A 54,721-nucleotide genomic window follows, 5' to 3' on the forward strand; every position below is an offset into this window, starting at 1 on the left:
CTCTGCGGCGGCGGCGGACAAGGCGACGCACTCATCGTCCGCGTCCCCAAGGCGTAATTACTTCCTGCTCACCAGACAGGTCGCCGAGCCCTCATCATGCTCGGCGACCTGTCTGTTTCGTGCCGGAGGTTATTGGTGATCGAGCGTCGTCGAGCGGTTACGCAGCAACGTCTCGATCTCCGATCGCCGGTACCTCCGATGCCCGCCAAGCGTTCTCAGAGTGCCGACTTTGCCCTCCCTCGCCCATCTGGACACCGTGGTCCTGTCGACGTGGAACAGTGCTGCAACCTGTTTGGTCGTCAGCCACTCGTCGACAGGTGCTGTGTGCTCTTCTTCTCGGCTCATTGGCAGTCATTCGTAGCTGCCGACTGAAGGGATGGGTCCGACGATGAATTGGCAACCCCTGGCGTGCTGTGAAAGACTCGCTGCAAAACTTTACTATTCCTTGGGGAAATAATGTCGAAGTCGGTAACTCTGATCCGTTCCACGTCACTCTCTTCGGTGGCTGAATATGCCTATGCAGCAACGGCTCCCGCCGATGCACGGCTGATCTTCCTGGCCGGATCCTGCCCGTTGAACGAGGACGGCTCCACTGCCGCCATCGGTGACTACGCAGGACAGGCAGCCAAGGCCGTCGACAACTTGAGAACAGCTCTCTCGGACGCGGGCGCGTCCATCACCGACGTGATCAACACCCGCGTTCTGGTGGCGTCGAGCAAGCAAGCCGACCTGGTTGCGGCGTGGGAGGTAGTCCGCGACGCGTTCGGTGATCACGACGCCCCGAGCACTCTGATGGGTGTGACCGTTCTCGGTTACGACGATCAACTGGTCGAGATCGAGGCAATCGCGGCCGTCGTCGACTGAACTCGAACCGAACCGGGCGTTCCTACCGAGGATCTTCATGAGCAAGGGCCCGGTAGCCCTTTGCCCCCGCGCGATCCACTGCGGCTCGCACAACAGCGAAGATGGCTCCCTGCAGGGCTGCGGCGATCAGGACTTCCTTGCTCGACCTGCTCAAGTCTTTGGGCTCGGGCGCATTCTTGTCGTCACCGATGCGCTTCCACACCTGCTGGAAGACAGCGCCGGCCAAGATGCCGCCCAGGACGCTGGTCGCCAGTGAGAGTGGCTTGTACATCGCTTTCGATACTGCGCTCATTGCGCGGATCCTCCGTGGTTCGATACGTACCGCCTGAGCGGCTGACCGACTCTCACTACCCAGCAGGCGAGGTGTCGAAACATTGCACCGGCAAGGCACGAAGACGACTGTCGCACGTTGTGTTCCACGGGTTTGCCACTTCTCGAGCCGGGTAGGATCGTCTTAGCGAAAGAAGGTTGTGTAAGTCATGGAAAACTACAGAATCGAACTACCGGACGGTACAACGGTGATGGAAGATTTCGTCTCGGATCGCGCCGCAATCGCATACGCGGTCGATCTGAATCACGGTTGTAGCGAGAAAGTCTCGGTATTCCGTATCACCGCCGAGGGAGAAACCATCCCGACTCGGATGTGTCCCAAGCCGAATCCTGGTTCTCGGCGTCGCGCGCGAAGCGTCCGATAGAAGCCGGTCAAGAAGCGTCGAGGCGCGGAAAGAGCGTCTCCCTTGCAAGCAGCAGCAAGGCCGCAGCGACCGGAATCGCCAGCAACGCACCGACAATACCGAGCAACGCTCCACCCAACAGAACCGCGACAACGGTCACCAGTGCCGGGACCGCCACCGTCTTCCCGATGATCTTCGGAACGAGCAGGTAGTCCTCGAGCAGACGTAACGCAATGAAGAACGCAACTGTCGCCAATGCCGTTGGGACAGAGACTGTCAGGGAGACCAGGGCGACGACAACCCCTGCGATCGTGGAACCGACTATCGGGATCAGATCGAGCAGAGCGACCAGCAGCGCCAGGATCAACGGATACGGCACGTCGAAGATCAACAACCACGCGAAGGTGCACACTGCGGTGATCACGGAGATCAGAACATTGCCGAGGACGTACCCACCCACACCTGCCAGTATCTGATCACCGATGGCGATTGCTCGTGGCCGCCGCGAATGTGGCACCAGCCGATACAGATTCGTGCGGATTCGTGGGTAGTCGATCAAGAAGTACGTCGTCAGTACAGCAACGATTCCAGCGTCGGCGACTGCGCTGAACACCGCCCGCCCCGCTCCGAGCAAACCCGTCGCGAGCGCAGACCCCGAACCGTCCAGTTGGGTGGTGAGGTGCTCCTCGAGGTGATACTTCTCGTCGAGGTCGCTGACGATCGGATACCGGTCACGAATGTGTGTCAGAAGTTCGGGAGCGTGTGATGCGAACTGACGTCCCTGCTCGACCAGCGGGGTGATCGCAGCAACCAGAAACAGCGCCAACATCACTGCAATTCCGAGGAGTACCACAGTGACTGCGATCCAGCGTCGGAAATGTCTCCGCTCCAGCCAGACGATCATCGGTTCGATGCCCACCGCGAGAAACAGCGCGACCACGATCAGGATCAGCATGCCTCGCGCCGCCAGGAGCACTTCGATCACCGCGTACGTCACGGCAACACCGGCCGCCGCGCTCAGACCGATGAAGAACGGTGAACGACGATCGAATCTCGGCCCCGGTTCGCCCAGCGGCCGGACGGGAGTCGCCAATGCTGCGGCTTCACGTTCGGCTTCCGCCATCGGATCTGCCGCTTTGACTTCACTGTCGGAGTCCGGTGAGGTGTCCGCGGAACTGGGATCCATTCAAGCCACCTCACGATCCGCGCGACTTCCCGGCACGGGAGTGAGTACCCGTGCCGTGGCCGGATCAACCTCGAGGTTTCTCCGCTCCGCTTCGGGTCAGCGCGAGACCGGTTCCTACCACTCCGATGATCGACACAGCGATGGCGATGCTGGGCCAACCGTCGCTCTGCCAGTAGACGTCGTCGAGAGTGATCAGTAACGCAGCCTCGTCGACGATGAGCCCGAGTGCGATGCCCAACGCGATGCCCATCCATGTTCTTGCGCGAGGGCTTCGGTCTACGAGTCCGAAGATCGCCACCCCGGCCAACAGCAGAATTCCCCATAAATAGTGATGCAGATGAGTGCCACCGGCGCTGATGTCGCCGACGTCTCTGGTGTCGATCTGGATCAACCACGTCACCAGACGTGCTCCGCCGAACGTCAACGTGAAGGCCACCCACGCCAACACCAAACCGCGGCGCGATTCGTCAACCTGATTCCATCTGCGAGGGAATCTGAATCGCTCGGCAGATTTCTCTTCGTCATGGTCTCGAGAAAGCATCCTTCATGTTTACCCGATGCCGCTCAGATCGATAATTTGGGGTAGAGAGACCGAAAACCAGTTGGAGCACAAAAAGCGGTACCCGATCTCCGAAGAGATCGGGTACCGCCTTCTCAGCTACTCGCGCAGTATTGATCAATACCAGACTTTTCGTCCGCCCACTGCGCGCCCGGTAGCACCGAGGATGGACAAAACTGCACCTACGACGACCAAGATGATGCCGACGGTGGTCAGAATGCTCAACCCCGTGAAAAAGCCGATCAACGCCAGAATAATGCCGAGAACAATCATGTGAGAACCTCATCCGGTATGCGTATCAAAATGATCTACTCAACTGACGCTACTACAGAAACTTCACAATCGATAAATCCGATAAATACATTCATAAATGCGAAACTCGTATTACTACCCAATAGTGTCACCGTTAAAACATCAGCCTTTCTCTTATCTCTACGTCACAGTTCCACGTCCTCGATCTTCGCCTCGACCGCCGGCGTGATGTGGCTCAACACGCAGCACCAACGACCGTCTCGCCGCGCGAACACGTCGGTGGTCCACTCGTCGGCGTCGTATTGTCTGCCGCCGTAGTGCGCGGTATTGACGATCCGCGTGGTGAACAGTGCGACGTCACCGAAGAAACGCACGCGAGCGCTCCCGACGCGGTCCATCGCCGAATGAGTCAGGTCGCCCGAGGCCACGAAACCCAGGAACTCCGCTTTGGTCGACACTCCGGATTCCGAGACGATCACCCAGTCGTCTGCCATGAAATCGCCGATCCGTTCGGCGTCGTTCGAGCACATCGCGACGTTCCACTCGTCTGCGACAGCGACCAATGCCGCACTCTCCTGATCCGACATGTCTTCTCCCTCTACCGTCGTCACCCTCGGCGGGTGATGCCCCGACGGCAGGGTTCCCGCAGGGTGGACTTCGAACCGACGTGCACGACGAGAGGGCAGAGATGACAGACACCAGTCGCACCGAGCTTGCAGCTCAGGGGTATATCTACGGATTCCCCCTCGTTTTCAATCTCGACCAGGTCCATCGGTATGTTCACAACGGTGTCGGAGCGAACCCCGCCGCACCTTTCAACACCTTCAGCCACGCCCGCACACTGGCCGGGCCGGCAGACACTTTCGTCACGATCAACAACGACACCGTGTACTCCATGGCGCAGATCGACCTCTCTGTCGGCCCCGTTGCGCTGCACGTCCCCGATACCGATGGCCGTTACTACGTCCTCCAGTTCGTGGACGCCTGGACAAACAATTTCGCTTACGTCGGGCATCGGGCCACCGGCACGAAGAGCGGAGACTTCCTTCTCGTCCCACCCACCTGGACGGGAACCCCGGCGGACCAGACCACGGTGATCAGATTTCCCACGAACATTGCGTCGATCGTGGGCCGCTGGGCATGCGGTGGCGACGACGACCTCCCTGCGGTGCACGCCTTGCAGGACGCCACCACGCTGACCGTCGTCGACTCCACCGGAAACTCGGCGGGTCTCCCAGTGCCCGAACCCGGGGTAAGCCAGGACCTCCTGTTCCTCGAGAAACTCCGCATCTGGTCACAGGCGTTTCCGCCGGCCCCACGCGATCGAGAACTCCAGGATTCCTTCTCCCCGATCGGAATCGACGAGCCCGGGGCCTCTCCCTATAGCTCACACTCTGCCGCTTCACTCTCTGCCGACGAGGCAGCCGCGTTGGCTGACGGATTGACGATCGGTGAGAAGAACCTGCTCGAGGCCCTCACGAAAGGCTCCAGCCCCGAAGTCAACGGATGGAAGCTCACATTCCACGCCTTCGACTACAACCTCGACTACTTCGAGGTCGGCACAATCGACGATTCACAATTCAAGATCGCCGATCCCAAGTTGCGCATCGTCGAACGCGCCGCGGCTGCCAAGGGCGGGCTGTGGGGCAACCACCCTTACGAAGCGGCGTACATCATGACCTACGTCGACGATCAGGGCGAGCAGTTGAACGGAACCCACACCTACACAATAAGACTCGACCCCACTCCGCCGGTGAGCGCCTTCTGGTCGCTGACGATGTACTCGGTGCCGGACTTCTTCCTCGTGGCGAACCCCGTCGACCGATACTCGATCGGCGACCGCACTCCAGGAATCGTCCACGACGCCGACGGTGCGTTGACGATCACGATCAGCCACGAGGAGCCGAAAGACCCCACGGCGAAGGCAAACTGGCTGCCCGCACCGCGCGGGGATTTCCGACCGGTACTGAGAATGTACGAACCTTCGCCCGCCGTGCTCGATCAGTCCTACGTCGTCCCCGCCATCACTCGCTCGCGAGAATGACGGCTCGCGTCTGACGGCCTGCCTGTGCGGGCCGTCAGACGGACGCAGAATCAGGCGTGCGTGCCGCCGTCGATCCGGATCTCCGTGCCAGTGATGAAGGCACCATCGTCGGATGCCAACATCGCGATAACTCCCGCAACACTTTCCGGCCCGGCCATGGGGGCACCACCGGACTCCAGATCAGTGCTCAGAATCGGTGACAACTTGCCGAAGAGCGACCAGTCGGTGTCTTCCGGCAAGTACGACGCCGTAGTGTCGGTGATCCCGCTCTTCACACTGCCCGGAGCCACCGCGACGGCACGCAGACCCTGCTTGCCGTATTCGAGAGCCAGTGCGTGAGTGAAGGACTGGATTCCTCCCTTACTTGCGGCATACGCGGCCATGTACGGGTGCGCGAAGGCCGCGGAGGTGGAACTGAAATTCACCACGACTGCGTTGGCGGTGGCGAGGAGAGCCGGCAGTGCCTGGCGGGTGACGAGGAAAGTGCCCGTCAAATTCACGGAGAGCACCTGATTCCACAGGTCCAGCGAGGTCTCGTGGGTGTGCCCACCACGCAGTATCCCGGCGGCGTTGACCAGTACGTCCAATCCCCCGAGAGTCGAAATCGCCTGACCCACAACCTTGATGACGGAACTCTCGTCACCGATATCGACGACGACGGTGTCGAGGCGATCCTCCGTCGAAGCGTGTTCTGCCGATTTCCGGGTGTTCGCCAAACCCTGCTCGGAGATGTCTGCAGCGACCACGCGGCCACCTTCGGCGAGCAACCGCAGCGCGGTGGCCTGCCCGATTCCAGATCCTGCGCCGGTGACGAGAATACGACGACGTTCGAAACGATTCATTGCTGTGTACCTTTCACGAAACGAGTTGGCTGGCATTCCAGGCTCGGTGGCGCCGACACTCACAACTCACCCGCGAGAAACTTCAGGTACGGGAAATGCGCAGCACTGCAACAGGTGTGGCACTGCGAAATCTCGGCGAGGCAATGCTCGCCGAAGTGGCGAATGTCAGACGGATCCGGCCGGTGCGGCCAAGGCTCTTTCGATCCAGACAAGACCGGACGGGCGGCGGTCGATCGCCTTACGCCCACGTCGGAAAGTCGCTACGCCGAATCGGGCCGTGCGCAGTGCACGGCCGGAAGCGAGAGAACAGCGGCGTATGGACATCACAGGCACGGTAGCAGCGCCGGCACCACTCGCTCAACCGCGTCGTTTCGAGACCCGAATCATTCAGGTAATCAGATGTCACTTCTGGACAACTCGCTCGACTTAGGTAGCACTAACCTGGCGGCATCCCGAAAACCCGATCCAGGAGCACAGTCGATGACACATGCAGACGCCTCGCGCACAACAACTCCCCCGACGACCGTCCTACGGACCGCTGACCACAATCGCGGACTCAACGACGTTCTCGCGATCGTCGAAGCACTGGAGCGACCGAGCGATCACCTGCTGCGGATCACGGCTCGTTTGACGGAGTCGACCGACGATCCGACCTGGTCACGCCCGAATGTGACCGTACGCATGAATCTCGGGCCGGCCTTCGACGACGCTTCGCGCGTGTACACGGTGCGTTCCTACGATTCAGCGAGCGGATCGATCGTCGTCGATGTGGTCCTGCACGGACAGACCAGTCCGATGATGAGGTGGGCAGCAGCGTTGGCCGTCGGTGACACCTTCGGCCTCACCGGTCCGCGGCCACACTTCTTGATCCCTGATGTTCCTGGTCGACGTATCGCACTTTTTCTGGACGGCACCGCAATACCCGCGTTGCACTCGATCATCGAGCAGTTACCTACCGACGTCGCCGGAATCGGCTGGGTCACAACAGATGACGCGGTCGCCTTCGCCGAACTGCCCGCCCTCCCCGGCCTGGAACTTCACCGCGTCAGCGTCGATCTCACCGAGCCCGAAGGCCCGCTGTCAGTACGGGCGCGCGAGCTCACCGATCCCGAGAGCTACGTCGTGTGGGGCGCCGGTGAACGCAGTGAGATGCGCGCAATCCGGAAGCACTTTCGCTCGACCGTCGGACTCGACAAGGACGACGTCGCGATATTCGGATACTGGAAGCAGGGCGTCAGCAACACCGAAATCGACCTCCGTCGGCGCGAGAACTACGAGCGCATCCTCGCCGACGGCGGAACCCTCACCGACATCGACGACCTGGCCATCGAGATCTGATTGCCTCACACCAGCCGACCTGACCGGCAGTGCACTGCGGTGATAAGTTCCTCTGTGCCAGCGGACCTCCACACAGGGGGTCAGGGAATCCGGTGTGAATCCGGAACTGACGCGCAGCGGTGAGGGTGACCGCCCGGGCTTACGCCACTGGATGAGAATCTGGGAAGGCGCTCGGGTGGGGCGATCTCGAGTCCGAATACCGGCTGGCAGCAGGGGTCAACAGGCGCCTGTTCACACGGTAACGGGCTCCGCGAACGAGCCCCTGCGAGAACGAGATTCCATGCGTCTGTCCAGACTTCGCCTACCCGCCGCCGCCGTCGCTGCCCTGTTGAGCGCGTCGTTGGTTGCCTGCTCCTCCGACGACAGTGCTGCCCGACAATCCAACTCTTCCGAACAATCGCGCGTGACAGTCCAGAACTGTGGCCGAGACGTCACGGTGGAGCGACCGATCGAACGGGCAATCGCGGTAAATCAACCTGCAGCAGAGATGCTGTTCGCGCTGGGAGTGCAGGACCGGATGGCCGGGTACGCCATGAGCGATGACGATGTCCTCCCCGAACTGCGCGAGGCGCGTGGTCAGGTCCAGGCGTTCGACACCGAGTTCCCGTCATTCGAAAGTGTCCTCGAACGCGAACCGGACATGGTCTACACGACGTTCAACTACACGTTCACCTCGGAGGGCATCGCCGACCGGATCAAGTTCACCGACCTCGGTGTCGCGACATATCAGTCACCCAGCGAGTGCACCGGTCAGGATGCCGAGCAGAGCAAGGCCCTCACGCTCGACGACTTGTACGACGAAATCGACGACGTGGCAACACTGTTCGATGTCAAGGACAAAGGTGTCGAGCTCACCGAGAGTTTGAAGGATCGCGCGGCCACCGCCACGGCGGCACTGGGAGCTGAGAACGTGACGCTGGCGTGGTGGTATGCAGCCACGAAGACTCCGTACTTCGCCGGGTGCTGCGGTGCACCGGGAATCATGACCGACGCGGTGGGTGCGAAGAACGCCTTCGACGACAACAAGCAGTACTGGCCTGAAATCGGTTGGGAGAGTGTGCTCGATCGAGACCCGACCGTGCTGGTGCTCGCAGATCTCGACCGCGGTGGAGACGGCGACAGTGCCGCAGACAAGATCGCGTTCCTCGAATCGGACCCGGTCGCCAGCAAGCTCACCGCAGTGAAGAACAAGCGTTACATCATCCTCGAAGGAACGACGATGGATCCCTCGATCCGCAATGTCGGTGGCATCGAACAGCTCTCCGACGGGCTGCGCCAGTTGGGTGTGGTCTAGATGTCCGCGGAGATCTGTGAACTGGTGCGCCAGTGGGACGACCAGCAGGCGGCATACATCGCCGACCGTGAGAAGCGCTTCGACGTGATTCTCGACGTTCTCGAATTGCAGCACGCGCACACCCCGTTCACGGTTGTCGACCTGGCCTGCGGGCCGGGTTCACTGAGCGCCCGAATTCTCGAGAAGTTCGAGCATGCGAGCGTTGTGGGGATCGACTACGACCCGATGCTGCTGGAGCTCGCCCGCCAGTCGTCGACGCGTTTCGGTGACCGACTGCAGCTGATCGACGCAGACCTGGCGGGAGCCGATTGGCCGAATTCGGTGGCTGCGCCGGTTCAGGCGATAGTGTCGACAACCGCGCTGCACTGGTTGCAACCGCAGCAGCTCGTCGAGGTGTACCGGCAGTGCCGCGAACTGCTGAGTCCGGACGGAGTCCTGCTCAACGGTGATCACTTTCGTTTCGACAGCCGCTTCCCTGTCATCGGGCGATGGGCGAAGGCTCACGACGAGCAGACGCAACGCTCCGCCTTTGCTGCCGGTGCTCCCGAGTGGGAGAGCTGGTGGGAGGAGTTGCGGGCAACTCCCGGCATCGGACCAATGACCGACGAGCGAGAGCGCAGATTCGCCGGACGTGACGCCACTGCGCCCACGGCCGTCGACTTCCAGTTGGCGGCGCTCGCGCAAGCAGGTTTTCGGGAGTCAGGGACGGTCTGGCAGCTGTTCGACGACTACGTGGTCTACGGCGTGAGATGACCACAAGAGTTCGGCTGCGTGACAACCCGACGACCGTCACCCTGCTGTGGATGATCGGTGTTGTCACACTGGCCGGATCGGCTGCCGTGGCAATCACGTTGGGGCCGGCCGGTCTGTCGGTCGGTGAGGTGGCTTCGATCGTCGTCGGCCATCTCGGCGGTACCGCGGCGGACGTCACCCCTATTCGTGACGGCATCGTCTGGGACCTCCGTCTGCCGCGTACCCTGCTCGCCGCGCTCTGCGGTGCCGGTCTCGGGTTGTGCGGTGCGATCATGCAGTCGCTGCTTCGCAATCCGCTGGCCGATCCGTTTGTCCTCGGTATCTCGTCCGGCGCCTCGACCGGTGCCGTACTGATCGTGATCCTCGGAGTCGGGTCGGGAGTGATCGGCTTGTCGAGCGGCGCCTTCATCGGCGCGGTGATCTCCTTCGCCCTTGTGTTGCTGCTCGCCCATGCGGCCGGCGGCACGCCGGATCGGGTGATCCTGGCCGGTGTCGCCGCGACCCAACTGTTCTCCGCGCTCACCTCGTTCATCGTCATCACCTCGGCCGATCCCGAGCAGACCCGCGGCGTGATGTTCTGGCTCCTGGGCTCACTCGGCGGCGCCGACTGGCTCGACGTCGCACTCTGCGCTGCGGTGGTCGCAGTCGGCCTCGCGGTCTGTCTGACTCACTCCCGCGCACTCGACGCCTTTGCCTTCGGCGAGGACGCGGCGTCGTCGCTGGGGGTGAACGTGTGGCGGGTGCGTGTGACCCTGTTGTTGGCAACAGCCTTGATGACCGCGGTGATCGTGAGCGTCGCAGGTGCCATCGGCTTCGTGGGCCTGGTCCTCCCGCACGCGGCGCGGGCTCTCGTCGGTTCGAACCACCGCCGACTCCTGCCCGCGTCCGCACTGATCGGCTCCATCTTCCTTGTCTGGGTCGACGCTGCGGCACGCACAGCCATTGCGCCGCAGGAACTCCCGGCCGGTGTGGTGACCGCGCTGGTCGGTGTGCCTGCGTTTGCCGTCATCCTCTGGAGACGGAAGGCCAGGCCATGACACTCAAAGCTACCGGCGTCAGTTGGCGGGTCGGCGGGGCGCTCATAGTCGACGACCTCGACGTCTCGCCTACAACCGGAAGTACGGTGGGGCTTCTCGGCCCCAACGGTTCGGGGAAATCGACGCTGCTGAAACTGCTTGCCGGGCACAATCGTCCGACATCCGGTGTCGTGACCCTGGACCGAACCCCGTTGTCCGGCTGGAAACGCCGCGACGTCGCGCGTCGGATCGCGACCGTTGATCAGCACAGCAACACCGAGATCGATCTGACGGTCGCGGAGGTAGTCGAACTCGGACGCACACCGCACCGCGGACTGTGGGGTGGGCAGTCGGATTCCGATCGCGACGCCGTCCGGGCAGCGATCGAACACACCGATCTCGCCGGCATGCTGGACCGGTCGTGGCACACCCTGTCCGGCGGGGAGCGCCAACGCGTCCAGATCGCGCGCGCCCTCGCTCAGGAACCTCATGAGTTGCTACTCGACGAGCCGACCAATCACCTGGACATCAACCATCAACTCGAATTGCTCGCGCTCGTGCGACGCCTCCCCACCACCACGATCATGGCATTGCACGATCTGAATCTGGCCGCCATGTTCTGCGATTCGATAGTGATGCTGAACCGGGGATCCATCGTTGCCCACGGAAGCCCGACCGAGGTCCTGACCGCTGACCTGATAGCCGAGGTCTACCAGGTCGACGCCGAGGTTCGCCTGGACGGTCCCGGCGGAGTACCTACCGTGCGATACCTTCCGCCTTGCCACATGTAACCGTTCCGAGTGCCAATATGGATACGTGACCCTCGATGATGTCGCCAACGAACTGTACGGGCTCGACCCCGGCGAGTTCGTCGAGGCGCGTACACATCATGTGAAGGCCGCCCGGGAGGACAACGACCGCACATTGGCCGCGGAAATCGGCAAACTTCGGAAGCCGACCACCGTGGGGTGGTTGGTCAATCTCATCTCGCGCGATGCACCAGAGGATCTGGATGCACTTCTCGCGCTTGGCGAATCGCTACGCGACGCTCAACGCCATCTCTCGGGCCCGGACTTGCGACGGCTGACGACACAGAGGCAGCAGGTGGTGCGGAGTCTCGCCCACAAATCCGGTGAGATCGCCGCTTCACGGGGAAAAAGCGTCGGCGAGGATTCGTTGCGCGATGTCGCCCAGACTCTCAATGCCGCCCTGGCCGATGAGGAGACTGCCGCGCAGGTTCGACTCGGACGGGTCGTGACCGCTGCGACTTACAGCGGTTTCGGACCCGCCGGGCTCGCCGCGGTGAATGAGAAATCACCGCAGCACGCCGCGATTGAAGAGCCGACGACTCCGAAGTCGAAAACTCCGGAACTGAAGGCCGAACAAGCCAGAGCAAAAGCAGAATTGAAGGAAGCCACGGCGCAGGCCGACGAGATCCGCCGCCGGGTGAAGTCCGAGACCGCCGAACTCCAGGAAGCCAGAACGACGCTCTCCGACGTCGAACGGCGCGTTGAAGAACTGCGCACCGAACTCGAGCACGCTGAGCAGCAACGGCAGTTCGCACGGAACGCCGAGAAGACCAGTGACGCTGCGGTTCGAGAATCCGAGAAGGAACTCCGTGTTGCTGAGCGTCGCGTCGACAAAGCAGAACAAAACCTCGCCGCAATCAATTCGTAGACATCCTGTTCATTAATCGATAGTCTGCCAATTATCGATCAGGTTGATCATCCTGGGATCCAGCAGTTACGAACAATGCCGTGCCGATGAGGGTTTGGCGTTATCGGCTACTGCCTCGACAGTCTTCGGAGTGTGAACATGGACAGCGACAACACGTCGGAATGGAGTTTCTTACACGGCAAGCGCGTTCTCGACCTCTCTCGCCTTCTGCCCGGCCCGTTTGCGACGACGCTGCTCGCAGATCTGGGCGCCGACGTGGTCAAGGTCGAGAACCCGAAGCGACCTGATCCCACGCGGGCAGCTGGTGAACGGATGGCTTCGTTGAACAGGAACAAGCGATCGATCGCGCTCGATCTCCGTCTCGAATCCGATCGCGAGACGTTCCTTCGACTAGTCGAGACTGCAGATGCAGTGGTCGAGGGGTTCCGGCCACAGGTACTGGCAGGCATGGGACTCGGCTACGACGTACTTCGAAAAGCCAACCCACGCATCGTATTATGTTCGATCACCGGTTACGGGCAGTCCGGACCCTATGCCGACAAGCCGGGGCACGAATTGAACTTCCTCGGCCTTTCCGGCTTTTTCGCAGTTCCCGGGTGCACCGACGGAGTCGTCACCCGCCCTGGTATCCGGGCCGGTGATCTGGTGGGTTCGATGTACGCAGCACTGTCCATCTCGGTTGCTCTCGCCAGCGTGGACAAGCACGGACGCGGACAACACATAGACATTTCCCTCGCCGAGGCTGCAACCGCGTGGTGCGCGCCTTTCGCGCTCATGATCCGCGATATCGAGAACCCTACCGATTCACCGACCGTCCAGGGAGACAACGACATTTTCGAGACGTCCGACGGTTGCTTGCTTTCACTTGCCACTTTCGAAGACAGGTTCTGGATCGAGTTCCGCACAGCATTCAGCGCTGAGTTTCCGACACTGAACACACTGCGCTACGACGATCGATGGACCCGAACACAGCACAAGGCTGAGTTGCGGGAACTCCTGGTCACCACCTTCGGTACGCACACATACGAGTGGTGGGAAAGATCGTTGACTGCGATCAATGCGCCGTGGGCGCCGGTGTTCACCGACGCCGGACAGCTGATGAGCGATCCCCATGTCGTCGCTCGAAACCTGTTCAGCGAGGTCGCGACCGAAAACGGAGAAAGCTGGCCCCAGATGAGATTCCCGGCGCAATTCAGCTTGGGACTGAACAGTTTTCGACTTCCGACTCCGTACGTGGGCGAGCACACCGAGTCGGTTCTCGACGAAGCCGCCGCGGCAACGGCGAGACGTGACAGCGGCTATTCGGATTTCAATTCGCCGTCGAAACCCGAAGACCAGTAGCGTCCCCGCAACGAAAGTTCGAGCAGCATCTCGGTGACTTCTTCCGGCGTCAGCGGTGGCGGGTCGGACTCGAGCCACCACTGCATGACCGCGATCTGTTCACCCACCCATGCCCGCGAGAGTACTTCGATGTCGATTCGCGGAGTAACCCCGAGCGCTTCTGCCCGTGCGGAAAATATCCGCACAGCGGCGACGCTGCGGTCTTCGACGAACTTTCGCAGCGCCTTGCCATCCCCCTCACCACGCAGGATCACACGGTAGACGTCACGTTCCTCAGCGGCATGCCTGAACATCTCGAGCACAGGCTTGCCGGTGAATCCGATCGAAGAGGCGGGAATGAGTGGACCGAGCCGCTCTTGCAGGTCATCGGCCAGATCGGACACGACTTGACCGAGCAAATCGTCTTTGTCGGTGTAGTGACTGTAGAACGTCGCCCGACCCAAATCTGCACGGTCCGTGATGTCTTCGACGGTGATCCCGGCATATCCCCGTTCCAGAACGAGCGAGACCAAGGCATCCCGCAGCAATCGTCGGGTACGCCGGACACGTCTGTCTTCTGGAGGCATTGGGTTCCCTTCCTTCGCACTGTTGTACGAAGCATAGTTCAACATTGACAGGACGATCGAATATAGACAGACTGTCCATTAACATTCGTGATGTCGATTTTCTCTGGAGATGTCCATGAACCTCGGTACTTATCTCGCCCGAAGCGCCAGCTACTACCCCGATCTCGAAGCCCTTGTCTGCGGCGAAGGCCGGTGGACCTACAGCGAGCTCGATACGGCCGCAAACCGTCTCGCGTCCGCTCTCGCAGTGACCGGGACACGGCCCGGACACATGATCGGAACCTTTGCCGGAAACTGCGGGGAACTCGTAGTGACCGAAATGGCCTTGTACAAGGGAGGATTCGTCAGGGTGCCGATCAACGCACGACTGGGCGCCGACGAACTCGGGCATATCCTCGCCGACGCCGATGTGCGTGTCCTCTTCGTCGACCCCGCCCATGCCGAGATGGCACTGAAGGTCGTCGCCGACGCAGGGCTGAACTGCAGGGTGATCGACTACAGCACTTCGACTCCCGGCGCGGACAGTTATCACGAACTGACGACAAGGGGCAGCGAAGACAACGTCGAGGTGGACGTCGACATTGCCGCCCCGGCTGTCCTCAACTACACATCCGGGTCCACCGGCAAGCTCAAGGCTGCGGTCCAGAGTCACGGCAACCGCTTGGCGAACATGCGCAAGCGACTGATGAGCCCCGAAGGCGCGCCGACTGTTGGTGATCGCTACCTCGCCCCCGGCCCGATCACACACGCTTCCGGCATGGTGATGCTCGGAATGTTCGCCAGGGGCGCCGCAGTGGTGATCCTGCCGGCATGGGACACGAGGACGTTCCTGCAGACCATCGAACGTGAGCGGATCACCACCACCATGGTGGTCCCGACGATGCTCAACTTGCTGATGGACCATCCGTCGGTTACCGACGTCGACCTGAGCTCTCTGCGCTGCATCGGCGTAGGCGCAGCGCCGGTTTCTCCACAACGGTTGCGCGACGCGGTAAAGGTGTTCGGTCCCATCGTCATTCAGGGATACGGGCTCGGCGAAACGACCAGCGTCGTCACTGTCTTGACCGCTGAAGACGTGGTGCGCGGTATCGAATCCGACCCTGAGCTTCTTCTCTCGTGCGGCCGGCCGGCATACGACACCGATGTTCGCGTGGTCGACGACAACGGCGTACAGGTCCCGGCCGGCACGATCGGCGAGATCGTAGCCAGTGGTCCGGACTGTGTCCGCGAATACTTCCACGAACCCGAGCTGTCGGCTGAGACGTTCAGGAACGGCTGGGTCCACACGGGCGATGTCGGCTATTTCCGCGAAGACGGCTACCTGTTCATCGTCGACCGCAAGAAGGACATGATCATCTCGGGCGGATTCAACATCTACTGCAGCGAGGTGGAGGCCGCTTTGTACGAACATCCTGCCGTTTCCGAAGTCTGCGTAGTGGGAGTTCCCGATCCGAAGTGGGGCGAAGCAGTCAAGGCTGTTGTCGTGACCAGAGATGGAACTGACACCACCGCAATGGAATTGATCGCGCACTGCTCGACGCGTCTGGCAAGCATGAAGAAGCCACGTTCGGTCGACTTCGCAGATTCGTTGCCTGTCAACCGAAACGGCAAGATCGATCGCCGCGCGATTCGCGCGACCTACTGGACCACCGCTGACCGTCACGTCAACTGACAGGAAATAGACATGTCATTCGCTCTCACCCCTACCTACGAAGACAATCCAAGACTTCAATCGCTCGTCGAGCGTCTACGCGACTATCTCGACGGCGAACTAGCCGAGTACGAAGCCGAATTGGGTCTCACTCAAGAATCCCACTACATCCGTGAGACGCTCGAGCCAGTGTGGAGACGCAGCCGCGAACTCGGCTTCTACGGAATACACCTCCCCACTGAACTCGGCGGCCAGAACCTCACCTATACCGAACTCGCCGCACTCAAAGAAGAGGTCGGTGCATCGCCGCGGGTCCTCGCGACGTCCGTGCTCGGAGACATGGGTGGCCCACTCCGCGCGGGATCGATCTTTCAATACGCCACCGAGCACCAGTTGGAAAAGTACTTGATTCCGGTGCTGCGAGGAGAGAAGGCGTGCTGCTTTTCTCTCACCGAGAACGACGCAGGTTCCGATGTTCGCGGCATGCTCACCACAGCTACCCCGGACGGTGCCGGATGGCGCCTCAACGGCCACAAGGTGTTCTCGTCCGCGGGCCCCTTCGCCGACTTTTCGGTACTGATCGCAAAGATGGCATCCGACGGCGACGGACCGGATTCGTACTCGGCCTTCCTGGTCGACTTGGATTCTCCTGGCTGCACAGTGGCGGACGGTGACGTCCCGATGTCCGGTCAGCACATCGAAGCGGACATCATCCTCGACGGCTGCTACGTGGGGCCGGAACAGCTTCTCGGAAATGTGGGCGAAGGCTTGAGAATTGGACTCGGTCGAGTCACAGTCAACCGGTTGTTGCACTGCCCCACCGTCCTCGGCGGAGCCCGCCGAGCACTGGAATTGTCGTTGGAGTACAGCAAGACTCGCCAGGTGCAGGGCGCTCCTCTTGCGATGTTGCAGTCCATCCAACACAAACTCGCCGACATGGCGACCGACTACTACGCTGCGCGCTCGATGACCTACGACGCACTCGCCACACTCGATGCCGGTGGGAGTCCGCGTACCGAAGCATTTATGTGCAAGCTGTTCGTTGCCGAGAAGGCCTTCACCATCGCCGACCACGCAGTTCAGATTCACGGAAAAGCCGGGGTCATCCGTGGTTCGGAGGTCGAATCACTGTTCCAGCGGTTGAGGATGTTCCGAATCCTGACCGGCTCCTCCGAGATTCAGAAGAACGGAATCGCGCGTCAATTACTCACCACCTGAAGATCATTCAAGGACAGTCGTATCCAATTTCGCGCCCGCCAGGTCGTCATACGCTCGACGTGACGGCCTGGCGGGCACTCGACATTTCGGAGGCAATCACCGTGATCGATCACGAACCGGACTACAGATTCAGTCTTGCGAACGAACGAACATTTCTGGCTTGGATACGAACTGCGTTGGGGTTGTTGGCAGGCGGCGTCGCAGTAGGTCAGTTCTACGTATCCGAAAACGACGACAATATGTACAAAATGCTCGGAGTCGTGTGCACCGTCGTGGCGTCGGCTGTAGCGCTCGGCGCGCTCAGACACTGGAAGGCCGTCCAAACCGCGATGAGGCGTGATCTTCCCTTACCCACGTCACCGATGATCGCGCTTCTCGTCGGCGGGGTGTGTGTCGTTGCGGGTCTCGGCGTAGGGATGACCGTGTTGTGACGAAAAACGAGCCGCCCGGACTGCAACCCGAGCGAACCGTCCTCGCCTGGCGACGAACTGCCCTCTCCTCTGTGACTGTGTCAGTGATCACCGGTCGCGAAATCGCTTTGCATCCGTCCGTTCTACGAATCGCAGTGTTCGCCACGCTCATCATTACGACTGCCGGAGTCATCGTGGGCACGACAATCCGTCATCGTCGACTCAGTCTGGACGACAAGGATTCTCGAGAAATACCGTTCATTGTCATGGCGACTTTGGCCGTAGGCGTCACGGTTGCGGGACTCGGCACCTGCACTGTCATCCAACTTTGAACAAAGAGATAGACAGTATGTCTATTTATGTATATTGTCTCCATTAATGCTCACTGTGACTCAGTGCACAGTCGACCGCCGAGCGCTGCCCACCGCGCCCAAGCAATCATCGGCATTTTTCGAGAGGGAACAATGACCACAGAACTTGCGGCACCTACTCAGTTTCCACGCAGTCGGCGAGGTAAGAACCTCGCACTCCTGACCGGCTCCACGGCAATGGACAACGCCGAAAGCAGCGTGACGTCCGTGCTCTTCCCTCTCATGCGCGAGGCCATGGGATTGTCATCGGCGGCGCTCGGCACGATCGTTGCAGTGGCCAAGGCCGTCGGGGTCTTCACGGCAATCCCCTGGGCGTTCCTTGCCCGACGATATTCTCGTAAGTCGGTACTTGCCATCTGTTCAGGGTTCTGGGGTGTCTGGGTAATCCTGGCCGGATTGTCCGGCAGTTTCACTCAGTTTCTCGTCCTCTATGCGATCGGCGCCGCAGGTTTCGCCGGCGCCGGCTCGATTGCATTGTCCATCCTCGGAGATCTGTACGAGGACGCCCGGAGGGGCCGCGCAACGGGATTGGTATACGGCGGCGTCGCCGTCATCACCGGCGCGACCGCCCCGATATTCGGGCTTTTGTCTCGCTTCGAAGATGGATGGCGCTACGGATACATCATCACCGGTGCAATCTGCATCGCCATCGGTGTGCTTATCATGCTTTTCCTCGACGATCCTGAATCCGCCGATGCGCCCGCACAGACGACCACCGACGATTTCGGCTCCAAAGCAAGATTCTGGCGCGAAGGGATACGAGAGCTACTCGCTATCAAGACATTCCGATACTTACTCGTACAACGCGCATTCTCGGGCCAGAACGTCATCATGAGCTTCAGCATCGTATTTCTCGTCGAGGAGCACGGATTCACGACCGCAACTGCTTCGATCATCGCACCGCCCTTCGCAATCGGGTACCTGCTCGGCACGTTCGTCGGCGGACGAGTCAACGACGCCGTACACGTCAAACGACCCCGAAACGGCCGCATCATCATGCTTCAGGCCAGCCAACTCGGATTCGCGGCCGCAGCACTGATCGCTACGCAGATTTCCTGGAACAGCATCGGCGTCTACGCGGTCTTGTTCGGGATCGTCGGCGTCCTTCAAGGTCAGGTCCCAGTGGTCAATCGGCCGATTATCATGGCCGTAGTTCGTCCGGAACTGCGAGCCCTGGCCTTTGCCGTCTCCGTCTCGACAGTCGAAGCGCTGGCCTACGCCGGATACGCTGTCTTGGTCGGAACCCTCGGCGACAGAATCGGATTGCAAGGCGCGCTCTTCATCGTCACCGTAGTGCTGACCACCGTCAACGGGGTCGCTTCAGGCGCACTGTATCGCCCCTACGCCCGCGACAGTGCGGCCCTACTCTCCGGGCCATCCGCCAACCCCCTACATGAACAGAATGCGCTTCGGCACTAGGCAATTCAGTTCATCAACTACGAACGCGGCAATCAACACTCCAACTCGGCAATCAAGACGGAAGTAGACCTCAGATGGCACAAAACATCGCAACGGATGACATCCCCTGGGCGCGCGGATTCACCGACCCGGCCGACGTGCGCCAACAAGCCACAACCATACGAGAGATGGTTGCGACTCGCCGTGTGTGGCGCGGCGACGGACCCAAATGGACCCTCCCGACCGACTACACGGATCTGTCCGGTGTCACGTTGAACCTCCCGGATCAGCCGAAGCAGACGGTGTCCGAGTTCCTCGCGGGTGCGCACAGTGACGGTATCGCAGTGCTACATCGGGGACGCATCGTGTACGAGAGTTACTTGCACGGTTGCAAACCGCACGAACCGCACCTCAATGCATCGATGGCGAAATCCTACGTCGGTTTGATGGCTGCACTGGTCGAAGCACAAGGATTGTTCGACCGCGACGATCGGGCGTCGAAATTCATTCCCGAGTTGGCGGGAACTGCGTTCGGAGACAATCGGATTCAGGACCTTCTTCACATGGGCACTGATGTAACGTACGGCGGTCGGCCGTTCCATCGCACCATCGAAGCCAGCCGTTTCTGGGCCGTAGTCGCCCCGAAGCTGCGCCCCATGAATTACCGCGGCCCGGAGACCATTCTCGAGCACCTCGCCACGGCACGTACTGCGGGCCCGACCGGCGTCGAATTCCGCTACGAGAACGGCAATGTCGAGACTGTCGGAGAAATACTGCGCCGCGTGACCGGAACTTCACTCGCCGAACTACTCAGTGAGCTGGTCTGGTCAAGAATCGGAGCCGAAGAAGATGCGTTCTACATAGTCGACTCCGCTGGAACGGAAATGGCGGCGGGCGGATTCAGTGCGACCCTTCGAGACGTGGCCAGATTGGGTGAGATGATTCGTTGTGACGGTGCCGTCGAGGATCGTCAGGTGATCCCACCGCACATCGCGCGATCGATGACCGCGGGAGTGCCCGCAGGCTATCCTTCGGAGGTCAGAAGCCCGCGTGCCCCTGTCGATTCCCCCGCGACGATGAGCTACCACGACTACTGGTGGATCCTCAATGATCCGTTCGGATCGTTCATGGCAAGCGGAATCCATGGCCAGAGGCTCTTGATCTCACGCGACCTGGAGTTTGTGGTCGCGCATTTCGGAGCCCACATCCTTTCGCCTGCAATCGACACCCCGAACTTCGTACCCGCGTTCCTTCAGATCGGCACTCACTTGGTATCGAACGCTCGCGGAGCGGTCCCCGTCAGCTGAGGTTTCCTCACGCATTCAACCTGCGGCGGCTTCGAGCTCACTCAAGGATTCCTCGAGATGGCCGAGGAGCCGCTGCAAGTGCGGAACATTGCGGCGGCAGCCGACGAGCCCGAACTGCATGGTGTCCGCGTAGCCGATGACGGTGATGTTCATCGCCTGCCCGTCCAACGGAATCGATGCCGGGTAACAGCTCTCGAGCTTCGCGCCATTCCAATAGCGCGTCGTTGTCGGGCCGGGGACGTTGGAGATCACCAGATTGAAGACTGGACGCCCAGTGATCAGTCGGGATGAACCAGGGATCAGCGGCAGCCCGAGACCCGCGACGTTCAATGCACTGAGCGCCGTGATCTGCAGGGGCGTCAGGCCCGACATCAGAGACTTGGCGCTACTCATCGAGTCGTGAACTCTCTGAAGTCGGGCCGCCGGATCTGCCAATTCGGTTGCCAGATCACACAACACCGCACCTACGGCATTGCCGGAAGCCTCACCCTCTTCACCTTTGCGAAGGGATACCGGCACCATCGCGATCAACGGTTTGTCCGGCAACTCGTCCAGTTCGATCAGGTATCGCCGTAGCGCACCCGCGCACATTGCCAACACCGCATCGTTGAGCGTCACGTCTGCAACGCAGCTGACCTTGCGCAGGCGCTCGATCGGCCACGACTGCGCGGCGACACGCCTCGCTCCGGTGATCGGGACGTTGAAGATAGATTTCGGGGCAGCAAACGGCAACGGTGCGACGTGGTCCTTCACTGCCGAGGCAGCGGCGTTCACTATCGCAGGGCCGACCCCGACCACATCTTGCACGGTCTCGATCACGGAGCCCACCCGCCTCTGCAGGTCCAGCCCGCGACCGGCACGAACCCGCCCCGAAGAAGGTCGCTGCGCCCACGGAGGCATCGATTCTCGATCGAGCGGGTCCGACGAGAGGCTGCGGTACCACGCCTGAACAGCAGACACACCATCCATGAGCGCGTGGTGCGTCTTCATGTACACGGCAACTCGGCCGTCGGCGAGACCTTCGATCACGTACGCCTCCCACAGCGGCCGATGCCGATCGAGCAGCGTGCCGTGGAGCATGGAGGTCAGCTCGAGCAACTCGCGGACTCGCCCCGGCTTGGGCAGCGCGAGCAACCGGACGTGATATTCGAGATCGACGTCCTCGTCCTCCGTCCAACGCACCGGCGCGAAGTTCGACAAGAACTGCACCGGCTTGCGGCGAAAGAGTGGGCGAATCGAGTCGACGTCGGTGAGCGAACGGTAGAGCGATCTTGCGAATTCGCCGTCGTCCCCTTCCGGCGGAACGAAAAGCGACAGGCCACCGACGTGCATGGGATGCTCCCGTGACTCCATCAGAAGGAACATCGAGTCGAGCGGCAGCATCAGCGTCATGGCGATCCGTTCTCTCGGGCGGCTGCCCGGAGTACCGATCAGCCGCTGTTCGACAAAGTTACTCGCCCTGACTTCCCTCATTGGCGACTCCGACAAAACATTGCCACCTCGATTTCGACAGGAGTCCGATATTCCCGTCGACGAACGCCTTTCGGGTCGAAGCACCTCACAGCGATTCGCGGGTGAATGACGAGACACAGAGCACTGCAACAAATTTCAATCCTCACAGCCACAAGTAGTAGCGGAGGCGATCGCAGTAATACTTTTGTCGGAATTGTTTCAAATTGTCTGTACATCCAAGTCACACGTGACTACCGTCACTCATCATCACAATCCCGACTGGTCGGTTGTACCCAAAGGAGAAATACATGTCCCGACGTTCGACGTCGCGTGGGCTTTTCGGCGCACTCGCCACCGCAACTGTGTTCGCCACCGCCGCTGCGGTGGGAAGCTTGTCAGCAAGCATTGCAGGAGCCGCCCCGGCAGCGGAGATCCCCTTCGGCGGTTGGGATTCATGTCCGATCGACAATCCCGAGACCAGCACCTGTATGGACGTCACGGTCACCGGCGGAAACATGAAGATCGGCAAGCTTTCCGTCAGCATTCCCGCCGGGGCGATGCGCATCGCGGGCGGAGTTGCATACCGGGAGAATCCAGAGGCTGAATTCGGATTCGACCAAGTATTCATCCCGCCGAACGACAACAGTCGGGGGATCTACGCCAAACCCATCGACATCCCCGGGGGCGCACTCGGAATCGACCTGCCATTCAACAATCTCTTCGGACTGAACAAGGCTTCGGCCACCGTAGAGTCGACGTCTGCACTCCCCACCGTGGATGCATTTCAGCTTGGTGTGAAGCTACCCGTCAAATTGAAGATCGCGAACCCTCTCCTCGGCGGCAAATGCTACCTGGGCTCGGACAACAACCCCGTCCAACTCAACTTGGATGTGACCGAATACGGTGTCCTCGAAGAGGTTCCAGGTTTCCCGGATACTGCCGTCGTTCGAAACACCGGGCACACCGGACAGCCCTTCGCGGTCCCGACAGCTTCCGGGTGTGGCCCGTTCGGCGTTCTGAATCCAATCGTCAACTGGCGCGCCGGGCTTCCCTCGTCCACCACGTCCAACTCCCTCGCCACGACGAGTGACGTCTACAACATCGGTGCCGACAGCCTCAGGCCCCAGCCGGCAGGCTCACCCGAACCCGCTGCCGTCGTTGCCGAACGTAGTGCCAACTAGCAATCCAACTCACTCCCAGCCGAAGCCGTCAGCACCGAAAGATTTCTCACTTCGAACGGAGCTCACTTGTCCATGCGCACAATACGATTCAGAGCCGCGCTCGCCGTCGTCGCAGCGGGAGTCCTCGCTCTCGGGGCGGTGTCAACCGCGACGGCGGCCCCGCTGCCCAATGCGCCGTTCGGGGGCTGGGGAAAATGCCCGATAGCCAATCCGGAGACAAGCACCTGTGTCGACGTCGTCGTCAAAGGCGGCGAAATGAACATCAACGGGCTCAAAGTACCGATTCCTTCCGGCTCGTTGAATATCGCCGGCGGTGTCGCCTATCGCGAGAACCCCGACGCAGAATTCGGGTTCGACCAGATCTTCATTCCTCCCACTGACGGCACCAAAGGCGTCTATTCCAGCCCCATCGAGGTACCAGGAGGAATCTTCGGGCTCGGTATACCGTTCCCCGGCGGCTTGACCACCATCAAGGCAACAGTCGAACCGGTCGCGTTGCCAACAGTCGACGCATTCCAACTCGGTGTCACACTTCCGGCAAGATTGAAGATCTCCAACCCCTTGCTGGGCGGCAACTGCTATCTGGGTTCTGCGAGCAACCCGATCATGTTCAAACTCGGAGTGTCCGAGAATGGTGTCCTGGAGGAAGTTCCAGGATTTCCGGATACCGCCGCCGTCAGAAACGTGACGCACGCCGACCAGACGTTCGCGGTACCGGGCGCATCTGGATGTGGACTGTTCGGCGCATTGAATTGGGCAGTCAATCTTCGCGCCAACGTTCCGTCTTCGAGTGGTCACAACTCGTTGACCACCACAAGCGATGTGTTCAACATCGGCGCCGACAGCCTGCGGACGCAGTAGAGCAAGCACCGGCGACTCACGAAGTATCACCGACAACAAGGAGATATCGATGACCCATGCAGTTCGCCGCACCACCATCGTCACAGCTGCCGCCGCAGCCGCGATTGCAGTCGCAGCCGGCACCGCTCTGGCTTCGACCGTCGTCACTCCAGCGGGTCAAACCGTGACTGCTTCGAGCAGCAATCTCAGTATCAAGACAGGAACGATCACACTTACCTGCTCCAGTACGACGGGCTCCGGGACCATCCCATCCGCGCCGGGTAATTCCAACACCGGCACCGGCGGAGTCAACGTCAATATCGGCACCCCCAGCCTGACCGGGTGCAAGGCTAACGGCCTACCCGCTGTGGTCACCACCTCCGGCTCGTGGCTATTGAACGTCTCGGCAGACACCGGATCGGCTCAGGGATCCCTGGTCATTCCTGCAGGAGGCGCAGTCGTAACGATGCCCGGATCCACGTGCACAGTCACCGTCGGGGCCAGCACTGTCGGACCGCTGCCATTCGATATTCCCAACCAGCGCGTCGTGGCAAGCAACACCGGCACCGTGAACTACACACGCACCGGCACCGGACCCGTCTGCCCCGCCGCAGCCACTGGGACGGCAACAATGTCGGGCACACTGCAGTTCGCATCGGCCACACCGATCAACGTGACACCGTGACGATCGACAGCTAGACAATAGGGCTCGTTGGGGGATCGACGCTTCCGTCGCTCCCCCAACGAACGTCCTGTGGACCGGGTCCGCACACGATCGCCTTCGGTTGCGCCACGAAGCGGACCGGCGCATTATCCATCTCCTGCTTCGGTGGCGTCGAGTAACGCGTCAAGGGCGCGGTGGAGCTCGGCGAGTTCCCGCCCTCCGGTTTTCGTCAGCACTTCCGTATTCTTTGCATCCAATTGGCGGACAATGTCTTTAGCGAGCTCTATGACTCGTTTGCCCTCGTCACTGAGATCGAGGCGAACGGCTCGCGCATCGCGACTATCGCGTTCACTGACAACAAACCCGCTCTTCTCCAACGCTCGCACGAGCTTGGATATGTAGATTCGCTGCAATCCTGTGTGCGCTGAGAGTTCTCGCTGACTCGGCCTCTCCCCCGCACTCACCAGACCATGCAGAGACGCGAGCACTGAATACTGGGCGTGAGTCAACCCCAGGTGCGCGATCGCTCGGTCAACCCCCGCCCGCCAGCGCAAGCCAAGGTGCCACACCAGCGACCCTGTCGTCCATGTTTCTCGATCTTGCATACAAATAGAATACATGGCTACTATCTCAATTAGAGTATATGGAAACTATTTGAGGAGTCGCAATGCCCACAATTCCCGTGCTCGACTCGACCATGGCCTACCGCTCGCGCGGTGAAGGACCACCCTTCGTACTCATCCACGGAAACCCCACATCCTCGCACTTGTGGCGAAACATCCTGCCGCAGATAGGAAATCTGGGCCGTGCACTTGCCCCTGACCTCATCGGAATGGGGCGGTCAGGCAAACCGCCAATCAACTACGGCTTCCTCGACACCGCCCGCTACCTCGACGCCTGGTTCGACCAGATGGAACTCGACGACGTCGTACTCGTCGGACACGACTGGGGCGGGGCACTTGCACTGGACTGGGCTGCCCGCCACCCCGATCGCGTCCGAGGTGTGGCCTTCTTCGAAACGATCCTTCGTCCGATGACCTGGGACGAACACTTCCCGGGAGAGGCACGGGCACGGGTGGAAGCTCTGAGGGACTCCGACACAGGAGAGACGAAGGTACTCGACGAGAACTTCTTTCTCGAAATAGCGCTTCACAGAACGGTTCTCGGTGAAATGACCGAAACCGATGCCGAGGCCTATCGCTCCCCTTATCCGTCACGAGAGAGTCGCCGACCCCTTCTCGAGTGGCCACGATCCTTCCCCATCGAAGGAACTCCCGGTGACGTGAATGCACGTGTGGCGGCGTACAGCGATTGGCTCGCAGAAAGCACCGACGTACCCAAACTTCTTCTCACCTTCAGCGGCCCCGCAGAACTTCTCATGATCGGACCTGACGAAGTCACGTGGAGCCGATCGAATATCGCAAATCTCGAGGTGGAACAGTGCGGTCCCGCAGGACATCTCGCCCCCGAGGATCAGCCTGCGGCCATCGCGGCGGCGATCACCGAATGGACACAGCGGCAACACTGTTTCAACCGCGAGTGACGTGGGACTGTCGCCAAGTACTCTGAGGGCCGGTTTCCCCGACCCATGCGGTAGCGATCCAGACGATGCTCCGAAATATGGGACCGACACCACCTCCGCCGGATTTGTCCGATATAACTAACTGGCGAGTACGCCGGTTGGGACGAGGTCGAGAACGAGGGGGCGTGTGTGGTGAACGAGGACGGGTTGGGGCGAACGTCAGGATCGGGGGCTCCACACCGGGTGGGCGGCTTTCTCTATCACCGCAACGGCGATCGGTGGGAGTGGTCGGACGAAGTTGCACGGATTCACGGATACGAACCCGACCAAGTAGCTCCGACGACAGAATTGATGCTCTCGCACAAGCATCCCGACGACCGAAGACACGTTGCTCAAACACTGCACGCCATCCGCACTTCAGGCGGACCGTTCAGCAGCCGCCACCGCATCATCGACACTGCAGGGGACACTCACTCGGTAATCGTCGTCGGCGACAGCGTCGTGGACGAGTCGGGTGCCGTGGTCGGCAGCTCAGGCTTCTACATCGACGTCACCGAAACCCTCGACAGTACGGTGAAAGCGTCTGTCGACGTGCTGGTCAACGAAATCACCGCTTCTCGCGGAGTAATCGAGCAAGCCAAAGGCATGCTCATGGTGATCTACGGCATTTCGGCCGATCGCGCCTTCGACATCCTCGTGTGGCGTTCTCAAGAGACCAACGTGAAACTCCGGGATGTTGCCGAACAGTTGATAGTTCGAACGCTTGACGACTTCCGGGTCCCGACACTACTGCGGACCCGATTCGATCACGTGCTGTTACAGGGTTGAATGACAACAGGGTTGAGGGATCTGCTTAAGGCGGTTCCCGTGGCTGGCTGCTCAACCTCGAAGAACCTCGCCCGCATTGATTCCGGGACGGTCCGATGCGGCCTATCCCCGTTGTTACCCAACGCGGAGTAAAAGGAAACTACTCGTCGTCAGACTTCTCGTCGGAGGTCTCCTCGACCAGTTCAGGCGCCTGTTCTCGCGTTGCCATTCCGCCGTCGCCGCCCTTGTCCACGGGTCCTGGGTGCCCGCCCTTGGGCGACTGGTCGTTGTCGTCTTTGTCGGTCATGCGATCGTCCTCATCATCTCGTCGTCTCGGTCCTGGAGCCGGCGCAAAGAGACCGGGACCCAGCTCCATCTCAATCTAACGCGCTCAGGACTTCTCGCAACCCTCACCGATTTTGTTTGCATTTCAGTGCTTTCGGGCAGGTGACTGCGAACAGCATTTCCACGATGAGAGGTCGATCCCAGTGCGCGCAGTGACTTGGCAAGGCAAACGGAAAGTAAGCGTCGATACGGTTCCGGACCCGAAGATCGTCGAACCCACCGACGCAATCATCAAGGTCACCACGACGAATATCTGCGGATCCGATCTGCACCTGTACGAGACTCTGGGTGCGTTCATGAATGCCGGCGACATTCTCGGCCATGAACCGATGGGAATCGTCGAAGAAGTCGGTTCGGAAGTCACGAATCTCGAGATAGGTGACCGCGTCGTGATTCCGTTCCAGATCTCGTGTGGCAACTGTTTCATGTGCGATTCGAGCCTCTACACACAGTGCGAGACGACGCAGGTCCGCGATCAGGGAACGGGCGCAGCATTGTTCGGCTTCTCCGAGCTCTACGGCTCGGTGCCCGGCGGGCAGGCTGAGTACCTCCGAGTACCGCAAGCACATTTCACACACATCAAAGTTCCCGAAGGTCCCGCGGATTCGCGATTCGTCTACCTCTCCGACGTGCTCCCCACCGCTTGGCAGTCGGTCGAATACGCCGACATTCCGCCGGGTGGGTCCGTGACAATCCTCGGCCTCGGACCGATCGGTGACATGGCGGCTCGTATCGCCCACCACAAGGGGTTTCGAGTAATCGGTGTGGACCGTGTACCCGAACGCCTTGCGCGCCTTGCCGAACGCGGTATCGAGACCCTCAACCTGGACGACTACGGCAGCAAGATCGGCGATGCCATCAGAGACGCGACAAACGGCCGCGGAACCGATTCGGTGATCGACGCTGTCGGTATGGAAGCGCACGGGTCTCCGATCGGAAAGCTCGCGCAGCAGTTCGTCGGACTCCTTCCCGATGCTCTTGCCGCGCCTGCGATGCGTAACGCAGGAATCGATCGCCTTGGCGCTGTCTATTCGGCCATCGACATCGTTCGGCGCGGCGGAACCATTTCTTTGATCGGTGTCTACGGCGGAATGGTCGATCCGCTGCCGCTGATGACCATGTTCGACAAGCAGATTCAGCTCAGGATGGGCCAGGCGAACGTCAAGAAGTGGGTAGAGGACATCATGCCCCTGCTCACTGACGACGACCCACTCGGCGTCGACACCTTTTCCACCCATCAGCTGCCGCTCGATGAGGCGCCACACGCCTACGAGATCTTCCAGAAGAAGCAGGAAGGCGCGGTCAAGATCCAACTGAAACCGCACCTGTAGTTCAACGCCGATCAGTTCGACGGTTCATCCGCCACGTCCGCATCTTGTTCGCGAAACCACCGATCGTCATACTCACACCTCACACACGCTCGACAGAAAGAACCTGAAACCGAAATGGCTCGCGAACTTACCGTCTCCGACAGCATCGTCGTCAGCTCCCACGCGCTTTCCCTCTACGAGGTCATCAGCGATCCCACTCGTATGGGTGCCTGGAGTCCCGAAAACATAGGCGCAACCTTGCGGGGAGACCGCGAAAGCGCTTTCCTGGGCATGGAGTTCGACGGGCACAACAAGCGTGGGCGCGCGCAGTGGACCACGCGATGCACAGTCACCGCTGCCGAGGCCGGGAAGCTCTTCGAATTCCGTGTTCACAAGATCGGCCTCGGTACTCCCCGGATCCCCGCCTCTATCGCAACCTGGCAGTACCGATTCTCGCCGGTGCCCGACGGAACCCGAGTTACCGAAACGTGGACCGACGACAGGCGCGGCTGGCCGGACTTCACCGCCGACATGTTCGACAAAATTGCCACCGGAGGAAAGACCTTCGCCGACTTTCAGCGCGGCAACATCCGCAAGACGCTCCTGAACCTCAAGAACGCAGTTGAGCAGGAGGTTTCCGGAATCGAAGGTAACGTCGGCTGACCGGCCGACACCATTTGTGGCAGTTTCTGCCACTTTTGGTACAGTGCGGATATGGCAACAGCCCGCCGCACTGCACTACTTCTCCGCGTCTCGCAGAGTTGTGCTGCCGCTTTCGTCGAACGCGGCGACACTTCGACGACCATCGCGGAGCTCGCCGAGCGGGCAGAAATCTCCGAGCGAACGTTCTACCGTTGCTTCGCCACCAAAGAGGAGAGCATCTGGCCGATGCTCGACGAGGGAAACCGCAGTCTGGCCACGGCACTCAGCGCGCAAGCCCGCGAATTCGGGCTCGCAGCGGCTGTGAAGAATGCCTTTATCGCATCGGTCGGCGAGTCCTTCGAGCCGATGACCCGATCACTGATGCCCATCATCTTCGGTGATGCGGCACTCCGGAGAGTTTGGGAATCAGCAACTTTCGAGACGATGGAACTGATTCGCCCAGAAGTCGCACGCCTGATCGACCGTCCGGAAACCTCGCTCGACACCACAGCGGCTTCGGGCCAGGCAACACTTGCGGTAGTCGCCGCACTGCGTGAGATGGCAGACCTCCGGACGCCCGCACCCGAGGCCATCACCCGCGCGCTCGGGGCGTTCTCGAAGCCATATCTCGCAACACCAACAGGTAAGGAACAATCATGACTCAGGATCTCTCCGGAAAAATCGTTCTCGTCACCGGCGGCGCACGCGGCCTGGGCGAGGCGTTTGCCCGCGGCATCGTCGCGGGCAACGGCCGCGTCGTCATCGGCGACCTACTCGACGACGACGGTCGAGCAGTGGCCGAATCTCTCGGCGACGCAGCGCGTTACGTTCACCTCGACGTCACCGATCCAGCGTCTTGGAAGTCCGCCGCCGAGTACGCGGTATCCGAGTTCGGCGCGATCAACGGTTTGGTCAACAACGCCGGAATCTCGGCGTCCGGCCAGACAGTCGCCGAGGAACCACTCGAGACGTTCCAGCGCATCATCCAGATCAACCTGGTGTCCGTGCACACCGGTATCCACACGGTGGTGCCGTTCATGAAGGCAGCCGGCGGCGGATCCATCGTGAACATCTCCTCGGCCGCCGGCCTGATGGGCATGGCCCTGACCAGCGGTTACGGCGCAGCCAAGTGGGGCGTGCGTGGGCTGAGCAAGATCGCCGCCGTCGAACTCGGCCGCGACAAGATCCGGGTCAACTCGGTTCACCCCGGCATGGTCCTGACGCCCATGACTGCACCGACGGGTATCAGCCTCGAAGAGGGCGCATTCCCCAACAATCCGTATCGCCGTGTCGGTCGCCCGGAGGAGTTGGTCGGCGCGGTCACCTACCTGCTTTCCGACGATGCCTCGTACACAACGGGTTCCGAGATCGCCGTCGACGGCGGTTGGACTGCCGGCCCGTCGATCGAATACATCGCCGGCCAGTAAGGCAGGGATCCGTTCCCGCCCGAATCTGCGCATTCCGAACGCCCTCAGGTGAATACCAAACTCTCTCTGATTGCATTCGGAGAAGACAACTTTCGCAGTCGCTGCAGCGCCCGATGCAGGTTGAGTGACTCCTCGTCTGTCGTACGGGCAAGCGACGTTGCGGTCGCCTTTGTATCGAGCCCGACGATCAGCCGCAACACCAGGACATCGCGTTCGACAACCGGGAGCGTTGTCGGAGGCGGGAGCGATCCACCGCTGAACCCGTCGGATGCCGCCCGAGCAATCGCGATGCTTGTACTCGCGTACAGCACGCGTAGAAAAGGCTGATACGTCTCCGATCCGTCGCACACTGCCGTGAGAACGGCGACGCACGCGGCATCCGCGGCGGAATCGGAAACGGCCTGATCAAGCTCGGCGCGGCACCGCAGCACAACCATCGGACGAAACGCCGCATACAAACTGGCCATGGACTCACGGCTACCGCTCCGCGCCGCGGCGGCCAATACATCCAGCGAGCCTTCCTGCAACATGGGCTCACATCTCTCTTTCTCGACGGGACATTCGTTGTGCGGTCCGAGAGATCAACTGGAACCGAACGGTCCCACGAAGTGGTTCCGGCGGATGGTCATGCCACGATCAATCCCCTGCCCGAAGGATTCTCGAGGCTCTCTCTCAGCCCTGAGGCACACCCCAGTGAAGTCCTGCATCCTTGCCGCTCACTGGCACTGACCTGGCAAATTCCTGGCAGGATGCTGATTCGAACCGAACGCCTTGCACTGCAGAATTTTTCGATCCGGTCAGCGTGTATTTGCTGCTCCAAGTCCGACCGTTCCGTTCCAGGCGACGAGGGGTCACACGGGCGTAGGGTCGAGAGAGTTCGGCTCAGTCGTCAAGAGCGGAAGGACACCCAGACAATGCGGAGCGATGGAGATACGTGGGACATCGTCAGTAGCGTCGGACTTACCGCGCTGGCAGTGGCAACGTTCCGAGCACTGGAGAGCACCCGTCCGGACGCGATCATCGAAGACAAGTTCGCATCGTGGTTCGTAGAAGCTGCAGCCGAGCCGCATTTCACAGCTCTTCTGAAAGATCCCACGCTCCTCGAGGACACCCCCTTCGGCGGTTTCATGGGGTTGCGAACCAGGTTCTTCGACGAATTCTTCTCGTCGTCAACCGAATCCGGAGTAAGGCAGGCGGTAATCGTTGCAGCAGGGTTGGATTCGCGTGCGTACCGGCTGGATTGGAGCTCAGGATCGACGGTATTCGAAGTGGATCAGCCAAAGGTGCTGGAGTTCAAAGCCGAAGTGCTCGCTGCGCACGACGCCCAGCCGAAGACCGATAGACGCACTGTGGCTACTGATCTGCGAAACGACTGGCCGGCCGCACTCGAAGAGGCTGGTTTCGACCCGAACGAACCCACGGCCTGGTCGGCGGAAGGCCTGCTCGCCTATCTCCCCGGCCCGGCCCACGACGCCCTGTTCGAGCGGATCGACGAACTCTCGGCCACAGGTAGTCGCTTGGCGGTGAACGACTTTCCGGCGGGAACCGACCCGAGCAAGCTTGCGGCCATCAGATCCAAGTACTTCGCCAAGGACCCGTTCGGAGACCTGGACATTTCGCAACTGTTCTACAGCGACAAGCGATCCGATCCGGGCCAGTGGTTGGCTGAACACAATTGGACTGTCCGACGCTTCAGCTCGGTCGAGTTGGCAGAACTGTACGATCGTCGGATCCCCGAACTCCCCGAAGAAATCGCAGCGCTGTCAACGCAACCGTCCTTTTTGGCCGCGACCAAGAACTAGCTCTCGCAGTCATCACGAAAGTTCTTCGAGTGCAGACTTTCTCCCATTTGTCCAGCGGCAAGGCGCGTGTCACCACTACAAGTGGTTGACGGTACTCCAGGATGAAGCGATTCGGTACCTCAGGCTGAGTATGTCTACACCTTAGACGGACGCGCGCCGAAGAAGATGCTGATGAAATAGGTCCATGAATCTCGAACACACACGCAGGAAAGGCCGCCCGCTCGCGCTGGTAGCACTTGCCTCCGCAGCGGTATTCGCCCTCGCCGCATGTACTTCCGGGACTGATTCCGCACAAACCTCTGAAAACAGCACAAAGACCTCCCCCACCGCGGCACCCGCTACGGTCACGATCCCTGACAGCTCCGTCGGCAAGCAGATCACCTGGCTTCTCAGTGCGTTCAACACGAGCACGCCGTTGCCCCAGGAAGAAATCGCCGAACACTTCGGGCCCACTGCACCCGTAGTCCTGACACCTCCGGACTTCGACTCCATCCGAGCCGGACAGCCTTGGACAACAGTGAATTACAAGGGAGGCGACTCCGACGGCACAGTTTCCATCACCAGCACCACCGGCGGTGCGTTCGACGTCAACGTCGTCGTCGACGGCAACGGGCTGATCCTCGGAATGGCGATCACACCGACCAAGGACGTTCATGTGCCGGCCGCATCTTGGCAAGAACTCGAGGCAGCTGTCAAAGCGCTTCCCGCGCCGACCAATCTGACCGTCACCGAGGTCACCGAAGGAAAGAACGCCGAAGTCTTCAATGTCGGCGACACCTCACCACAGCCCACAGGGTCAACGATCAAGCTGTACGTTCTCGGCGCGGTCGCGACGGCCGTCCAGAACGGGACACTCTCCTGGGATCAGAAGCTCACCATCACCGACGACCTCAAATCGATGCCCGGCGGGACCATGCAGGACCTGCCATCGGGAACTGGAGTCACGGTCCGAGATACCGCCGGCAAGATGATCTCGATCAGCGACAACACCGCCACCGACATGCTGATCGCTGCTGTCGGGCGCGAGCAGGTAGAAGCCGAATTCGCCCCGATGGGCATGGCAAATCCTTCGCTCAACATCCCGCTCAAGCCGACTCGCGCACTGTTCCAACTCGGCTGGGATGGCCAAGGCGCACAACGTATCGCTTGGCGCGACGGAACTCCGGACGAGCGTCGAGCGATACTCGCGGCACTACCTGGCGGCCTGGTGGACATCCCGGCGTCAGCATTCACCACCCCCGCATGGCCTTTCGACATCGATTGGTTCGCCTCGCCTGCCGACCTGCGTGCCGCGTTGGTCACGTTGCAAGAGAAGGCGAAGACCGAGAGCGGCGCACCGGTTCGAGACATTCTCGCCGAGGATCCGGCGCTCAGTGACGAGTCCGCGAAATGGTTCACTTACGGCGGATTCAAGGGCGGCAGTTCCATCGGGGTCCTCGCGGGTGCCTATTACGTGGAACACGACGATCGTGCCTGGGTTGTCACCATGCAAACTCATGGTGACGACGCTGCACTGGTTGCCGACCCGGCTCTGTACTTCGATCCGGTCGACGACGCGATGCTCTTGATCCAGACGGATGCAACCAGTTAGTGCCCAGTGGCGGGCCGAAACCACGCACGCCGATTCATTGCCTTCGCCGATGAAGGCGCCGGATACAGAGAAGCCGCTGCACATCCAGTGTCATCCGGATGCACAGCGGCTTCGCTAAGTCTTAGCCCGTGGGGGGCTCGGTCTCGTCCGACGAGAATCCGTCGAAGAATGCGATGACCTTCTGAAGAAGTGCCGCGATGTCGAAATCTTCCAAGCTACCCATTGCGTTCGTCCTTTCGTTTAACACTGAGGATGAAACGTGCATCTTGCAATTTCCAATGTAAAGCATGAAAAGCATTATTTCTCGACCGCGCGACACTTCGGTCGCAAATATGTCACTCAGCAAGATATGAGCAAATCACCGGAAATAACAGCTCCCACCCGCAATATTTCAGTCTTCTGCAACCCGCTGAATTCCCCAATTAGCAAGTGGGTAAATCTTGAGAAAAATTTCCCGGCGCGTCGATCACGAAAGATATTCCTGGTGAAACTCTCAATCCAAGAACACAAAGGCAGAGGAAGCTCCGACACAGATGACACGCAGTTTTGCCCGCCTTCAAGAGTCGTCATCCACGCACATAGTGGACATTCGTCTGCGATAACGAACCGGTAGCAACACAATCCCAGGCACTTTCTCCCATCTTCTGACTTTTACCCATGACCACTGAAGATTTGCGCTGGTGAAACGCAATACCAGTTCGAAAGTTCCACAACTTCTCCGGATGCTGTGCACGCGATTAACTGATCAAATATCTGTTGACTCACCGAACCCACACACTCCGCCAGAACGTCACATCCGAATGCTGGACGTTAGTTTAGATGGGTTCGTAATTCTCGGGATCTGCTCGATAACGGCGGCCCCACGGATAAACCGAGACTGCACCACCGCAGGCCGCCAGGTCATGATCCGCGACTCGGCGAAGGGCGTGCGGACAAGTCCACACGAGGGTGAAATAGGGGGTGAGACATGCCTTGGGGTCTCGTTTTACCGAGTCCGACACAGTACGTTTTCCCAGGCACGCCAGTCCCCAGATTCATACGGTGTGCAAGGACTCGTTGACGCTTCCGAGATGTTGGCAAGGCCGACCACAGGCCCCGTTCTCCCGACGAGAACGGGGCTTCCTCGGGTCGGTTTCCGCCTTCGACCGACCGGGTAGACGCGAGCATGGGCGCCACCTGCTCGACCGAATCCACCGCTGGCCGCCACGAATCGACGACCCCGACCGTCGGCGTCGAAGAAGAATTCATCCTCGTCGACCCGACCTCCTGGTTGCCGTCCACCGACAATGCTGCGGTTGCGGAAACCGCGTCGACACTGGGTTTGGATCTTCAGCTCGAGTTGTCCCGCTGCCAAGTCGAGACCAACTCTCCCGTGTGCCATGGCATCGACGAACTCCGAACCCACTTGACCGACATGCGTCGGCTCGCGGCAAAAGCTGCCGAGTTGAACGGCTGCAGGCTGTTGGCCGTCGGCGCACCGCTTTCGGGGCCTTCGCGTTTCGAGATCAGCGACTCGCCTCGTTACCGCCGGATGGGCGAACGCTTCGGCGCCCTCGCTGCCGAACAAAGCATCTGCGGTTGCCACATACATGTGGGCGTCGCTGATCAAGTACAGGCCGTGCAGGTCTGCAATCACGTGCGCATCTGGTTGCCCGCCTTGTTGGCACTGAGCGCCAATTCCCGTGTCCACCAAGGAGTCGACACCGACTTCGCGAGTTGGCGGGCGATCCAATGGTCCAGGTGGCCAGTCGCCGGGCCGCCGCCGTACTTCGAGACCACCGGGGACTTCGACACCGCGGTTGCGAAGATGGTGGATTGCGGCGTGATGCTCGACAAGCGGATGGCCTACTGGGATATCCGACCTTCCTGCCACCTACCGACCGTCGAGATCCGAGTCTGCGACGTTCAGCCGACAGCAGAGGACACAGCGCTACTTGCAACCCTTGGACGGGCTCTGGTGGCAACTGCGTTACGCGCGATAGACCGGGGCATCGAGGCTCCGAACATTTCCCTCGAGAGCCTCCGCCTCGCAACCTGGGTGTCCGCGAAGGAAGGCGCCCTGGGAGCGTCGATCGATCCGATTACCTCACAAAGAATTTCAGCCACCGAACTGTTGCACCGGCTCCTGATCCATGTCCGTGACTCCCTCGACGAGGGAGGCGAGTACGCGAGCGTGGAGTCGGCGCTGCAGCTCAAGTCAGTCACAGGCAACGGCAGCGACTGGCAACAGCGAACGCTGCGCCAGGTCTGCCTTCGGGAACTGATTGCGCGTGCCGTTCAGCGCACCGTACCGACCGCGCCGACTGGCACGGATACGCACGACGAGCCGACAACGGATCAGTAGTAATGCCGCCGACCACCGATGGCGTGCCCGGCCGCGCCCAGCGCGTACAGGATGATTCCGATCACCAGCAAGACGACACCAATCGTCCACAGGATCGGAATGTTCACCACGAAACCGATTATCAGCAGGATCACGCCGAGGATGATCATCACAAGCTCCTTCAGTGCGTTCACTCGGGCGGATACGCCCGCCTCGAGCCGCATACACCGCGGATACCCGTCGGCAGAGCGTTTCATACCCACTCTGACCGGGTATTTCGCTGGGCACCATAATATTTGAAGAATCGAGCCCGCCATGATGAGAATTGTGACTCTGATCGTTCTGATCTGGCTGATAGTCGGGGCCGTCGCGGCCGGCCAACGCGGCTACTACAGCAGTTCGCCGACCAACTGCGCCGGCGTCGGGACCATCGCGCTCACGGTCATCGCGGGTCCGCTGAACTACTTCGGCGTCAACCCCAAAGTCACCGATTGCACGCTCCCCCAGCCCACCGAGTGAGCTGCCGGAAATCCACGCTAAACCGACTAGTCGTTACCCTGGAGGTGAGTCGACACACATCGAAGTGAGGGGCCACCATGACCACTGCACCAGATCGCACCCGAATCGAGTTCCCGGACATCAGCTCGCGTGCGTGGGAACACCCAGCCGATCGGGCTGCATTGGTGACGCTCCGGACGCTTCGGGGGTTCGACACTGTCCTGCGGACGCTGTCCGGACTGCTCCAAGAACGTCAGCACCGCCTCATGTACCTCGCCACGTCGGTGCGAGTCGACGAACGCCAGTTCAGCGACCTGAACGATCTGCGCCGTGACTGCGTCGACATCCTGCAGGCCGACGAGACACCCGAGCTGTTCGTACTCCAGACCCCGATGGTCAACGCCTTCACCATCGGCATGGACAAGCCGTTCATGGTGGTCACTACCGGCCTATTGGACGTGATGAACTACGAGGAACAGCGGTTCATCATCGGCCACGAACTTGGCCACGCGCTGTCCGGTCATGCTGTGTATCGGACCATCCTGATGCATTTGATGCGACTGGCCGGAACCATCGGATGGCTGCCCGTCGGCGGGTGGGCATTGCGCGCGATCATCGCCGCCCTCATGGAATGGCAGCGCAAGTCAGAACTGTCCGGTGATCGTGCCGGACTGTTGTGCGGGCAGGACGTACACACCGCGATTCGCGTCCAGATGAAATTGGCGGGCGGATCCCGAGTCAGTGAAATCGACATCGACGCGTTTCTTGCCCAGGCCGCCGAGTACGACGCCAGCGGCGACCTCCGCGACGGTGTACTCAAGCTCCTCAACATCGAACTGCTCTCTCACCCGTTCTCGGTGCTTCGCGCCGCCGAGCTCAAGAAGTGGGTGGACAGCGGAGACTACGCCGCGATTCTGCGCGGAAACTACCCCCGTCGCGGCGATGACGACGGAGCGAAGATCAGCGACGAGTTCAAGAATGCAGCCAAGACCTACAAGCAGAACTTCGACGAGTCGGAGGACCCTTTGATCCGCATGGTGCGCGACATCGGTAGCGGATTGGGCGGTGCGGTGGGCGCCGTGGGGAATGGCGTCGGCGATGTAGCGTCGGACATCAAGGAACGATTCACCCACTGGCGCAAGAGTTCCGACAGGTCGAAGGGCACTGACGACGCCGAGTAAGCAGAATCGGGACCTGCCACCGAAGGCAGTCGGCGGCAGGTCCCGGGCTCTTGGCGTGAAGGTGATGCAGGCTTCCCTCTGCACCACCCTCACGTTCACAGACAGTACCAGCAGTCGAACAAACGTGCGAACTGAAAGCGGTCGTGTCGAATCACCGGTTGTCGGGTACGCGGCATAGGACCACTACAGAAGGGAGCCGACATGCATGCTGGGCGACTGAAGAAGGTCGGTTCGAGTGACGGCCCGTTTGCCTCCGTGTACTTCGAAGACGTCCGTAACCGGGAAGATGCGCGCGAGCGCTTCGAACTCGAATGGCGCTCGATGCGCAATCAACTCACGAAACAGGGAGCATCGGAATCGCTGATCGCACGACTGGACGCGGTGAAGGACAACCATCACGGCATCTCAGGTCGCGCCGGGCGCGCGATCGTCGCCACTTCCGAGGCAGTGCTGATCGACGATATTCTGCTCGAACCTGCCGGCTCCACTATCGCGACCTTGGGCGAACTGCCCTACCTGATTCCACTGATCGCACACGGATACGACACCGAACCGTTCCTCATCGCCAAGGTCGACCACACTGGCGCGGACCTGTGCGTGCGCGATGCTCGCGGGCGTGACGTGTACGGCGAAACGGTAGACGGAGACGGCTTCCCGGTCCACAAGGCACACGTGGGCGGTCAGGAGCGATACACCGACAGCCAAAGCCTCGTGGAGGAGAATATCCGGAAGAACCTGACTCAGGCTGTGGAGCGCGCGGCGGCGCTCGCCCGTGAACACAAGGTCGCGCTGGTAGTTGTCATCGGAGAAGTACAATCCCGCAAAGCTTTTGCACAGCTTTTGCCGTCGACGCTACGGGTGGTGGACGTCGAAAAGGGTTCGCGTTCAGTCGGTTCGACACCCGCCGAGGTGTCCAAGTCGATTCGTGAACTGATCGACACGCAGCGACTGCGCAGAATGGATGTGGAAACCGAACGCTACGTCGCCGAGCAGGGCCGGGACTCCGGCCTCTCCATCGACGGGACCGCACGCGTCCTCGACGCCCTCGAACAGGGCAAGGTCGAGACGCTGCTGCTCACCGATCCTGACGACAAGGAAGTCACCAGTGGAGAGTTGATCGGGCCCGCCGATCGCGTACTCCCCTACATCGCAATCGGGACCGGCACCGAGTTGGTACAGATCGACGAACGCCTCGTTCTCGCCGACGGATACGGCGCGATACTTCGGCACCCTTGAACGCCGGAGCCTGCTGATCAGGTTCGGTGGCGAGCACGTTCTATCGAGAAGCGTGCTTGCCCACCGAGTCCGGGAAACCATCGGCAATTGCTGCGACGAGTTCCAGATATGCCCGTGCCGTGCGCTTGTTCAACAACTTCAAGTCGATCGGACCGCCTTCGCCCAGGTGATCGTCGTAGGGCAACGTCTTGACCGCTCGCACTCCACGCTGAGCGAAAACGTCCTCGAGTTGATCGAGGTCGAGCGAAGACGAACCCGGCCGCGTCGAATTGATCGCCACGACCGACCTGCTCACCAGATCTGCGTATCCGTGCTTGGTCAGCCAACTGAGCGTTGCTGCAGCACTACGGGCACCATCCTGAGCTGTCGGGCTGACGACAACCAAGGCATCTGCTTCGTCGAGAATTCCGTACATGGCCGAGTGCATGATTCCGGTGCCACAGTCGGTGATGACGATGTTGTAATGCACCTCGAGAATTCGGAGAGTATCGAGGTAGTCCTGCTCGTTGAACGACTCCGAAGTTTCCGGATCTGCCTCACTCGCAAGGATTTCGAGTCGGCTGTCGCCTTGCGAGGTGTAGTAACGAACATCGCTGTACGTACGAATGTCACCGTCGGCCAACAGATCACGAACGGTCAGGTGATGTTCACGTCGTTCGCGATCAGCCAGGGTCCCCAGGTCGGGATTGGCGTCGATGGCTACGATTCGATCCCCACGGATCGATGCGAACGTCGAACCGACAGTTTTGGCCGCCGTGGTTTTCCCCACTCCACCCTTGAGTGAGATGAAAGCAATCTTGTACACGCCGCGCACCGTTCGGTTGGCACGGCGCACGAGAGCCTGGTGTTCGAGTTCGGCAGCCGACTGCCCGGTGTTGATCCGACCCCCGGTGAGTTTGAACAACACACTGCCCAAACCGCGTTCGGGTGGACGCTTCGCCCGCTTGATGATGTCCAGGTCGTCGACGGAGGTCATAGGTCTGGGCGTCGAGGTCCGGAAATCGGTCGGCTCTTCACGACGTTGCTGGCGCATCCGCTGACTGGGCAACGGTTTTGCTGCAGGCTCGTCGAATTGTGGTGTGAAGGTGACGGTTCGAATCGACGTTGCATAGCCGTCGTCGGACGCGTCGAAATGGCCGTCGCCCTGAGTCGTTCCGGAGTTGTTCCCCAGGACTCCGTTATTCGAACCGTTGTTATCGCTGCGCACCGTTTTCCTAGGTCGAGTTCGGAATCATTTCGGACATAGCCTCTCGGACGCTATCACTCTGGCGGGCTTGCCGTTCTCTGCTCAATACCGTCGTGGCACAACAGACCGTTACACCCGCACTTCGATGACTTTGGTCCCCAAGCTTGTGCCGATCTCAGCAAATACGAACGTCGTAACGATATGCGGCACAGATATCTTCATCTGCCGCTAGAAACAGCCTTCCGCAATGTCAGGGCAAATCCCTTGATAACAAACGAGAAAAGGGAGGGCGATCGCCTCGGCGATCGCCCTCCCTTCATGGACAAGTGTTCAGCTGCTGCAGAATTCCGAACTACCGAGACTTCCGAAAATCGTCGACAGATCCACACTTCCGAACGAACTGCCCGTATCGCAGCCGTCGGCAGTGAGCGCGAAGTCGACACCGGTGACGTCATTCGTGCTCAGATTCACCGGAATTACTGCTGGATCGGCACCGCATCCGCTGCCGGGAACCACTTCTACGGAATAGCCGTCCTTGGCCGGCTTGTACTGAAAGAAGTAGTCACCGGAATCATCCGTCGTTGTCGTCGCGATTTGCGTGCCGGCATCGAGGAGATTCAACGTCACGTCAGACGCCCCGACCCCGTCGGCACCCGGACACCCAGTGACAGTTCCGACGATGCTGAACACCTTCACCAACTCGAAGTCGATCCCGGTCGCGTCGGACGTCGTCAGATCTACCGCCGTCCTGTCGGGTACGGATCCGCATCCAGCCGGCGAGTATGGACTGACCGTGTAATTGCCCGGAGGAACGTTCGTGATCGTGTATGCGCCACCCACCCCGACAGTGGCCGAGGATATCTGCGTCGAGCCATCCCATACGACCATCCATATCCCGACCGGATCGCCAGTATCGCTACACGAGTTGACAAGGGTGCCCGACACGGAGCGTGTGACCGGGTCCGCCGAGGCCACCGAAGACAGGAAGAGACCGAACGCACCCATCAGGGCGAATATCGCAAAGAATCGACGCCTCATGAAACTCTCCTATGTGTTTGCCCTGCCGTCGACCCGTTGCCGGCGACCAGAGCCAAGTCTGGCACCGGAAAATGACCGTCACGTTTGTTTCACCCGGTCCTCGGCAAAGTTTGGCGAATCGGACAAATCCCCCACCTAATGCGTTCGTCGGTCGGCCACCGAAACGATCCCGACCGATCACCTACTAAGCCCGGTAGTAGGCGCCTGTATCCTTTCGCGTATGACGCCGGGTCCGAAAGATGTCGCGCAGCTGCGCGGTGCTTTCGTGGGCGGCACCTCCGGCGCGGTTTCCGTCGCAGCCCACGCGCTCGGTGGCGGCGGCATGGCCCCGTCCGAAAGCGCTGTCGTGTTGCTGATCCTCGCCTGCGCGAGCGTCGGCGCGGTGGTCACGTCCATCGACACCCGTCGCTCCCCCGCGCTCTTGCTCGCCCTCATGCTCGCTGCGGGTCAGGCCATCGGTCACGCGACGTTGACCATCGCTTCGGATCATCAACACGGCCTGCTCCTGTCCCTTCCGATGCTCGCAGCACACATCGCTGCCGTCGGAGTGTGCGCAGTGCTGATCCGCGGCGCAGAACGCGGATACGTCGTGGCCGCATCGACGGTAGCGGCAATCGTCGCCGTTCTATTGCGCCCGTGGGCAGCTGAACCGTCGCCGTTCGCTGCACGTACTCGATACCGCGCCAAAGTTGTTCTACGTCAACTTCTCACCTCTGGCCTGGGCACTCGCGGCCCACCGGCATTCGTGTAACTCACCTCCCTTTTCCTTTCACGCACGTGATTACGTGCGCCACTTTGCTGTGCGCCTTTCTTAACCGCCCGCGGTTAACAAAGGCGCACAGCGGGATCGAGTACACGCATGTCCGCACCCGAATTGGAGCGCGCACAGACGCGCGCGTCCAACGACAGTTCTCCCCCGAAGAAGCAGGTTGGCGGCGCCAGACCACTGATCCTGCGTCTGCACTTCTACGCCGGCGTCCTGATCGGACCGTTCATCCTCATCGCCGCTTTGAGCGGCGGCCTCTACGCGATGGCACCCACCATCGAGAAGTTCGCTTACAGCGACTACCTCCAGACCGACACCACCGGACAGATCGCGTCACTGAACGATCAGATCCGTTCCGCTCAGCAGTACCGCCCCGACTTGACCGTCTCGGCAGTACGTCCGTCCCCTGCTGCCGGCGAAACCACCCGAGTCCTGTTCACCGATCCGTCACTGGGCGAATCGGAGAGGCTCGCCGTCTTCGTCGATCCGGTACTCGCACAGCCGGTCGGCGAGTTGGCGGTCTACGGAAGCAGTGGTTCGCTGCCGCTGCGAACCTGGATCTCCCAACTGCATCGCCACCTTCACCTGGGCGAACCCGGCCGCCTCTACAGCGAATTGGCCGCGTCGTGGATGTGGGTGGTCGCACTCGGCGGTGTCTACCTCTGGTTCCGTCGTTACCGCACCGCCCGGAACGCTCGACTGCTCACGATCGACCGAGCATCCACCGGACGAAGCCGGACCCTGAACTGGCACGGTGTCGTCGGCATCTGGATAGCAGTTGCATTGGTCTTCCTCTCGGCGACCGGCCTCACGTGGTCGACCTACGCCGGAGAGAACGTCAGCAATCTGAGAACCGCGTTGAGTTGGACGACGCCCTCAGTTGTGAAAACTCTCGGCGACGCTCCCCCTCCGGCGACAGGCGGGCACGAGGGTCACGACATGGCCCCCGCCGCCACCGGCACGCTGACGGACACCAACGTCGGACGCGTCGACACCGTCCTCGGTATCGCCAGGTACAACGGGATCACCGGTCCTGTCGAAGTATCGATACCCGCGAACGCCGAGACGGCGTTCACCGTCGCCCAGACACGTCAGCCCTGGGTGTACAGCAACAACACCATCGCAATCGACGGAGCGACGCAAAAGGTCACCGACGAGTTGTGGTTCTCGGATTGGCCACTCGCAGCCAAACTTTCGGCCTGGGGAATCCAACTCCACATGGGCCTGCTGTTCGGTCTTGCCAACCAGATCGCACTCGCCGCACTGGCACTCGCACTGGTCAGCGTGGTCATTCGGGGCTACATCATGTGGTGGCGCCGACGCCCCACTCGTGGCTCCGACTGGGCAGTCGGCCGGGTTCCTGCCCGCGGCGGAATCCGCAACCTCTCCCCGGTCGGCCTCGTTGCTCTCGTCGCGATCACGGCGTTGGTCGGCTGGTTCGTTCCGCTACTCGGCATCAGCCTTCTCGCATTCCTGCTGATCGACCTGTGCCTTGCGGCGTTCAAACGCCGTGCCACCACCTGACACTTCACGAATTACGGAGACACACATGACTGTTCGCACAAAGATATTCGCAGCTGTTGCACTGTCCGCAGCTCTCGCCCTGACCGGCTGTTCTTCCAACTCCGACAAGGAAACCGAAGGTGCACAATCCATCACAGTTCAGGATCAATGGGTCAAGGCCGCGCAGGAAGGAATGAGCGCGGCGTTCGCCGAACTCGTCAACTCCAGTGACAAGGACGTACGCGTGGTCTCGGCCACCAGCCCCGCGTCGTCTCGACTCGAACTGCACGAAGTCGTGACCGGCGACGGCGGAACGATGACGATGCGTCCCAAGGACGGCGGTTTCCTGGTCCCTGCCAACGGGTCCGCCTCCCTCACCCCGGGCGGTGACCACCTCATGTTCATGGACCTGTCCGCGCCGCTGCTCCCAGGCGCAGAAACCGACCTCACCTTGATCTACGACGACGGTTCCAGCACCACGTTCACAGCCCAGATTCGCGACTTCTCCGGTAATCAGGAGAACTACGACCCGAATCACGGTGGCTGAGAACACGAACCCGCCCAGCCGAGCAGTCAGTCGGCGGCGCCTTCTCGGAGGAGGCGCCGCCGCGCTCGGCGTGGCGGGAATAACCTGGGGCGCAACCACAGTGGTCGAGCGCAGCGAACAGGAGCAGCAAGCAGGCAAGCTGGTGGAACCGTTCTACGGAGTCCACCAAGCCGGCATCGACACCACGCCGCAAGCGCACGGCACCTTCATCGGGTTCGACCTCTTGCCTGGAACCGATCGAGCAGTCGTCGTCGGAATCATGAAGATGTGGTCCGAGGATGCGTCACGGCTCACCGCGGGCAACCCGGCGTTGGCGGACACCGAACGGGAACTGGCTGTGGATCCGGCACGCTTGACAGTGACCGTCGGCTACGGCCCTGGCCTGTTCACCAAGCTGGGATTGCAAGCACGTCAACCGGACTGGTTCGAGCCGTTGCCGAGCTACGCGATCGACCGACTTGACGATCGATGGGGCGGATCGGACCTGTTGCTGCAGATTTGTGGCGACGATCCGGTGACCATTGCTCATGCTGTGCGAGTTCTGACCAAGAACGTCCGATCACTGACAACCATCCGGTGGACGCAAAAGGGATTCCGCAACGCTCGCGGCACCACGCCTGAGGGAACCACGATGCGCAATCTCATGGGCCAAGTGGACGGGACCGTCAATCCTGCTCCGGGAACAGTGGATTTCGATTCACTGATCTGGCACGACGGCGCGGGTCAGTCGTGGCTGGCGGGCGGAACCTCGTTGGTACTGCGACGCATTCGCATGGAAATGGATACCTGGGACGAACTCGACCGTTCGGGGCGCGAACTCACGATGGGGCGCACGTTGTCCAATGGCGCTCCGCTCAACGGAACCAACGAATTCGACGAAGCGGATTTCACACTCACGGACAAGTTCGGGATTCCGGTGATCCCGCCAGGATCACACATCGCGCGAGCCCACCAGACGCATGAGAAGGAGCAGTTCTTCCGTCGGGCATACAACTACGACGACGCACCCGAGAGCGGGCAGACCTCGAATTCGGGATTGATCTTCGCAGCATTCCAACGGGACATCGCCGAGCAATATCTACCGGTCCAACAGCGATTGAGTGACTTCGACGCACTCAACGAGTGGACGACGCCGATCGGTTCTGCGGTGTATCTCATTCCGCCGGGATGCACCGAGAACGACTATCTGGGAAGCGGATTGCTCGGCTGACAACCCCGGGCAACGATATTGTGGGGGCGGGATCCGAACGGATCCGGCCCCCACAATGACTTCTACCTGAAGTTGTTGCGTTACTTGGACTTACGAGGTCCCGGCATGACCGCGCCTGGACGGGCGGTAGTCAACCTCGTGACCCACCCACTGGCGGGCCACTTCTTCAGGCCGACGTTGTGCGGGGTGACCTCGGTTCCGACGTACTTGGCAGCAAGCTCGTCGTCGACGGTTCCGTTGAACCGCCACAGTTGGCTTCCGTCGGCATTGCGGGTGGACACCTCCCATGACTGAGCACGGAAGGCACCACGAATGATGCTGTCGGCAAACACCAGAACGGGAATTCCGATCTCGGCACGAACAGCCGCACCGGCAGACCACTCGGCGCGCGCGAGTTCGTAGATCTCTTCCGGCGTTGCTCCCGGACGGGCGGAGGCCGGTACGTGGAGGACGATGCTCGGCGTCGGGAGTTCCGGCGCGGGATCAGCCGAGTAGCGCAATGCGAGTTCCTCGACGCGGGTCGCACGGGCGTCCTTGTCCGAGGTATCGCCTGCGAGATTGGTCAGACCCTCTCCCGCGTCGGTGATCCGCAAGGCTTCCACGATGCCTCGGACGACCTCGTCGGTAGTGGCGGCCGAATCCGTGGCGGCAGAGACCGAGCGGAGGAGTACGAAGTGCTCCACCGCCGAACCTGCGTCGTAGATCTCGCGGATCCGAGCGATCTTGGCTGCCGTCACAGCGGCATTCGACTCGACCGGAGCGTCCGCTCTTTCGAGGTTCGCGAGTTCACCGAGCGCTTCGAATACCGGCGCGAATACTTGATTTCCCGTGCCGTGCCCGACATGGAACACCTGGTCGTTACGCGGGTCACGCAAAGCAAAGACGTACTGCCCCAGTCTCTTACCGACCTTCTCGGAGAACGGCTGCGGAGCCGGCTTCCTGACGACGACCTCGGTGGACAGAGTGCGCATCACGGCCAGACGTAGTGCGTCTGGCACGCTGGTGGAACCGGCAGCACCGGAAAAGATTGCCGCCGAAGCAGCGCTGATCGAGGTGAACGTGCGGCCGACTTGCTTCTCGAGAGAGGCAGAGACCGTACCAACCGCAGTCAGTTTTGCATCGAGGGTGCCGTCACCCTCGACAAGGAACTCCTTGATCAACGGAGCAACGAGCAAGGTGGAGCCGATAGCGCGAGGAACTGTCCAGACAATAGCCATGCCACGAGCCTAGGCGATCACCTCGAGACGCGAGGCGAACGCGACTCAGCCCGCCGCTGCCGGCCCGGCCAGTCCCTGCACAAGTAGGTTCCAGGCCGAGTGCGCGACTTCTTTTCGCGAGCTCTCGGCAGTCCGTTCCATGATCGCGGCGAACATCGCGATCGCCAGAATCACGTCCTCAGCAGTCACGGACTCGCGTATCTTCCCAGCTCGACGCGCCTCCTCGAGGCGTCCTTCGAGGAGATCGGTCAGGCGGGTGCCTGCCGAATTCAGTCGTGAGTCGCCGAAGGAGACGGGCTTGATGACCTCCACGAACACGATGGAGGTGGTGATCTGGTCTACCAACAATCGAAAAAGATCGTCGAGAGTCGAATCCGGATCGGCAGCCATATCTTGCAGCTCGACGATGTTCTCGTCGAACACCGCGAGTGCGAGGCTTTCGCGAGTGGGAAAGTGCCGGTAGAGGCTGCCCTGACCGACGCCGGCCGTGCGGGCGATCAGGCTGAGCGGAGCAGCAAAACCCTGAGTGGCGAACACCTCACGAGCTGCTGAGACGAGTGCCGCACGATTGCGCGCCGCATCTCTCGGCCCTCTGTTGAGAGATCCGCTATTGACGCGGCCAGACGATGTCACGCACACTACGATACCAACCGGACAGCATTGTCCGGTTGGTTGCGGCCCGACACCGGTTCACACCCCGACCCGATCGTCGTGAGCGCTCGAACACGCGCCTGCCCTCCGTGCTGCCTGTCCGTGAGATACGTCTGCCCGTGAGATACGAAAGGCAATCCCGCACCGGGAGTTGGACTCGATGAAATCGTTCACGACCATCAGAACCAGATCTGCCATCGCACTCGTCGCCTTGATCACCGTGCTTCCCGTGTGCGTCGCGTCGGCTGAGCCCGCCACTGCCCCGGGCTCGATCCACGAGAACCCGGGTGTCGCTTCCACCGCCGCAAGCCGCGCCGAATGCGGCCCGGGATCGATGCCCGAGACCGGGTTGCAGGGTGATGTTCCGGCCGAGGACCGAAACAGCGGACGCAGCCGAGACGGCTACAGCTGCAACATGTCTCAGATCGGCGGCTACTCGGGTCGCGGCGGCGGGATCACGTCCACCAACTTCGAACACTGCTCGTACGTCGGCAGTTTCTTCCCCGGGAACCTCCTGGGCCCCGCACAGGGCGTCCAAGTTCTCGACGTGTCGGATCCTGCCAATCCCGCTCTCACCGCCACGCTGACCGAACCCGCGATGCTGGCCGGAACGTGGGAGAGCCTCAAGGTCAACACCGCGCGAAAGCTGCTGGTGGGCACGGGCGTTCCGCTCTTGACCGGCGTCGGCCTGATGTCGGTCTACGACATCTCCGATTGCGCGCACCCGAAACTACTCAACCCCGGACCAGGAACCGATCTGGGGATGCTGCTGCCCATCACCAATCACGAGGGAGGATTTTCACCGGACGGGAACACCTACTGGTCTTCCGGCACCGCTCCCGGCGTGGTGAGCGCCGTCGATCTCACCGATCCCGCCAACCCACGCGTCGTCTGGCAGGACCTCATCGGGTTGTCGACGCACGGCTTCGGAATCAGTCCCGACGGAAATCGCATGTACTTGTCGAACAATCTCGGCGGAATACATGTCCTCGACATCAGTGAGGTTCAGCGCCGCGTCCCGAATCCTCGGGTGCGCCAACTGTCCCAGCTCTCGTGGACCGACGGGTGGGCCACCCAACACAGCATTCCGGTCACCTACGACGGTTCGCCGTACCTGTTCACCGTCGACGAAGGTGGTTCCGGCGGAGTCAAATTGATCGACGTCTCCGATGACGACGAACCGTCGGTCGTCAATTCGGTGAAGCTCGAAATCAATCTGCCGGAGAATCAAGACGCTGCGCTGGCGTCTGCTGCCGGCGGATCGCTGTTCGCGTACGAATCTCACTACTGTTCGGCAGATCGCCCGGTCGACCCGACGGCGCTGGCATGTGGATGGATCTCGAGCGGGATTCGGGTCTTCGATGTTCGAGATCCCTTCGACGTCCACGAAATTGCGTACTTCAACCCACCTGCTCGGACCGGCGACAATCTCGAACTCGCCAACTCGCCACACGCTCTCGCGTCGCTCATCGGGGTACCCGTTCTCAGCACCCCGGCAATCGCGCAGTCGATCGCGCAGGGCCAGTTCGACCCCGGCCAAGCACTGAGTTCGCGGTCGGGCATGGTCGCTCTCGGCGACATCTCGACCGATTGGTGCTTCTCCCCACCCGAATGGCGAGGGACCACGTTGTGGGCGACGTGCGCCGACAACGGCTTTGTTGCCATGCAACTCGAAAACGGTGTCTACACACCACCGGCTGACCAGAAGACGACCGTGGGATCATGACGGCGCCGCGAGCGGTCAAAGCCGTCGCACTCGTGGCTGCAGCACTGATGCTGCTCGTACTCGGCGCAGCACTACGTCCCCTGTTCGCACCCGAGAACCACACGCAGAGAGCTGTTCTGAGCGAAACCGAAATCGGATTCGTGCACGACATGGCGGCCCACCATCAACAGGCCCTCTTCATTCTCGCGCGTCTGAGTCCCGATGTGGACCCGGCGGTGACGAGACTGGCCCAGCAGATCGACGATGTTCAACGAACGGAAATCGGTGTCATGCTCGGTTGGCTGAGGTTGGCCGGTGTCCCGCCGAACAGTAGAACGCCGATGGCGTGGATGGAGGCGTCGCCGAGCGGCGCCGGCGACTCTCGTCATCACCCGGCAACGCTGGACACCGAGACCGACTCCATGCCGGGTATGGCTACGACCGAAGAACTCGAGAAACTGAGCAGCGCTCGCGGGCTCGACGCCGAGGTCCTTTTCCTTCAACTGATGGAACGCCACCACCGTGGCGGGATCGCCATGGCGCAGGCCGCCGATGCCCTGCTCGAGAGCGGGCCGGTGAAACAGTCCGCCCGCGACATGATCAACACCCAGAGTCAGGAATCCGGGCTGATGACACTGATGCTCGAACAACGTGGGGCACAACCACTGCACTGACCCGCATGTGCAGTGACTACCATAGGTGTCGACCTGCGAACTACAGAAGGAATCGACACTTCATCATGACCCTGCTTGTTCGCGGAATCGATTGGTCGAACCCGACAGCACCGCGGATCCGATGCGTCGACGACACCACTTCCGCTACGACCTTCTTCACTCACGACTCGGTGCTGCGATTCTCCGTCGACGAGACGAAGGGCCGCCGCTGCCTCGGCTGGCGAGATCTCACCGCTGAAGGTCCAGGGCACTCGCCGTGCGACCGCGGGGCGACGGTCACCGCAGGACGCCAATGCGACCGATGCCGAAATCGTGAGGGGTTCACCACGGTTCATCAGGCACACGTCAGCGGCGCGCACATTCATCCGAATGTGCGTACCTACCTCGCACAACCACAATGGCTCTACGTCGACGTATTCGCCGGCGGCCAGATGAAGGTGGGGACGGCTTCCGAGTTCCGCAAGCATCCGCGAGTCGCCGAACAAGGGGCAATCTGCGCATTGTTCGTAGCGCGGTCGACGGACGGTTACAGCATTCGCGCCCTCGAAGCCCGAGTTTCGGAGCACTTCCACTTGAGCCAGGCAATACGTACGTCTCGGAAGATCGAAGCGTTGACAGGTCCCTTGGATCGAGAGAAACTACGAAAGTCGTTGCACCACTTCGTATCGTCGATCAAAGACGAGCTGAATGACATCGGATCGGACATCGACGGAATCGAGATCCTGGAGGCTCCCGAAGAATGGACGGCGCCGGCGTGCGCTGACGTGGTCTTCGATGCGGCACCGTTGATCGCGTATCCGCACACTTTCGAGTCCGGGGAACATTCCTTGTATCTGGAGGGCCTTGCCGGTTCGATCGCCTCGCTGCGGATCGACCCCGATCCTGAATCGCCACGCTTCGTCGCGGATGTGTCCGGACTGGTCGGTCGAACCATCACCGTCGGCGAGTTCGAGTCCCCTGGCGTGGCGATTCAGGAATCGTTGTTCTGAAAGTAGGTCAGCAACTTCCCGCGGTCGCTGCGGCGAATCCGCGAGTGACCTCGGCCTGCTCGTCGGCAGACAGGCTCGACCATTCGGGATAAGCCTGGATGGAGGTCAGCATGTCGTTTGCCAATGATTCACGCGTCATGCCCATTTCCTCTCCGGACTCGTCGATGGCCGGCTGGTATGCGTCGAGGTACCGGAGAACGTCGGAGCACGCCTGCGCGTAGGTCCGTGGCAGCGCCGAACTCACATTCGGGTCGGACGGGACCTCAGCCGGAGCACTCGAGTCGACCGAAGGGGTCTCGGTAGGTATTTCCGACGACGTCGCCGGAGCCTCGGATGACGTCGTCGACGTCGCCGTGGTGGTCGCCGAAGCAGAGGAAGTGAGTGTTCCGACCTCGGTCGGCTTGTCTCCGTCAGAACCGCAGGCAACCAGCGCCACCAGCGAGCAGGCACCGATGAACCCGGTGATCGTTTTCTTCATCCCTCAAGGATGCCAGAGGGCCACTGGCGTTCGAACGGACCGGCATCGCCCGTCAGCGCCAATTGCCCGAGCATCCTGCCGAATCCGAGCGCCTCGCCCTCCCGACTGCGGGATTGGACTGTATGCCCCGTTCGCGAACCCATGCTACGGTGACTTAACTGCAAAATAACTACGGGTGGGATTGTCCGGTCTGCCGCGTTCATCCGGAACGCTCCGATCGGAAATAGTTCGTCTATAAGGGGCTGGAACGAGTGGGACTTTTTCGTCGACGAGGTTCCCGCGAGGAAGACGACGATCGCGGGCAAAACCTCGATCGCAGCGACCCCGGGTACGCCGCCTGGTTCGCGAACGTCGCCGACGCGGGTGGTCAGCCGATTCCGTACAAGCGACCGCTGACCGCACCGGTGTATCCACAACTCCAGCCGCCGGCCCCGGACTACGAGACGGATACGAGACGGCCACTCAACGCACCCGCCGGAGACGGCTGGCTACCCGCAGACCGCATCGACGAATTCGAGTCGTCGAATGGCCGCCCATCTGCACCGAACGGAACGAGCCCACAAATCTCACAAACTGAAAAGTTGCCGCCCGACCCACTCCCGACGCCGCAACCAACGATTCCACCTCGAAATGTACCGATGACTTCACCACCGAAGCATCACCTGGAGTCGCCCCGCGCGACTCGGCCCTACCAAGGAGAAGCAATGAGCAACATCGACAAGATCCTCGGCGAATTGATGCGCATCGACGGTGCCAGCGGTGCAGCCGTCGTCGACGCCGACAGCGGAATGGTTCTCGGCATGAGCGGCAACCCGTCATTCAGCCTCGAGTACGCCGGCGCAGGCAACTCCGAGGTTGTGCGAGCAAAGCTCCGCACGATGAGTAACTTGGGGATTACCGACACCCTGGAAGACATCCTGATCACCCTGAGCAACCAGTACCACCTCATTCGCGTCCTCGAGACGCCCGGACTGTCGACGCTGTTCGTGTACCTCGTTTTGGACCGTGCGCGTGCGAACCTGGCGCTGGCCCGCCACAAGCTGGGCGAACAGACCCCCAAGATCGAGATCTGACGCTTCCACTCCCTTCCCGACAATGCCCGGTCCTCGCCAACGGCGAGGGCCGGGCATTGTTCGTTCCGAACACTCGATTGGTGAACCTCGCGCCGGCGCCGATACTGGGACCGTGACTATCGCGGATGCTCCTTGCGTGTGGTTGACCACCCTCCGAAGCGACGGCTCGCCGCACACGACTCCGGTCTGGTTCTTACTGCATCAGAACACATTCTGGATACCGAGCGCTGAGCAGAATCGTAAGGTTCGGAACCTGCTGGACGATCCTCGGGTCTCGTTGGCAGTCGACGGATCCGCTGGCGACCCGTGGGTCGCACAGGGCCTCGCGACAATTCATCACGACGTCGGCGAATTCGTCGACCTCCTGAGACTTTTCGGCGAGAAGTACGACGGCTGGGATGCCGCAGACGAAACTCGTGACGGTCCGCGGGTCCTCGTCTCGGTCCCGGTGACTCGATGGTTCCTTCGACCAGACTGACAGACAGTGCCGGTTAGGCCCGAATTGTCGTGAATGACATACTTGTAGTTCATCTCTCGCAGAAATGGACTCTCACACATGGCACGCACGGCACATCACAGGCGCGGCATCACCGGCGTCACCATCGGCATTGCTGCCGTGATCGTGCTGGGAGGTTGCGCCAATTCCAACGCCGACGCGCCCGAAACATCTTCTCTCGGTTCGGGAATCGGATCCGGTGTCACCACGACGGTCGTGACCGAAGCCTCGGCTCCTTCGTCCGCCGCAATTGAACTGCTGGCACAGATCCCCGTCAAGGGACGCGCACCCAAGACCGGATACGACCGCGCGCTGTTCGGTACCGCCTGGACCGACGACGTCACCGTCGAATTCGGCCACAACGGCTGCGATACTCGCAACGACATCCTGCGGCGTGACCTCACCGACCTGACATTCAAGGACGGCTCCAAAAGCTGCTCGGTCCAAACCGGTACGCTCCGTGACCCGTACACGAACAAGACCATCGCGTTCACCCGCGGCCAGGACACGTCTTCTGCAGTCCAGATCGATCATGTAGTCGCACTCTCGGACGCCTGGCAGAAGGGCGCACAACAGCTCGATACACAGACGCGAACCAATCTGGCCAACGACCCTCGAAACCTGCGCGCTGTCGACGGGCCCACGAACCAGAAGAAGTCGGATTCCGACGCGGCGTCGTGGCTGCCACCCAACAAGGCCTACCGCTGCCAGTACGTGACTGCTCAAGTGGAAGTCAAAGCGGCATACGGTTTGTGGGTCACCCAAGCCGAACACGACACCATCGCAGACATTCTCGCGACCTGCTGAACTCTTGCGATGATCAGCGGCCCTTGATCAGATACCGCACAATCGCCATTCCGAGCGCGAGGCCCACTACGGTGGCGAGCGCTGCAACCAGACCGTGACCGGTCAGTGCGACGAACACACCGGTGATGACTGCGACGACGGCAATGATCCCCGCGTCCACTCTGCTTTGACCACGTTCAGGCATGGCACTCTCTCGTGCCGTCTGGTCCGTCCGCTCCCCTCGTAGCGGACGGACCCAGCGGCAATCTGTCGAAATGCGCGAACTCCGGTGGCCTCACCGGGCTGACTTTGCGGGCGGTCCTGCGAGGCCGGCACGTCCCCCGGAGCCAACTCACATCGGTTCACGAAGTCCGTACATTCGCAGAATATACCGATTGGTAGGTAATTACCGAGGGCTAAAGTCCCTGGTCATGGACTCATGCGACGAGTGGTCGGAAACTCGAGACGAACGAGCACATCCGCGAGGCGAGCGTTAGCCGAGATAGCAGAGGTCCGTGGCCACGGCCAGAGGCCCATCTGGAATCAGAGCGGAGACGTCTATGACCCGAAAAGTGATCCGAGATCCAACGATCCGACTGACGACACTCGCTTCCAATCAGCGCAATATGCGGTGGTGAAGCGAGAATCCGTCAAGAGAATCGTGACTGTCGCCGGTTCGAGGGTGCTTTCGAACTCGAGGACATTCAATTCACCATCGCCGTCGACCTTCGCTCGGCCGTATATGCACGGCATGTCAGCTGATACGGGCCCAGACGTCGTGTAGGTTCCCGGCAACACCTCCCACGGCACGTCGAACAGT

60 protein-coding genes, 1 pseudogene and 1 riboswitch (1 of these 62 cut by a window edge) are annotated in these 54,721 nt (G+C 61.0%); of the genes and pseudogenes, 40 read left to right on the forward strand and 21 right to left on the reverse strand.

Going from position 1 to position 54,721, the window contains the following annotated elements:
• Positions 1-129: 129 nt before the first annotated feature.
• Positions 130-345 (reverse strand): BldC family transcriptional regulator, encoded by a 216-nt coding sequence (locus QRN54_RS00005; RefSeq protein ID WP_003945782.1) that lies wholly within the window; start codon positions 343-345, stop codon positions 130-132.
• Positions 346-456: 111 nt separating this feature from the next.
• Here QRN54_RS00005 and QRN54_RS00010 point away from each other — a divergent pair, with 111 nt between their 5' ends.
• Positions 457-864, forward strand: a complete 408-nt coding sequence (locus tag QRN54_RS00010) for a RidA family protein (RefSeq protein ID WP_054800685.1) — start codon at positions 457-459, stop codon at positions 862-864.
• Positions 865-886: 22 nt separating this feature from the next.
• Here the strand turns inward: QRN54_RS00010 and QRN54_RS00015 are convergent, their stop codons facing one another.
• The 5 genes from QRN54_RS00015 to QRN54_RS00035 all read right to left on the reverse strand — a co-directional run bounded on the left by QRN54_RS00015 (position 887) and on the right by QRN54_RS00035 (position 4,122).
• Positions 887-1,156 (reverse strand): DUF4235 domain-containing protein, encoded by a 270-nt coding sequence (locus tag QRN54_RS00015; RefSeq protein ID WP_003945929.1) that lies wholly within the window; start codon positions 1,154-1,156, stop codon positions 887-889.
• A gap of 410 nt (positions 1,157-1,566) precedes the next feature.
• Positions 1,567-2,724, reverse strand: coding sequence for an AI-2E family transporter (locus tag QRN54_RS00020; RefSeq protein WP_042453495.1), 1,158 nt, complete (start codon positions 2,722-2,724; stop codon positions 1,567-1,569).
• A 64-nt stretch (positions 2,725-2,788) separates the two neighbouring features.
• A complete protein-coding gene (locus tag QRN54_RS00025; protein WP_003945539.1) occupies positions 2,789-3,265 on the reverse strand; it encodes a hypothetical protein in 477 nt (158 codons plus the stop codon).
• Positions 3,266-3,400: 135 nt separating this feature from the next.
• The gene (locus QRN54_RS00030) at positions 3,401-3,556 is read right to left on the reverse strand and encodes a DUF6131 family protein (RefSeq protein ID WP_003945564.1); all 156 of its coding nucleotides are present in this window, start codon (positions 3,554-3,556) and stop codon (positions 3,401-3,403) included.
• Positions 3,557-3,720: 164 nt separating this feature from the next.
• Positions 3,721-4,122: a nuclear transport factor 2 family protein gene (locus tag QRN54_RS00035; protein ID WP_007734703.1), complete on the reverse strand. Its 402-nt coding sequence runs from the start codon at positions 4,120-4,122 to the stop codon at positions 3,721-3,723.
• A gap of 101 nt (positions 4,123-4,223) precedes the next feature.
• Here QRN54_RS00035 and QRN54_RS00040 point away from each other — a divergent pair, with 101 nt between their 5' ends.
• Positions 4,224-5,579 carry a DUF1254 domain-containing protein gene (locus tag QRN54_RS00040; RefSeq protein WP_285181401.1) on the forward strand — a complete coding sequence of 452 codons (1,356 nt, stop codon included), beginning with the start codon at positions 4,224-4,226 and terminating at the stop codon, positions 5,577-5,579.
• 50 nt (positions 5,580-5,629) lie between these two features.
• Here QRN54_RS00040 and QRN54_RS00045 read toward each other — a convergent pair whose 3' ends face one another.
• Together QRN54_RS00045 and QRN54_RS00050 are read right to left on the reverse strand one after the other, a co-directional pair.
• Positions 5,630-6,421: an SDR family NAD(P)-dependent oxidoreductase gene (locus QRN54_RS00045; RefSeq protein WP_285181402.1), complete on the reverse strand. Its 792-nt coding sequence runs from the start codon at positions 6,419-6,421 to the stop codon at positions 5,630-5,632.
• Positions 6,422-6,586: 165 nt separating this feature from the next.
• Entirely contained in the window at positions 6,587-6,745 is a 159-nt protein-coding gene (locus QRN54_RS00050) for a hypothetical protein (protein WP_155419158.1), read from the reverse strand.
• A gap of 156 nt (positions 6,746-6,901) precedes the next feature.
• On the opposite strand from QRN54_RS00050, the gene QRN54_RS00055 reads away from it, so the two are divergent.
• From QRN54_RS00055 to QRN54_RS00085, 7 genes are all read left to right on the forward strand, one after another.
• Entirely contained in the window at positions 6,902-7,759 is an 858-nt protein-coding gene (locus QRN54_RS00055; RefSeq protein ID WP_285181403.1) for a siderophore-interacting protein, read from the forward strand.
• A 41-nt stretch (positions 7,760-7,800) separates the two neighbouring features.
• Positions 7,801-7,981, forward strand: a riboswitch (cobalamin riboswitch).
• Positions 7,982-8,039: 58 nt separating this feature from the next.
• Positions 8,040-9,053, forward strand: coding sequence for an ABC transporter substrate-binding protein (locus tag QRN54_RS00060; protein ID WP_058228140.1), 1,014 nt, complete (start codon positions 8,040-8,042; stop codon positions 9,051-9,053).
• Entirely contained in the window at positions 9,054-9,806 is a 753-nt protein-coding gene (locus tag QRN54_RS00065; RefSeq protein ID WP_064074085.1) for a class I SAM-dependent methyltransferase, read from the forward strand.
• The gene (locus tag QRN54_RS00070; RefSeq protein WP_285181404.1) at positions 9,803-10,843 is read left to right on the forward strand and encodes a FecCD family ABC transporter permease; all 1,041 of its coding nucleotides are present in this window, start codon (positions 9,803-9,805) and stop codon (positions 10,841-10,843) included. The genes QRN54_RS00065 and QRN54_RS00070 overlap by 4 nt, the downstream gene beginning before the upstream one ends.
• Positions 10,840-11,613 carry an ABC transporter ATP-binding protein gene (locus QRN54_RS00075; RefSeq protein WP_285181405.1) on the forward strand — a complete coding sequence of 258 codons (774 nt, stop codon included), beginning with the start codon at positions 10,840-10,842 and terminating at the stop codon, positions 11,611-11,613. The genes QRN54_RS00070 and QRN54_RS00075 overlap by 4 nt, the downstream gene beginning before the upstream one ends.
• A gap of 25 nt (positions 11,614-11,638) precedes the next feature.
• A complete protein-coding gene (locus QRN54_RS00080; RefSeq protein WP_073513487.1) occupies positions 11,639-12,499 on the forward strand; it encodes a hypothetical protein in 861 nt (286 codons plus the stop codon).
• 138 nt (positions 12,500-12,637) lie between these two features.
• The gene (locus QRN54_RS00085) at positions 12,638-13,840 is read left to right on the forward strand and encodes a CaiB/BaiF CoA transferase family protein (RefSeq protein WP_285181406.1); all 1,203 of its coding nucleotides are present in this window, start codon (positions 12,638-12,640) and stop codon (positions 13,838-13,840) included.
• Here the strand turns inward: QRN54_RS00085 and QRN54_RS00090 are convergent.
• Positions 13,798-14,406: a TetR/AcrR family transcriptional regulator gene (locus QRN54_RS00090; protein WP_007734687.1), complete on the reverse strand. Its 609-nt coding sequence runs from the start codon at positions 14,404-14,406 to the stop codon at positions 13,798-13,800. The genes QRN54_RS00085 and QRN54_RS00090 overlap by 43 nt on opposite strands.
• 115 nt (positions 14,407-14,521) lie before the next feature.
• On the opposite strand from QRN54_RS00090, the gene QRN54_RS00095 reads away from it, so the two are divergent.
• The 6 genes from QRN54_RS00095 (at position 14,522) to QRN54_RS00120 (ending at position 20,761) form a co-directional block, all read left to right on the forward strand.
• Positions 14,522-16,078 carry an acyl-CoA synthetase gene (locus QRN54_RS00095; protein ID WP_285181407.1) on the forward strand — a complete coding sequence of 519 codons (1,557 nt, stop codon included), beginning with the start codon at positions 14,522-14,524 and terminating at the stop codon, positions 16,076-16,078.
• A 12-nt stretch (positions 16,079-16,090) separates the two neighbouring features.
• Positions 16,091-17,275 carry an acyl-CoA dehydrogenase family protein gene (locus QRN54_RS00100; RefSeq protein ID WP_063314921.1) on the forward strand — a complete coding sequence of 395 codons (1,185 nt, stop codon included), beginning with the start codon at positions 16,091-16,093 and terminating at the stop codon, positions 17,273-17,275.
• 59 nt (positions 17,276-17,334) lie between these two features.
• A complete protein-coding gene (locus QRN54_RS00105) occupies positions 17,335-17,706 on the forward strand; it encodes a YidH family protein (RefSeq protein ID WP_007734681.1) in 372 nt (123 codons plus the stop codon).
• On the forward strand, positions 17,703-18,017 hold the full coding sequence (locus QRN54_RS00110; protein WP_007734680.1) for a DUF202 domain-containing protein: 315 nt from the start codon (positions 17,703-17,705) through the stop codon (positions 18,015-18,017). Before QRN54_RS00105 ends, QRN54_RS00110 begins: the two co-directional genes overlap by 4 nt.
• Positions 18,018-18,149: 132 nt before the next feature.
• The gene (locus QRN54_RS00115; protein WP_063314922.1) at positions 18,150-19,475 is read left to right on the forward strand and encodes an MFS transporter; all 1,326 of its coding nucleotides are present in this window, start codon (positions 18,150-18,152) and stop codon (positions 19,473-19,475) included.
• 74 nt (positions 19,476-19,549) lie between these two features.
• Complete coding sequence (locus tag QRN54_RS00120; RefSeq protein ID WP_063314923.1) at positions 19,550-20,761, forward strand: serine hydrolase domain-containing protein; 1,212 nt, start codon at positions 19,550-19,552, stop codon at positions 20,759-20,761.
• A gap of 15 nt (positions 20,762-20,776) precedes the next feature.
• Here the strand turns inward: QRN54_RS00120 and QRN54_RS00125 are convergent, their stop codons facing one another.
• Complete coding sequence (locus QRN54_RS00125; RefSeq protein ID WP_063314924.1) at positions 20,777-22,153, reverse strand: WS/DGAT/MGAT family O-acyltransferase; 1,377 nt, start codon at positions 22,151-22,153, stop codon at positions 20,777-20,779.
• Between the two features lie 368 nt (positions 22,154-22,521).
• Here QRN54_RS00125 and QRN54_RS00130 point away from each other — a divergent pair, with 368 nt between their 5' ends.
• From QRN54_RS00130 to QRN54_RS00140, 3 genes are all read left to right on the forward strand, one after another.
• A complete protein-coding gene (locus QRN54_RS00130; protein WP_007734676.1) occupies positions 22,522-23,394 on the forward strand; it encodes a hypothetical protein in 873 nt (290 codons plus the stop codon).
• 72 nt (positions 23,395-23,466) lie between these two features.
• The gene (locus tag QRN54_RS00135) at positions 23,467-24,255 is read left to right on the forward strand and encodes a hypothetical protein (protein WP_081557453.1); all 789 of its coding nucleotides are present in this window, start codon (positions 23,467-23,469) and stop codon (positions 24,253-24,255) included.
• A gap of 49 nt (positions 24,256-24,304) precedes the next feature.
• Positions 24,305-24,919 carry a hypothetical protein gene (locus QRN54_RS00140; protein WP_285181408.1) on the forward strand — a complete coding sequence of 205 codons (615 nt, stop codon included), beginning with the start codon at positions 24,305-24,307 and terminating at the stop codon, positions 24,917-24,919.
• A 125-nt stretch (positions 24,920-25,044) separates the two neighbouring features.
• On the opposite strand, the gene QRN54_RS33560 is transcribed toward QRN54_RS00140, so the two are convergent.
• Positions 25,045-25,518, reverse strand: coding sequence for a MarR family winged helix-turn-helix transcriptional regulator (locus QRN54_RS33560; RefSeq protein ID WP_350318864.1), 474 nt, complete (start codon positions 25,516-25,518; stop codon positions 25,045-25,047).
• Between the two features lie 47 nt (positions 25,519-25,565).
• Here QRN54_RS33560 and QRN54_RS00145 point away from each other — a divergent pair, with 47 nt between their 5' ends.
• Positions 25,566-26,441: a haloalkane dehalogenase gene (locus QRN54_RS00145; RefSeq protein WP_054827312.1), complete on the forward strand. Its 876-nt coding sequence runs from the start codon at positions 25,566-25,568 to the stop codon at positions 26,439-26,441.
• A gap of 168 nt (positions 26,442-26,609) precedes the next feature.
• A complete protein-coding gene (locus QRN54_RS00150; RefSeq protein WP_037132380.1) occupies positions 26,610-27,248 on the forward strand; it encodes a PAS and ANTAR domain-containing protein in 639 nt (212 codons plus the stop codon).
• 139 nt (positions 27,249-27,387) lie between these two features.
• On the opposite strand, the gene QRN54_RS00155 is transcribed toward QRN54_RS00150, so the two are convergent.
• Positions 27,388-27,534 carry a hypothetical protein gene (locus QRN54_RS00155; protein ID WP_003945804.1) on the reverse strand — a complete coding sequence of 49 codons (147 nt, stop codon included), beginning with the start codon at positions 27,532-27,534 and terminating at the stop codon, positions 27,388-27,390.
• Positions 27,535-27,715: 181 nt separating this feature from the next.
• On the opposite strand from QRN54_RS00155, the gene QRN54_RS00160 reads away from it, so the two are divergent.
• The 4 genes from QRN54_RS00160 (at position 27,716) to QRN54_RS00175 (ending at position 30,951) form a co-directional block, all read left to right on the forward strand.
• Positions 27,716-28,903 carry a zinc-dependent alcohol dehydrogenase gene (locus QRN54_RS00160; protein WP_064688498.1) on the forward strand — a complete coding sequence of 396 codons (1,188 nt, stop codon included), beginning with the start codon at positions 27,716-27,718 and terminating at the stop codon, positions 28,901-28,903.
• A 114-nt stretch (positions 28,904-29,017) separates the two neighbouring features.
• Entirely contained in the window at positions 29,018-29,545 is a 528-nt protein-coding gene (locus QRN54_RS00165; protein WP_285181409.1) for an SRPBCC family protein, read from the forward strand.
• 51 nt (positions 29,546-29,596) lie between these two features.
• Positions 29,597-30,184, forward strand: a complete 588-nt coding sequence (locus QRN54_RS00170; RefSeq protein ID WP_007734655.1) for a TetR/AcrR family transcriptional regulator — start codon at positions 29,597-29,599, stop codon at positions 30,182-30,184.
• Positions 30,181-30,951 (forward strand): glucose 1-dehydrogenase, encoded by a 771-nt coding sequence (locus QRN54_RS00175; RefSeq protein ID WP_003945779.1) that lies wholly within the window; start codon positions 30,181-30,183, stop codon positions 30,949-30,951. Before QRN54_RS00170 ends, QRN54_RS00175 begins: the two co-directional genes overlap by 4 nt.
• Before the next feature lie 44 nt (positions 30,952-30,995).
• Here QRN54_RS00175 and QRN54_RS00180 read toward each other — a convergent pair whose 3' ends face one another.
• Positions 30,996-31,481: an RNA polymerase subunit sigma gene (locus tag QRN54_RS00180; RefSeq protein ID WP_285181410.1), complete on the reverse strand. Its 486-nt coding sequence runs from the start codon at positions 31,479-31,481 to the stop codon at positions 30,996-30,998.
• Positions 31,482-31,865: 384 nt separating this feature from the next.
• Between QRN54_RS00180 and QRN54_RS00185 the strand changes: the two genes are divergently transcribed.
• The 3 genes from QRN54_RS00185 to QRN54_RS00195 all read left to right on the forward strand — a co-directional run bounded on the left by QRN54_RS00185 (position 31,866) and on the right by QRN54_RS00195 (position 36,688).
• A complete protein-coding gene (locus tag QRN54_RS00185) occupies positions 31,866-32,753 on the forward strand; it encodes a class I SAM-dependent methyltransferase (RefSeq protein WP_285181411.1) in 888 nt (295 codons plus the stop codon).
• 184 nt (positions 32,754-32,937) lie between these two features.
• Positions 32,938-34,344 (forward strand): serine hydrolase, encoded by a 1,407-nt coding sequence (locus QRN54_RS00190; RefSeq protein ID WP_285181412.1) that lies wholly within the window; start codon positions 32,938-32,940, stop codon positions 34,342-34,344.
• 1,165 nt (positions 34,345-35,509) lie between these two features.
• Positions 35,510-36,688 carry a carboxylate-amine ligase gene (locus QRN54_RS00195; protein WP_165639138.1) on the forward strand — a complete coding sequence of 393 codons (1,179 nt, stop codon included), beginning with the start codon at positions 35,510-35,512 and terminating at the stop codon, positions 36,686-36,688.
• Here QRN54_RS00195 and QRN54_RS00200 read toward each other — a convergent pair.
• Complete coding sequence (locus tag QRN54_RS00200; RefSeq protein WP_003945912.1) at positions 36,682-36,837, reverse strand: DUF6131 family protein; 156 nt, start codon at positions 36,835-36,837, stop codon at positions 36,682-36,684. The two genes, QRN54_RS00195 and QRN54_RS00200, sit on opposite strands and share 7 nt — an antisense overlap.
• 145 nt (positions 36,838-36,982) lie before the next feature.
• Between QRN54_RS00200 and QRN54_RS00205 the strand changes: the two genes are divergently transcribed.
• The 3 genes from QRN54_RS00205 (at position 36,983) to QRN54_RS00215 (ending at position 39,582) form a co-directional block, all read left to right on the forward strand.
• Positions 36,983-37,186, forward strand: a complete 204-nt coding sequence (locus QRN54_RS00205; RefSeq protein WP_003945456.1) for a hypothetical protein — start codon at positions 36,983-36,985, stop codon at positions 37,184-37,186.
• Positions 37,187-37,263: 77 nt separating this feature from the next.
• The gene (locus QRN54_RS00210; protein WP_042452503.1) at positions 37,264-38,346 is read left to right on the forward strand and encodes a M48 family metallopeptidase; all 1,083 of its coding nucleotides are present in this window, start codon (positions 37,264-37,266) and stop codon (positions 38,344-38,346) included.
• A gap of 201 nt (positions 38,347-38,547) precedes the next feature.
• A complete protein-coding gene (locus tag QRN54_RS00215; protein WP_285181413.1) occupies positions 38,548-39,582 on the forward strand; it encodes a baeRF2 domain-containing protein in 1,035 nt (344 codons plus the stop codon).
• Between the two features lie 40 nt (positions 39,583-39,622).
• On the opposite strand, the gene QRN54_RS00220 is transcribed toward QRN54_RS00215, so the two are convergent.
• A complete protein-coding gene (locus QRN54_RS00220) occupies positions 39,623-40,789 on the reverse strand; it encodes a MinD/ParA family ATP-binding protein (protein WP_003945525.1) in 1,167 nt (388 codons plus the stop codon).
• A gap of 309 nt (positions 40,790-41,098) precedes the next feature.
• A complete protein-coding gene (locus tag QRN54_RS00225) occupies positions 41,099-41,806 on the reverse strand; it encodes a hypothetical protein (RefSeq protein WP_003945876.1) in 708 nt (235 codons plus the stop codon).
• Between the two features lie 220 nt (positions 41,807-42,026).
• On the opposite strand from QRN54_RS00225, the gene QRN54_RS00230 reads away from it, so the two are divergent.
• From QRN54_RS00230 to QRN54_RS00245, 4 genes are all read left to right on the forward strand, one after another.
• Positions 42,027-42,557 (forward strand): hypothetical protein, encoded by a 531-nt coding sequence (locus QRN54_RS00230; RefSeq protein ID WP_007734626.1) that lies wholly within the window; start codon positions 42,027-42,029, stop codon positions 42,555-42,557.
• A gap of 108 nt (positions 42,558-42,665) precedes the next feature.
• Positions 42,666-44,096 carry a PepSY-associated TM helix domain-containing protein gene (locus QRN54_RS00235; RefSeq protein WP_083058352.1) on the forward strand — a complete coding sequence of 477 codons (1,431 nt, stop codon included), beginning with the start codon at positions 42,666-42,668 and terminating at the stop codon, positions 44,094-44,096.
• Positions 44,097-44,121: 25 nt separating this feature from the next.
• The gene (locus QRN54_RS00240) at positions 44,122-44,622 is read left to right on the forward strand and encodes a copper chaperone PCu(A)C (protein ID WP_285181414.1); all 501 of its coding nucleotides are present in this window, start codon (positions 44,122-44,124) and stop codon (positions 44,620-44,622) included.
• The gene (locus QRN54_RS00245) at positions 44,615-45,832 is read left to right on the forward strand and encodes a Dyp-type peroxidase (protein WP_007734620.1); all 1,218 of its coding nucleotides are present in this window, start codon (positions 44,615-44,617) and stop codon (positions 45,830-45,832) included. Before QRN54_RS00240 ends, QRN54_RS00245 begins: the two co-directional genes overlap by 8 nt.
• A gap of 80 nt (positions 45,833-45,912) precedes the next feature.
• Here the strand turns inward: QRN54_RS00245 and QRN54_RS00250 are convergent, their stop codons facing one another.
• Both QRN54_RS00250 and QRN54_RS00255 read right to left on the reverse strand, forming a co-directional pair.
• Complete coding sequence (locus QRN54_RS00250) at positions 45,913-47,049, reverse strand: GIY-YIG nuclease family protein (protein WP_165639136.1); 1,137 nt, start codon at positions 47,047-47,049, stop codon at positions 45,913-45,915.
• A 45-nt stretch (positions 47,050-47,094) separates the two neighbouring features.
• On the reverse strand, positions 47,095-47,682 hold the full coding sequence (locus QRN54_RS00255) for a TetR family transcriptional regulator (RefSeq protein ID WP_223304676.1): 588 nt from the start codon (positions 47,680-47,682) through the stop codon (positions 47,095-47,097).
• A gap of 178 nt (positions 47,683-47,860) precedes the next feature.
• On the opposite strand from QRN54_RS00255, the gene QRN54_RS00260 reads away from it, so the two are divergent.
• From QRN54_RS00260 to QRN54_RS00270, 3 genes are all read left to right on the forward strand, one after another.
• Positions 47,861-49,426 (forward strand): LVIVD repeat-containing protein, encoded by a 1,566-nt coding sequence (locus QRN54_RS00260; RefSeq protein WP_064112937.1) that lies wholly within the window; start codon positions 47,861-47,863, stop codon positions 49,424-49,426.
• Positions 49,423-50,079: a DUF305 domain-containing protein gene (locus QRN54_RS00265; protein WP_007734614.1), complete on the forward strand. Its 657-nt coding sequence runs from the start codon at positions 49,423-49,425 to the stop codon at positions 50,077-50,079. Before QRN54_RS00260 ends, QRN54_RS00265 begins: the two co-directional genes overlap by 4 nt.
• Positions 50,080-50,144: 65 nt before the next feature.
• Positions 50,145-51,068, forward strand: coding sequence for a DUF2797 domain-containing protein (locus tag QRN54_RS00270; protein WP_285181415.1), 924 nt, complete (start codon positions 50,145-50,147; stop codon positions 51,066-51,068).
• A 7-nt stretch (positions 51,069-51,075) separates the two neighbouring features.
• Here the strand turns inward: QRN54_RS00270 and QRN54_RS00275 are convergent, their stop codons facing one another.
• The gene (locus QRN54_RS00275; RefSeq protein WP_003945723.1) at positions 51,076-51,546 is read right to left on the reverse strand and encodes a hypothetical protein; all 471 of its coding nucleotides are present in this window, start codon (positions 51,544-51,546) and stop codon (positions 51,076-51,078) included.
• Between the two features lie 704 nt (positions 51,547-52,250).
• Here QRN54_RS00275 and QRN54_RS00280 point away from each other — a divergent pair.
• The 3 genes and pseudogenes from QRN54_RS00280 to QRN54_RS00290 all read left to right on the forward strand — a co-directional run.
• The gene (locus QRN54_RS00280; protein WP_020906454.1) at positions 52,251-52,619 is read left to right on the forward strand and encodes a roadblock/LC7 domain-containing protein; all 369 of its coding nucleotides are present in this window, start codon (positions 52,251-52,253) and stop codon (positions 52,617-52,619) included.
• A gap of 112 nt (positions 52,620-52,731) precedes the next feature.
• Positions 52,732-53,097 carry a pyridoxamine 5'-phosphate oxidase family protein gene (locus QRN54_RS00285; RefSeq protein ID WP_047269305.1) on the forward strand — a complete coding sequence of 122 codons (366 nt, stop codon included), beginning with the start codon at positions 52,732-52,734 and terminating at the stop codon, positions 53,095-53,097.
• Between the two features lie 78 nt (positions 53,098-53,175).
• Positions 53,176-53,919: pseudogene (locus tag QRN54_RS00290) on the forward strand (HNH endonuclease family protein); the annotation flags it as partial.
• A 16-nt stretch (positions 53,920-53,935) separates the two neighbouring features.
• On the opposite strand, the gene QRN54_RS00295 reads toward QRN54_RS00290, so the two are convergent.
• Entirely contained in the window at positions 53,936-54,106 is a 171-nt protein-coding gene (locus tag QRN54_RS00295; RefSeq protein ID WP_007734610.1) for a hypothetical protein, read from the reverse strand.
• A gap of 353 nt (positions 54,107-54,459) precedes the next feature.
• A protein-coding gene (locus QRN54_RS00300; RefSeq protein ID WP_029537646.1) for an Rv1352/Rv1906c domain-containing protein crosses the window boundary here: on the reverse strand, positions 54,460-54,721 show its 3' portion. It continues 107 nt past the right edge of the window; 262 of the gene's 369 nt are visible here — the last part of the coding sequence; its start codon lies beyond the right edge, outside the window; the stop codon is at positions 54,460-54,462.

Origin of the sequence: Rhodococcus sp. MEB032 (assembly GCF_030208925.1) — a bacterium.
GTDB classification, from domain to species: Bacteria; Actinomycetota; Actinomycetes; order Mycobacteriales; family Mycobacteriaceae; genus Rhodococcus_F; species Rhodococcus_F qingshengii.

What these genes read in the sequence shown, in the direction of transcription:
- QRN54_RS00090 (WP_007734687.1), bottom strand. Translation starts at nt 14,406, where the DNA reads ATGCCTCCAGAAGACAGACGTGTCCGGCGTACCCGACGATTGCTGCGG.
- QRN54_RS00010 (WP_054800685.1), top strand. Translation starts at nt 457, where the DNA reads ATGTCGAAGTCGGTAACTCTGATCCGTTCCACGTCACTCTCTTCGGTG.
- QRN54_RS00130 (WP_007734676.1), top strand. Translation starts at nt 22,522, where the DNA reads ATGTCCCGACGTTCGACGTCGCGTGGGCTTTTCGGCGCACTCGCCACC.
- QRN54_RS00085 (WP_285181406.1), top strand. Translation starts at nt 12,638, where the DNA reads ATGGACAGCGACAACACGTCGGAATGGAGTTTCTTACACGGCAAGCGC.
- QRN54_RS00295 (WP_007734610.1), bottom strand. Translation starts at nt 54,106, where the DNA reads ATGCCTGAACGTGGTCAAAGCAGAGTGGACGCGGGGATCATTGCCGTC.
- QRN54_RS00270 (WP_285181415.1), top strand. Translation starts at nt 50,145, where the DNA reads ATGACCCTGCTTGTTCGCGGAATCGATTGGTCGAACCCGACAGCACCG.
- QRN54_RS00100 (WP_063314921.1), top strand. Translation starts at nt 16,091, where the DNA reads ATGTCATTCGCTCTCACCCCTACCTACGAAGACAATCCAAGACTTCAA.
- QRN54_RS00005 (WP_003945782.1), bottom strand. Translation starts at nt 345, where the DNA reads ATGAGCCGAGAAGAAGAGCACACAGCACCTGTCGACGAGTGGCTGACG.
- QRN54_RS00225 (WP_003945876.1), bottom strand. Translation starts at nt 41,806, where the DNA reads ATGAGGCGTCGATTCTTTGCGATATTCGCCCTGATGGGTGCGTTCGGT.
- QRN54_RS00015 (WP_003945929.1), bottom strand. Translation starts at nt 1,156, where the DNA reads ATGAGCGCAGTATCGAAAGCGATGTACAAGCCACTCTCACTGGCGACC.
- QRN54_RS00065 (WP_064074085.1), top strand. Translation starts at nt 9,054, where the DNA reads ATGTCCGCGGAGATCTGTGAACTGGTGCGCCAGTGGGACGACCAGCAG.
- QRN54_RS00025 (WP_003945539.1), bottom strand. Translation starts at nt 3,265, where the DNA reads ATGCTTTCTCGAGACCATGACGAAGAGAAATCTGCCGAGCGATTCAGA.
- QRN54_RS00250 (WP_165639136.1), bottom strand. Translation starts at nt 47,049, where the DNA reads ATGGCTATTGTCTGGACAGTTCCTCGCGCTATCGGCTCCACCTTGCTC.
- QRN54_RS00145 (WP_054827312.1), top strand. Translation starts at nt 25,566, where the DNA reads ATGCCCACAATTCCCGTGCTCGACTCGACCATGGCCTACCGCTCGCGC.
- QRN54_RS00230 (WP_007734626.1), top strand. Translation starts at nt 42,027, where the DNA reads ATGACGCCGGGTCCGAAAGATGTCGCGCAGCTGCGCGGTGCTTTCGTG.
- QRN54_RS00055 (WP_285181403.1), top strand. Translation starts at nt 6,902, where the DNA reads ATGACACATGCAGACGCCTCGCGCACAACAACTCCCCCGACGACCGTC.
- QRN54_RS00135 (WP_081557453.1), top strand. Translation starts at nt 23,467, where the DNA reads ATGCGCACAATACGATTCAGAGCCGCGCTCGCCGTCGTCGCAGCGGGA.
- QRN54_RS00165 (WP_285181409.1), top strand. Translation starts at nt 29,018, where the DNA reads ATGGCTCGCGAACTTACCGTCTCCGACAGCATCGTCGTCAGCTCCCAC.
- QRN54_RS00050 (WP_155419158.1), bottom strand. Translation starts at nt 6,745, where the DNA reads ATGTCCATACGCCGCTGTTCTCTCGCTTCCGGCCGTGCACTGCGCACG.
- QRN54_RS00140 (WP_285181408.1), top strand. Translation starts at nt 24,305, where the DNA reads ATGACCCATGCAGTTCGCCGCACCACCATCGTCACAGCTGCCGCCGCA.
- QRN54_RS00210 (WP_042452503.1), top strand. Translation starts at nt 37,264, where the DNA reads ATGACCACTGCACCAGATCGCACCCGAATCGAGTTCCCGGACATCAGC.
- QRN54_RS00240 (WP_285181414.1), top strand. Translation starts at nt 44,122, where the DNA reads ATGACTGTTCGCACAAAGATATTCGCAGCTGTTGCACTGTCCGCAGCT.
- QRN54_RS00280 (WP_020906454.1), top strand. Translation starts at nt 52,251, where the DNA reads ATGAGCAACATCGACAAGATCCTCGGCGAATTGATGCGCATCGACGGT.
- QRN54_RS00215 (WP_285181413.1), top strand. Translation starts at nt 38,548, where the DNA reads ATGCATGCTGGGCGACTGAAGAAGGTCGGTTCGAGTGACGGCCCGTTT.
- QRN54_RS00175 (WP_003945779.1), top strand. Translation starts at nt 30,181, where the DNA reads ATGACTCAGGATCTCTCCGGAAAAATCGTTCTCGTCACCGGCGGCGCA.
- QRN54_RS00185 (WP_285181411.1), top strand. Translation starts at nt 31,866, where the DNA reads ATGCGGAGCGATGGAGATACGTGGGACATCGTCAGTAGCGTCGGACTT.
- QRN54_RS00200 (WP_003945912.1), bottom strand. Translation starts at nt 36,837, where the DNA reads ATGATCATCCTCGGCGTGATCCTGCTGATAATCGGTTTCGTGGTGAAC.
- QRN54_RS00115 (WP_063314922.1), top strand. Translation starts at nt 18,150, where the DNA reads ATGACCACAGAACTTGCGGCACCTACTCAGTTTCCACGCAGTCGGCGA.
- QRN54_RS00180 (WP_285181410.1), bottom strand. Translation starts at nt 31,481, where the DNA reads ATGTTGCAGGAAGGCTCGCTGGATGTATTGGCCGCCGCGGCGCGGAGC.
- QRN54_RS00170 (WP_007734655.1), top strand. Translation starts at nt 29,597, where the DNA reads ATGGCAACAGCCCGCCGCACTGCACTACTTCTCCGCGTCTCGCAGAGT.
- QRN54_RS00020 (WP_042453495.1), bottom strand. Translation starts at nt 2,724, where the DNA reads ATGGATCCCAGTTCCGCGGACACCTCACCGGACTCCGACAGTGAAGTC.
- QRN54_RS00205 (WP_003945456.1), top strand. Translation starts at nt 36,983, where the DNA reads ATGATGAGAATTGTGACTCTGATCGTTCTGATCTGGCTGATAGTCGGG.
- QRN54_RS00045 (WP_285181402.1), bottom strand. Translation starts at nt 6,421, where the DNA reads ATGAATCGTTTCGAACGTCGTCGTATTCTCGTCACCGGCGCAGGATCT.
- QRN54_RS33560 (WP_350318864.1), bottom strand. Translation starts at nt 25,518, where the DNA reads ATGTATTCTATTTGTATGCAAGATCGAGAAACATGGACGACAGGGTCG.
- QRN54_RS00190 (WP_285181412.1), top strand. Translation starts at nt 32,938, where the DNA reads ATGAATCTCGAACACACACGCAGGAAAGGCCGCCCGCTCGCGCTGGTA.
- QRN54_RS00125 (WP_063314924.1), bottom strand. Translation starts at nt 22,153, where the DNA reads ATGACGCTGATGCTGCCGCTCGACTCGATGTTCCTTCTGATGGAGTCA.
- QRN54_RS00275 (WP_003945723.1), bottom strand. Translation starts at nt 51,546, where the DNA reads ATGAAGAAAACGATCACCGGGTTCATCGGTGCCTGCTCGCTGGTGGCG.
- QRN54_RS00265 (WP_007734614.1), top strand. Translation starts at nt 49,423, where the DNA reads ATGACGGCGCCGCGAGCGGTCAAAGCCGTCGCACTCGTGGCTGCAGCA.
- QRN54_RS00195 (WP_165639138.1), top strand. Translation starts at nt 35,510, where the DNA reads ATGGGCGCCACCTGCTCGACCGAATCCACCGCTGGCCGCCACGAATCG.
- QRN54_RS00260 (WP_064112937.1), top strand. Translation starts at nt 47,861, where the DNA reads ATGAAATCGTTCACGACCATCAGAACCAGATCTGCCATCGCACTCGTC.
- QRN54_RS00070 (WP_285181404.1), top strand. Translation starts at nt 9,803, where the DNA reads ATGACCACAAGAGTTCGGCTGCGTGACAACCCGACGACCGTCACCCTG.
- QRN54_RS00095 (WP_285181407.1), top strand. Translation starts at nt 14,522, where the DNA reads ATGAACCTCGGTACTTATCTCGCCCGAAGCGCCAGCTACTACCCCGAT.
- QRN54_RS00155 (WP_003945804.1), bottom strand. Translation starts at nt 27,534, where the DNA reads ATGACCGACAAAGACGACAACGACCAGTCGCCCAAGGGCGGGCACCCA.
- QRN54_RS00035 (WP_007734703.1), bottom strand. Translation starts at nt 4,122, where the DNA reads ATGTCGGATCAGGAGAGTGCGGCATTGGTCGCTGTCGCAGACGAGTGG.
- QRN54_RS00060 (WP_058228140.1), top strand. Translation starts at nt 8,040, where the DNA reads ATGCGTCTGTCCAGACTTCGCCTACCCGCCGCCGCCGTCGCTGCCCTG.
- QRN54_RS00120 (WP_063314923.1), top strand. Translation starts at nt 19,550, where the DNA reads ATGGCACAAAACATCGCAACGGATGACATCCCCTGGGCGCGCGGATTC.
- QRN54_RS00030 (WP_003945564.1), bottom strand. Translation starts at nt 3,556, where the DNA reads ATGATTGTTCTCGGCATTATTCTGGCGTTGATCGGCTTTTTCACGGGG.
- QRN54_RS00075 (WP_285181405.1), top strand. Translation starts at nt 10,840, where the DNA reads ATGACACTCAAAGCTACCGGCGTCAGTTGGCGGGTCGGCGGGGCGCTC.
- QRN54_RS00040 (WP_285181401.1), top strand. Translation starts at nt 4,224, where the DNA reads ATGACAGACACCAGTCGCACCGAGCTTGCAGCTCAGGGGTATATCTAC.
- QRN54_RS00235 (WP_083058352.1), top strand. Translation starts at nt 42,666, where the DNA reads ATGTCCGCACCCGAATTGGAGCGCGCACAGACGCGCGCGTCCAACGAC.